Source organism: Amycolatopsis sp. lyj-84 (genome assembly GCF_046549075.1).
Taxonomy (GTDB): Bacteria; Actinomycetota; Actinomycetes; order Mycobacteriales; family Pseudonocardiaceae; genus Amycolatopsis.
On record NZ_JAJPWO010000012.1, the window covers coordinates 115344 to 172038 of the forward strand.

Annotated in this window: 52 protein-coding genes and 1 pseudogene (2 of these 53 only partly in view); 20 read left to right on the plus strand and 33 right to left on the minus strand. The window is 69.8% G+C overall.

The genetic code is table 11. The annotated features are described in order from the left end of the window. From ACLJRM_RS31655 to ACLJRM_RS31675, 5 genes are all read right to left on the minus strand, one after another. A protein-coding gene (locus ACLJRM_RS31655) for an alpha/beta fold hydrolase (protein WP_410665138.1) crosses the window boundary here: on the minus strand, window positions 1–661 show its 5' portion. It extends 194 nt beyond the left edge of the window; the window shows 661 of its 855 coding nt (coding positions 1–661); its start codon is at window positions 659–661; its stop codon lies beyond the left edge, outside the window. Further along, window positions 658–2376: an ABC transporter ATP-binding protein gene (locus ACLJRM_RS31660; protein WP_101613273.1), complete on the minus strand. Its 1719-nt coding sequence runs from the start codon at window positions 2374–2376 to the stop codon at window positions 658–660. Before ACLJRM_RS31660 ends, ACLJRM_RS31655 begins: the two co-directional genes overlap by 4 nt. After that, entirely contained in the window at window positions 2373–4895 is a 2523-nt protein-coding gene (locus ACLJRM_RS31665) for an ABC transporter ATP-binding protein/permease (protein WP_410665139.1), read from the minus strand. The genes ACLJRM_RS31660 and ACLJRM_RS31665 overlap by 4 nt, the downstream gene beginning before the upstream one ends. Further along, the gene (locus ACLJRM_RS31670; protein WP_410665140.1) at window positions 4895–5593 is read right to left on the minus strand and encodes a TetR/AcrR family transcriptional regulator; all 699 of its coding nucleotides are present in this window, start codon (window positions 5591–5593) and stop codon (window positions 4895–4897) included. The genes ACLJRM_RS31665 and ACLJRM_RS31670 overlap by 1 nt, the downstream gene beginning before the upstream one ends. A 283-nt stretch (window positions 5594–5876) precedes the next feature. Then, window positions 5877–8717: a LuxR C-terminal-related transcriptional regulator gene (locus tag ACLJRM_RS31675; protein ID WP_410665141.1), complete on the minus strand. Its 2841-nt coding sequence runs from the start codon at window positions 8715–8717 to the stop codon at window positions 5877–5879. A gap of 373 nt (window positions 8718–9090) precedes the next feature. Here ACLJRM_RS31675 and ACLJRM_RS31680 point away from each other — a divergent pair, with 373 nt between their 5' ends. Further along, window positions 9091–9681, plus strand: coding sequence for a papain-like cysteine protease family protein (locus tag ACLJRM_RS31680; RefSeq protein ID WP_101608626.1), 591 nt, complete (start codon window positions 9091–9093; stop codon window positions 9679–9681). Window positions 9682–9685: 4 nt separating this feature from the next. Continuing rightward, complete coding sequence (locus ACLJRM_RS31685; protein WP_101608627.1) at window positions 9686–10438, plus strand: hypothetical protein; 753 nt, start codon at window positions 9686–9688, stop codon at window positions 10436–10438. Between the two features lie 78 nt (window positions 10439–10516). Here ACLJRM_RS31685 and ACLJRM_RS31690 read toward each other — a convergent pair whose 3' ends face one another. From ACLJRM_RS31690 to ACLJRM_RS31700, 3 genes are read right to left on the minus strand one after another with little or no spacing between them, the layout of a single operon-like run. Further along, on the minus strand, window positions 10517–11998 hold the full coding sequence (locus ACLJRM_RS31690; protein WP_410665142.1) for a flavin-containing monooxygenase: 1482 nt from the start codon (window positions 11996–11998) through the stop codon (window positions 10517–10519). Next, complete coding sequence (locus ACLJRM_RS31695; RefSeq protein WP_410665143.1) at window positions 11995–12843, minus strand: SDR family oxidoreductase; 849 nt, start codon at window positions 12841–12843, stop codon at window positions 11995–11997. Before ACLJRM_RS31695 ends, ACLJRM_RS31690 begins: the two co-directional genes overlap by 4 nt. Beyond that, on the minus strand, window positions 12840–13787 hold the full coding sequence (locus ACLJRM_RS31700; protein ID WP_410665144.1) for a patatin-like phospholipase family protein: 948 nt from the start codon (window positions 13785–13787) through the stop codon (window positions 12840–12842). Before ACLJRM_RS31700 ends, ACLJRM_RS31695 begins: the two co-directional genes overlap by 4 nt. A 48-nt stretch (window positions 13788–13835) precedes the next feature. On the opposite strand from ACLJRM_RS31700, the gene ACLJRM_RS31705 reads away from it, so the two are divergent. Next, window positions 13836–14468 carry a TetR/AcrR family transcriptional regulator gene (locus tag ACLJRM_RS31705; RefSeq protein WP_410665145.1) on the plus strand — a complete coding sequence of 211 codons (633 nt, stop codon included), beginning with the start codon at window positions 13836–13838 and terminating at the stop codon, window positions 14466–14468. 137 nt (window positions 14469–14605) lie between these two features. On the opposite strand, the gene ACLJRM_RS31710 is transcribed toward ACLJRM_RS31705, so the two are convergent. The 4 genes and pseudogenes from ACLJRM_RS31710 to ACLJRM_RS31725 form a co-directional block, all read right to left on the minus strand. Continuing rightward, a complete protein-coding gene (locus ACLJRM_RS31710) occupies window positions 14606–15559 on the minus strand; it encodes a helix-turn-helix transcriptional regulator (RefSeq protein ID WP_410665146.1) in 954 nt (317 codons plus the stop codon). A 392-nt stretch (window positions 15560–15951) separates the two neighbouring features. Next, window positions 15952–16452 (minus strand): hypothetical protein, encoded by a 501-nt coding sequence (locus ACLJRM_RS31715; protein ID WP_410665147.1) that lies wholly within the window; start codon window positions 16450–16452, stop codon window positions 15952–15954. After that, complete coding sequence (locus tag ACLJRM_RS31720) at window positions 16449–17603, minus strand: CaiB/BaiF CoA transferase family protein (RefSeq protein WP_410665148.1); 1155 nt, start codon at window positions 17601–17603, stop codon at window positions 16449–16451. The genes ACLJRM_RS31715 and ACLJRM_RS31720 overlap by 4 nt, the downstream gene beginning before the upstream one ends. Before the next feature lie 18 nt (window positions 17604–17621). Further along, window positions 17622–18046 (minus strand): annotated as a pseudogene (locus ACLJRM_RS31725) (acyl-CoA dehydrogenase family protein). 262 nt (window positions 18047–18308) lie between these two features. On the opposite strand from ACLJRM_RS31725, the gene ACLJRM_RS31730 reads away from it, so the two are divergent. Further along, window positions 18309–19091, plus strand: a complete 783-nt coding sequence (locus ACLJRM_RS31730; protein ID WP_410665212.1) for an alpha/beta fold hydrolase — start codon at window positions 18309–18311, stop codon at window positions 19089–19091. Window positions 19092–19480: 389 nt separating this feature from the next. Here the strand turns inward: ACLJRM_RS31730 and ACLJRM_RS31735 are convergent, their stop codons facing one another. Beyond that, on the minus strand, window positions 19481–20671 hold the full coding sequence (locus ACLJRM_RS31735; RefSeq protein WP_410665213.1) for a DUF222 domain-containing protein: 1191 nt from the start codon (window positions 20669–20671) through the stop codon (window positions 19481–19483). A gap of 75 nt (window positions 20672–20746) precedes the next feature. Next, window positions 20747–21802, minus strand: a complete 1056-nt coding sequence (locus ACLJRM_RS31740; protein WP_410665149.1) for an FAD-dependent oxidoreductase — start codon at window positions 21800–21802, stop codon at window positions 20747–20749. A gap of 81 nt (window positions 21803–21883) precedes the next feature. Here ACLJRM_RS31740 and ACLJRM_RS31745 point away from each other — a divergent pair, with 81 nt between their 5' ends. Further along, window positions 21884–22447 carry a TetR/AcrR family transcriptional regulator gene (locus ACLJRM_RS31745; RefSeq protein ID WP_410665150.1) on the plus strand — a complete coding sequence of 188 codons (564 nt, stop codon included), beginning with the start codon at window positions 21884–21886 and terminating at the stop codon, window positions 22445–22447. On the opposite strand, the gene ACLJRM_RS31750 is transcribed toward ACLJRM_RS31745, so the two are convergent. The 7 genes from ACLJRM_RS31750 to ACLJRM_RS31780 all read right to left on the minus strand — a co-directional run bounded on the left by ACLJRM_RS31750 (window position 22444) and on the right by ACLJRM_RS31780 (window position 29636). Beyond that, window positions 22444–23445 (minus strand): TerC/Alx family metal homeostasis membrane protein, encoded by a 1002-nt coding sequence (locus tag ACLJRM_RS31750; protein ID WP_410605222.1) that lies wholly within the window; start codon window positions 23443–23445, stop codon window positions 22444–22446. The genes ACLJRM_RS31745 and ACLJRM_RS31750 overlap by 4 nt on opposite strands. 39 nt (window positions 23446–23484) lie before the next feature. Then, window positions 23485–24399: a LysR family transcriptional regulator gene (locus ACLJRM_RS31755; RefSeq protein ID WP_410665151.1), complete on the minus strand. Its 915-nt coding sequence runs from the start codon at window positions 24397–24399 to the stop codon at window positions 23485–23487. Further along, a complete protein-coding gene (locus ACLJRM_RS31760; protein WP_410665214.1) occupies window positions 24396–25577 on the minus strand; it encodes a glycine C-acetyltransferase in 1182 nt (393 codons plus the stop codon). The genes ACLJRM_RS31755 and ACLJRM_RS31760 overlap by 4 nt, the downstream gene beginning before the upstream one ends. After that, entirely contained in the window at window positions 25577–26608 is a 1032-nt protein-coding gene (gene tdh / locus ACLJRM_RS31765) for an L-threonine 3-dehydrogenase (RefSeq protein ID WP_101608639.1), read from the minus strand. Before tdh ends, ACLJRM_RS31760 begins: the two co-directional genes overlap by 1 nt. 70 nt (window positions 26609–26678) lie before the next feature. Continuing rightward, entirely contained in the window at window positions 26679–27671 is a 993-nt protein-coding gene (locus ACLJRM_RS31770; RefSeq protein ID WP_101608640.1) for an isopenicillin N synthase family dioxygenase, read from the minus strand. Then, complete coding sequence (locus tag ACLJRM_RS31775) at window positions 27622–28362, minus strand: GNAT family N-acetyltransferase (protein ID WP_101608641.1); 741 nt, start codon at window positions 28360–28362, stop codon at window positions 27622–27624. Before ACLJRM_RS31775 ends, ACLJRM_RS31770 begins: the two co-directional genes overlap by 50 nt. Before the next feature lie 83 nt (window positions 28363–28445). Then, window positions 28446–29636 (minus strand): PP2C family protein-serine/threonine phosphatase, encoded by a 1191-nt coding sequence (locus tag ACLJRM_RS31780; protein ID WP_101608642.1) that lies wholly within the window; start codon window positions 29634–29636, stop codon window positions 28446–28448. A 133-nt stretch (window positions 29637–29769) separates the two neighbouring features. On the opposite strand from ACLJRM_RS31780, the gene ACLJRM_RS31785 reads away from it, so the two are divergent. The 7 genes from ACLJRM_RS31785 (at window position 29770) to ACLJRM_RS31815 (ending at window position 34938) form a co-directional block, all read left to right on the plus strand. Further along, window positions 29770–30228 carry a MarR family winged helix-turn-helix transcriptional regulator gene (locus tag ACLJRM_RS31785; protein WP_101608643.1) on the plus strand — a complete coding sequence of 153 codons (459 nt, stop codon included), beginning with the start codon at window positions 29770–29772 and terminating at the stop codon, window positions 30226–30228. A 94-nt stretch (window positions 30229–30322) separates the two neighbouring features. Next, on the plus strand, window positions 30323–31192 hold the full coding sequence (locus ACLJRM_RS31790; protein ID WP_101613276.1) for an STAS domain-containing protein: 870 nt from the start codon (window positions 30323–30325) through the stop codon (window positions 31190–31192). Further along, a complete protein-coding gene (locus ACLJRM_RS31795; protein WP_410665152.1) occupies window positions 31189–31587 on the plus strand; it encodes an STAS domain-containing protein in 399 nt (132 codons plus the stop codon). Before ACLJRM_RS31790 ends, ACLJRM_RS31795 begins: the two co-directional genes overlap by 4 nt. Next, entirely contained in the window at window positions 31577–32002 is a 426-nt protein-coding gene (locus tag ACLJRM_RS31800) for an ATP-binding protein (protein ID WP_101608645.1), read from the plus strand. Before ACLJRM_RS31795 ends, ACLJRM_RS31800 begins: the two co-directional genes overlap by 11 nt. Continuing rightward, a complete protein-coding gene (locus ACLJRM_RS31805; RefSeq protein ID WP_410665153.1) occupies window positions 31999–32997 on the plus strand; it encodes an ATP-binding protein in 999 nt (332 codons plus the stop codon). Before ACLJRM_RS31800 ends, ACLJRM_RS31805 begins: the two co-directional genes overlap by 4 nt. Continuing rightward, complete coding sequence (locus ACLJRM_RS31810) at window positions 32994–34217, plus strand: PP2C family protein-serine/threonine phosphatase (protein ID WP_101608647.1); 1224 nt, start codon at window positions 32994–32996, stop codon at window positions 34215–34217. Before ACLJRM_RS31805 ends, ACLJRM_RS31810 begins: the two co-directional genes overlap by 4 nt. Then, complete coding sequence (locus ACLJRM_RS31815; RefSeq protein ID WP_410665154.1) at window positions 34180–34938, plus strand: zf-HC2 domain-containing protein; 759 nt, start codon at window positions 34180–34182, stop codon at window positions 34936–34938. Before ACLJRM_RS31810 ends, ACLJRM_RS31815 begins: the two co-directional genes overlap by 38 nt. Window positions 34939–34943: 5 nt before the next feature. Here the strand turns inward: ACLJRM_RS31815 and ACLJRM_RS31820 are convergent, their stop codons facing one another. Next, window positions 34944–36683 (minus strand): ABC transporter ATP-binding protein, encoded by a 1740-nt coding sequence (locus ACLJRM_RS31820; protein WP_233224199.1) that lies wholly within the window; start codon window positions 36681–36683, stop codon window positions 34944–34946. A gap of 75 nt (window positions 36684–36758) precedes the next feature. Between ACLJRM_RS31820 and ACLJRM_RS31825 the strand changes: the two genes are divergently transcribed. Next, window positions 36759–37328: a TetR/AcrR family transcriptional regulator gene (locus ACLJRM_RS31825; protein WP_101608650.1), complete on the plus strand. Its 570-nt coding sequence runs from the start codon at window positions 36759–36761 to the stop codon at window positions 37326–37328. Between the two features lie 4 nt (window positions 37329–37332). On the opposite strand, the gene ACLJRM_RS31830 is transcribed toward ACLJRM_RS31825, so the two are convergent. Continuing rightward, window positions 37333–37728 (minus strand): hypothetical protein, encoded by a 396-nt coding sequence (locus ACLJRM_RS31830; protein WP_410665155.1) that lies wholly within the window; start codon window positions 37726–37728, stop codon window positions 37333–37335. 158 nt (window positions 37729–37886) lie between these two features. Between ACLJRM_RS31830 and ACLJRM_RS31835 the strand changes: the two genes are divergently transcribed. Beyond that, window positions 37887–38774 (plus strand): CPBP family intramembrane glutamic endopeptidase, encoded by an 888-nt coding sequence (locus tag ACLJRM_RS31835; RefSeq protein ID WP_410605319.1) that lies wholly within the window; start codon window positions 37887–37889, stop codon window positions 38772–38774. A 92-nt stretch (window positions 38775–38866) separates the two neighbouring features. Here the strand turns inward: ACLJRM_RS31835 and ACLJRM_RS31840 are convergent, their stop codons facing one another. Then, window positions 38867–39916, minus strand: coding sequence for an NAD(P)-dependent alcohol dehydrogenase (locus ACLJRM_RS31840; RefSeq protein WP_410665156.1), 1050 nt, complete (start codon window positions 39914–39916; stop codon window positions 38867–38869). Between the two features lie 89 nt (window positions 39917–40005). Here ACLJRM_RS31840 and ACLJRM_RS31845 point away from each other — a divergent pair, with 89 nt between their 5' ends. Beyond that, on the plus strand, window positions 40006–40608 hold the full coding sequence (locus tag ACLJRM_RS31845; RefSeq protein WP_410605233.1) for a TetR/AcrR family transcriptional regulator: 603 nt from the start codon (window positions 40006–40008) through the stop codon (window positions 40606–40608). 3 nt (window positions 40609–40611) lie between these two features. On the opposite strand, the gene ACLJRM_RS31850 is transcribed toward ACLJRM_RS31845, so the two are convergent. The 5 genes from ACLJRM_RS31850 to ACLJRM_RS31870 all read right to left on the minus strand — a co-directional run bounded on the left by ACLJRM_RS31850 (window position 40612) and on the right by ACLJRM_RS31870 (window position 46483). Then, window positions 40612–41070, minus strand: a complete 459-nt coding sequence (locus ACLJRM_RS31850; RefSeq protein ID WP_410605234.1) for an ATP-binding protein — start codon at window positions 41068–41070, stop codon at window positions 40612–40614. A gap of 84 nt (window positions 41071–41154) precedes the next feature. Next, the gene (locus ACLJRM_RS31855) at window positions 41155–43398 is read right to left on the minus strand and encodes a heavy metal translocating P-type ATPase (protein ID WP_410665157.1); all 2244 of its coding nucleotides are present in this window, start codon (window positions 43396–43398) and stop codon (window positions 41155–41157) included. Next, window positions 43395–44306, minus strand: a complete 912-nt coding sequence (locus tag ACLJRM_RS31860) for a hypothetical protein (RefSeq protein ID WP_410665158.1) — start codon at window positions 44304–44306, stop codon at window positions 43395–43397. The genes ACLJRM_RS31855 and ACLJRM_RS31860 overlap by 4 nt, the downstream gene beginning before the upstream one ends. Before the next feature lie 132 nt (window positions 44307–44438). Then, on the minus strand, window positions 44439–45815 hold the full coding sequence (locus ACLJRM_RS31865; RefSeq protein ID WP_410665159.1) for an ATP-binding protein: 1377 nt from the start codon (window positions 45813–45815) through the stop codon (window positions 44439–44441). Continuing rightward, window positions 45812–46483, minus strand: coding sequence for a response regulator transcription factor (locus tag ACLJRM_RS31870; protein WP_410665160.1), 672 nt, complete (start codon window positions 46481–46483; stop codon window positions 45812–45814). Before ACLJRM_RS31870 ends, ACLJRM_RS31865 begins: the two co-directional genes overlap by 4 nt. A gap of 101 nt (window positions 46484–46584) precedes the next feature. Between ACLJRM_RS31870 and ACLJRM_RS31875 the strand changes: the two genes are divergently transcribed. Together ACLJRM_RS31875 and ACLJRM_RS31880 are read left to right on the plus strand one after the other, a co-directional pair. Next, on the plus strand, window positions 46585–47313 hold the full coding sequence (locus ACLJRM_RS31875; protein WP_101608659.1) for an ABC transporter ATP-binding protein: 729 nt from the start codon (window positions 46585–46587) through the stop codon (window positions 47311–47313). Beyond that, window positions 47313–49730 carry an ABC transporter permease gene (locus tag ACLJRM_RS31880; RefSeq protein WP_410665161.1) on the plus strand — a complete coding sequence of 806 codons (2418 nt, stop codon included), beginning with the start codon at window positions 47313–47315 and terminating at the stop codon, window positions 49728–49730. Before ACLJRM_RS31875 ends, ACLJRM_RS31880 begins: the two co-directional genes overlap by 1 nt. A gap of 43 nt (window positions 49731–49773) precedes the next feature. Here the strand turns inward: ACLJRM_RS31880 and ACLJRM_RS31885 are convergent, their stop codons facing one another. Next, window positions 49774–49896 (minus strand): hypothetical protein, encoded by a 123-nt coding sequence (locus ACLJRM_RS31885; RefSeq protein ID WP_410665162.1) that lies wholly within the window; start codon window positions 49894–49896, stop codon window positions 49774–49776. A 19-nt stretch (window positions 49897–49915) separates the two neighbouring features. On the opposite strand from ACLJRM_RS31885, the gene ACLJRM_RS31890 reads away from it, so the two are divergent. From ACLJRM_RS31890 to ACLJRM_RS31900, 3 genes are all read left to right on the plus strand, one after another. After that, entirely contained in the window at window positions 49916–50554 is a 639-nt protein-coding gene (locus ACLJRM_RS31890) for a hypothetical protein (RefSeq protein WP_410665163.1), read from the plus strand. Beyond that, window positions 50551–51285 carry a HEAT repeat domain-containing protein gene (locus ACLJRM_RS31895; protein ID WP_410665164.1) on the plus strand — a complete coding sequence of 245 codons (735 nt, stop codon included), beginning with the start codon at window positions 50551–50553 and terminating at the stop codon, window positions 51283–51285. Before ACLJRM_RS31890 ends, ACLJRM_RS31895 begins: the two co-directional genes overlap by 4 nt. Before the next feature lie 277 nt (window positions 51286–51562). After that, complete coding sequence (locus ACLJRM_RS31900; RefSeq protein ID WP_410665165.1) at window positions 51563–52819, plus strand: DUF222 domain-containing protein; 1257 nt, start codon at window positions 51563–51565, stop codon at window positions 52817–52819. Between the two features lie 51 nt (window positions 52820–52870). Here ACLJRM_RS31900 and ACLJRM_RS31905 read toward each other — a convergent pair whose 3' ends face one another. The 3 genes in view from ACLJRM_RS31905 to ACLJRM_RS31915 are tightly spaced (at most 11 nt apart) and all read right to left on the minus strand, a layout consistent with a single transcriptional unit that may run on beyond the window. Next, complete coding sequence (locus ACLJRM_RS31905; RefSeq protein WP_410665166.1) at window positions 52871–54094, minus strand: protein kinase domain-containing protein; 1224 nt, start codon at window positions 54092–54094, stop codon at window positions 52871–52873. Window positions 54095–54105: 11 nt separating this feature from the next. After that, on the minus strand, window positions 54106–56166 hold the full coding sequence (locus ACLJRM_RS31910; protein ID WP_410665167.1) for a YhgE/Pip family protein: 2061 nt from the start codon (window positions 56164–56166) through the stop codon (window positions 54106–54108). Continuing rightward, window positions 56166–56695: the final stretch of an MMPL family transporter gene (locus tag ACLJRM_RS31915; protein WP_410665168.1), read on the minus strand. The gene runs 2164 nt beyond the window's last position; 530 of the gene's 2694 nt are visible here — the last part of the coding sequence; its start codon lies off the right edge, out of view; the stop codon is at window positions 56166–56168. The genes ACLJRM_RS31910 and ACLJRM_RS31915 overlap by 1 nt, the downstream gene beginning before the upstream one ends.

Consider the following 56695-nt stretch of genomic DNA (forward strand, 5'->3'; position numbering starts at 1 on the left):
GGATGTCCGCGAGCACCGGCGGATCGTGCCGCCAGACCGCCAGTTCGTCGAGGAAGGTGCGGGCCTGCTCCCGGTGGGTCCGCATCGTCGCGGCGGTGAACGCCTCACGTTCGAGGTCGCGGCGGACGTCGTCGGGGATGTCCCGCAGCAGGCCGCGGAAGACGACCTTGAGCAGACCCAGCCGCGCGAGCACGGTACCCAGCCCGATCATCACGCGTTCACCGGTGCGGAAGGCGCGGCCGAAGAGCACGTCCGCCGCCTCGTCGGTCGGATCGACCAGCACCAGACCGGCGATCCGCTCCGGGCGGCGGGCGGCGGCCTGCCGCACGATCGGCCCGCCGGCGCTGTGCCCGGCGAGGACGTACGGTCCCGGGCCGAAGTGGTCGAGGACGTCGTTGAGGTCGTCGGCCATCCGGCGCAGCGTCCGGCCGCCGGGGTCGGGGGCGCTGCGGCCGAGCCCGGACCGGTCGTAGACGATCGCGCGGGCGGACCGGGCGACCTCCGGCTGGACCGCCGCCCAGGACGACCGGGTGGCCGCCGCTCCGGCTTCGAACACGACCGTCGGCCCGGTGACTCCGGCGGGTCCCGGCAGCACCATCGCGTGCAGCCGTCTGCCGTCACGGGTGACGACCCAGTCCGGCTCGCCTTGGGTGTGGCTCATCGTGCGGTGATCCTCCAGCCGGTGGCGTCGATCTGCCGCCGCCAGAACTCGGCGAACCGGCCTTGCCTCGCGAGGAGTTCCTCGACGGTGCCGTCTTCGGTGATCTTCCCGCCCTCCAGGAAAAGGACCCGGTCGGCGTGCCGGATCCCGGCGATCCGATGGGTGACGATCACCCGGGTCCGCGGCACGGGATCGGCGCTGAGAGACCGGACGACGGCGTCCTCGTTCTCGGTGTCCAGCGCGCTGGTGGCCTCGTCGACCAGCAGCACGGGCGCCGGTTTGAGCAGCGCGCGGGCGATGGACACCCGCTGCCGCTCACCGCCGGAGAGCGCGCCGCCCGCCTCGCCGACGGCCGTGTGCGCCAGCAGTTCGCCGACCCTGGCGAGCTCGACGACCTCGGCGACCCTTTCCTCCGTCGCCGAGGGATCCCCGGCGAGGACGTTGTCGCGCACCGAACCGTCGAACAGGTACGGCTGCTGGAAGACGACGGTGACCAGCTCCCGCCGGTCGGCCGCGGACAGTTCGGCGAGATCCGTCCCGCCGACGAGCACCCGTCCGCCGGTGGGCTGGTGCAGGCCGGCGAGCAACGCGAGGACGGTGCTCTTGCCCGAACCGGACGGCCCGACGATCGCGGTCGTCGTCCCCGGTTCGAGGGTGAGGGCGAAGTTCTCCAGAACGTCTTCGGTGCCTGGCGAATAACGGAAACCGACGTCCTCGAACCGGATCCGCGGCGCCTCCTTCCCCGGCGCGACGGCCTCGCCCGCCGGGGCCACGGGCGCGGTGAGCACGGTGCGGATGCGGCCGAGCGTGGTGGTGGCGGTCTCGATGCCGGGAGCGAGATCACCGAGCGCGGTGAACGGTTCCAGGTACCGGGCGAGCACGACGATCAGCGCGATCGCCTCGGGCACGCCCAGTTCTCCTTGAGTGGCAAGGAGAACAGTCGTCCCGGCGAGCAGGACCAGCGCCAGCTGACCGGCGATGCCGAACAGCACCTGACCCGGGATCTGCAGGCGCAGCAGCCGGACCGTCGCGCCGTGGTGCGCGGCGAGCGCGGCACCGGCGTGACTGCGCGCGGGCTCCACGCGACGGGCCGCGCGCAACGTCTGTTGCGTGCGGGCGAACTCGACGATCCGCTCGGTGAGCACGGTGTTCGCTTCGGCCGCCGCCCGGTCGGCACGGCGGGTGATCCGGCCGGTCGCCCACAACGCGCCCAGCAGCACCGGGACCCCGGCCAGCGCGGCGAGCCCGAGCGGCCAGGCGATCGCCAGCAGGGCCAGCGCGATCGCGATCGGCAGCAGGACCGCGCCGATGAGCGGGGTGAGCAGATAGCCGACCAAGCCGACGAGGTCAGGACCGGTCGCGGCGATGGCCTGGCGGGCGGTCTGGGTGTTGGCACTGTCCAACCAGGACAGCCGGACGTTCGTCAGATGCTCGGCGACATCGTGCTGGGCGTGGTCCAGCACCCCGAAACCGAGTTCGAAGCCGAGCCGTCCCACGACGGCGTCGACCGCCCAGCCCGCCGCGGTGACGGCGGCGAGCGCGCCCAGCCAGGGCAGTGCTTCCGCGGCGTCGGCGCCGAACAGGGCGCCCACCAGCGGCACGAGCAGAACGACACCGACGGCGCGCAGCAGCACCGAGAACACGGCGAGCACGAGGTAGCGCCGGAACGTCCGGCGTCGCGTCCCGGGGATCAGGCCCAGCAGGGTGCGGATCACGCGGTCACCCCCGCGCCCGCTCCGGCCTGCCACAGGCGGGTGTAGCGCCCGCCCGAAGCCAGCAGTTCGTCGTGGGTCCCGCTTTCGGCGATCTCCCCGCGGTCGAGGACCACGATCCGGTCGGCGCCGGTGACGGTGTGCAGGCGATGGGCGATGACCAGGACGGTCCGGCCCTCGGTGAGCCGGTCGAGTGCTTGTTGCACGAGGTACTCCGACTCGGGATCGGCGAAGGCGGTCGCCTCGTCGAGGACGAGGACGGGGGCGTCGGCGAGGATCGCGCGGGCGATGGCGACCCGCTGGCGTTCCCCGCCGGACAGCTGGGAACCGGCGCCGAGGACGGTGTCGTACCCCTGCGGCAGCCGCAGGATCCGCTCGTGGATCTGCGCGTCACGAGCCGCGGCGACGACCTGGTCTTCGGTGGCGCCGGGAACGGCGAGCGCGATGTTCTCCCGCACGGTCCCCTGGACGAGTTGCGGATCCTGCAGCACGAATCCCACCCGGCCGTAGAGTTCGTCGGCGGCGAACGAGCGGACGTCCCGGCCGCCGACGCGGATCGCCCCTTCGGTCACGTCGTGGAACCTCGCGACCAAGGCGGCGAGGGTCGACTTCCCGGCTCCCGACGGGCCGACCAGCGCGGTCACCGTGCCGGGACGCAAGGTCAGGGAGACGTCCTCCAGAACGGGAACACCGGTGCGGTACGCGAAGCCCACCCTGTCCAGTTCCACCGTGCCCGGCTCGGCACCGTCCCGATCTTTGAGCTCCACTGTGGACAGTTCCGGTTCGTCGAGGACGACCTGGATCCGGCGCGCGGCGAGCATTCCCTCGCGGACGCCGCCGAGGCCGTAGCCGATACCCAGCAACCGAGCGCCGAAGGTGGTGCCCAGCAGGAGGAACGGGATCAGCGTCACCGGCTCCAGGCCGCCGCCGGTGACCATCAGCGTGCCGGCGCCGATGATCAGGAGCAGGAACGTGGCGGGCCGGGTGGCGAAGTCGAGCATGGTCTTCTTGCCGGTGAACGGCCGCTGCCAGTCGCCGAGGAAGCCGATGTACTCGTCGAGCCGCCGCCGGAACGACGACGCCGCGGCACCGCCGAACACCCGGATCACCGGCTGCCCTTCCAGATACGCGCCCGCCTCCCCTGCCATCCGTTCCGCCCAGCGCATCGCCTGGCCGGTCTTGGGTCCCGATTGGACGACCATGATCGAGGTGGTGACGAGGTAGACGAGGATCGGGACGAGCAGGACGAGGGCGAGCCGCCAGTCCACCACGAAGAGGTAGGCCAGCACCGCGACCGGTGCCACGACGGCCGCCACCGCGTCGGGAACGGCGTGCGTGACCAGGTAGTGGAGCGAGAGTGTGTCGCCCTGCACGAGTTTCGCGACCGCGCCCGAACCGCGGGCGGTGAACCAGCCCAGCGGCAGCCTCGCGAGTTTGCCCAGCAACCGCTGCCGCAGATCTCGGGCGAATCGCGCGTCGGCCGCGTGCAGCCAGAGCACGACCGCCGATTCGAGCAAGGTTCCCGCGCCGAGCAGCACCAGCGCCGAGACGCCGATCGCCCACAGCGATTCGCCTCCCGCGAGCAGCCGCCGGACCAGTTCCACCAGCAACACGAACGGCGCGAGCCGGATCAGCGTCACGACGGCCTGCAGGACCCCGGCGAAGATCAGCGTCCGCCGCACCGGCGCCAGCAGCCGTCCGGCGGCCTGTGCCCGCCAAGCCCCCTTGGGGGCCTTCTCGACGGGCTTCGGGGCTTCGGCGGCCGGTTCTTCCTTCTCACCGCGGAAAGCACCCATGGCGCGGCCGTAGTACCAGTACGCCCGGCCGTGCACCTCGGACTTGGGGAAGCCGAACGTCTCCCGCAACCGGGTCTTGAGATGTTTGAACGAACCGGCTTCGGTCGCCAGCCACGCCTGCCAGTCCGACCAGTCGCGCGTCCCGATCGCCGCGGCCAGCGAGGTCGCGTCCCCGCGCGGCACCCAGTGCACGGCCAGCCGCGCGTGGTCGCCCAGCGGGATCAGCCGGTCGGTCTCGTCGTGCTCTTCGAGGTACAACTCGATCGGGAGGTCGGCCGGGACCACCTCGAGGATCGCGTTGATCGCGGGGATCGAGGCGGAGTCGCCGATGAGCAGGTAGCCGGCGGGAGGTTCGGCGGGGACCGCGAAAGAGGTGGAACCCAAGGACATCACCGGAACCGTCGCACCCGGCCGCGCTTCACCCAGCCACCGCGAGGCGGGACCGGCGGGCTCGTGCAGGACGACGTCGACCGCGAACGTGCCGGTCTCCGGGTCGGCTTCGGTGAGCGTGTACGCGCGCTGGAACTCCGTCGGCCCGCCTTCCGGGTCCGGGAACCAGAACCGGAGCCAGGCCGTCGGCTCCACGACGACGTCCTCGAACAACGTCGGCGAGACGAACCGGATCCGCACGAACCTCGGCGTAATTTCCACTCTCTCGACGACGGTCGCTTTGTGGTCTCTCGCACCGAAACCCCGCATCACCGCGCCTTGGAACCCGCGCGCCATCACAAACCCTCCCCGGTGGCCGCCAGATCGGCCACCATCTCCACGACCGGCCTGCCCGGCGGACAGGACCCGATCAACCCGCGAATCGACGCTGTCAGCACCAGCCGCACGTACTCGGGCCTCGGAACCTCCGGCAACGCGGCGGACGGCTCGGCGAGCCGGTCGTCGCGCGACAACCGGTCGCGGACCGCCTGCCGCTCACGGTCCAGCCCGTCGCCGTCGGTCTCCTCGGCTGCCATGCTGTGCTCCTCGGACGCGGTCATCGCGATGGTCAGCGACGCGACGGCGCCACTGAGCACGATCGCCGCGCCGGGCTCGTAACCCCGGCGGACTAGGGCGTCGACCTCGTCGTTCAGCAGGCGCCGGCCGCCGTCACCGCGCGGGAACAGCAGCTGCAGGTAGGTGACCAGGCCCGGATGCTCCAGTGCGAAGGCCCGCATCTGCAGGGCAAAGGACAGCAGGTGTTGTTCGAGGCCGTGCCGGGGATCGTCCCGGAGCCGCAACTCGGCCAGAATGCTCTCCCCGACCAGCCGCTCGAGCCCCCAGCGCCCGTCGACGTGCCGGTAGAGGGCGGTCGCGGTCACCCCCAGCCGGACCGCGACCGCCTTGACACTCAGCCCGCGCATCCCGAGCTCGCGCCCGGCCCGCAGGATGTCGTCCGTCCCGATCCTGGCCGGACGACCACCGATCTTCGGCATCTCACCCCTTCGCATGGAAAGTTATAGGGGGAAACTAAGGGTGGGCTTAGTTGAAGTCAAGACACAGTTCGGGGCGTGGCCGGAAGCGGTCAGGGTGGGGGTGGGTGGTCGCCTGAACTACGTGAAGGACCCCTTCATTGCGTCTAACGCAGTGAAGGGGTCCTTCACGTACTTGGGGGAAGGCGCGAAGGAGGCTTTCCCCGCATCACATGCGGGGAAAGTCCCCTTCACCTCGGGCTCGCCGGGGTCCCGGGGCCAGAGGAGACAGCGAGGCCGAAATCGGTCAGGCCGTTTTGGAACCTTCACCGGTCGCGTCGCGGAGCAGGTCTTCGGTCAGGACCGTGCGCGAGGGCAGTCCCAGTTTGCGCAGCGCGCGCCCGACGTGGATCTCGACAGTCCGCGGGGACAGGAAGAGCCGCTCGCCGATCTCCCGGTTGGTGAGGTTCTGGGCGGCGAGCCGGGCCACCTCGAGCTCCCTCGGCGACAGCGTTTCGCCGTACCCCTTGCGGCCCCGCCGGGGCATCTCCGGATCACAGCGGCGCAGTGACCGTCGGCAGCGCAGCGCGTCCACGGCGGCGCCGAGGCCCGCGTACGCCGTCTCCGCGGTGGTGAAGGAAGCGACGGCGCGTTCCCGCTCCCCGGCTTCGAGGAAGCAACCGGCCGCGAGTTCGTCGGCGTAGGCGGCGAAATACGGGAACGGCAGCGCGTGATAGGCCTGCGCGGCACCGAGCAGCAGGTCACCGGCGGCGAGCGTCTCGCCGCGGGCTTGGGTGAGCATGCCCCGGCACAACAACGCCGCCGCGTTGGCGACCGGCGTGTCCTTGCCGTCGATGCCCTGCCGGTACTCCGCGAGCAGTTCTCTCGCCTCGACGTGCTGGCCCAGCCCGAGCATGGTGCGCACGGCGAACGGCATCAGTTCGGCCGCCCAGACCCAGTTGTTCTTGCGGCGCACGGTCTCCAGGCCGTACTCGGCCAGGCGCCGGGCGGCTTGCAGATCCTTGCCCGCCTGGTGGACCGCGACGCGGCCCGCGTACGCCGACGCCTGGATCGGGACGCTGCCGGCGGAGAGCGCGAACGCCGCGTCGAAGCTGCGCAGCGCCGCCATCGGCCGGTGCTGCCCGTATTCGTACCAGCCGAGCACGAGCAGCGGCTCGGCGGCGAGCGAGCTGTCCTTGTCGACCCGGGTCAGCATCGCCCGCGCCTTCTCGGCGACGCTCGACCACTCCCCCATCGCGAGATCCAGGCGTAGTTCCGTGCCGTCGGCCAGCGCGTCGAGGTAGGGCTGGTGATCGTCGCGGATCAGCCGCCGCGCGGTCACGAGGTAGACCCGCGCGACCGGGTAGTGCCCGTTCCACGCCACCGCGTCGGCGAGGTTGATGTAGGTGCGCGCCACCTGACGGCAGACCTCGGCCGACTCCGATGCCCGCGGCAGGTCGGCGATGTCTTGCCAGGCCTCGGGATCGCCGACCTGCATCCGCGCCGAAAGCCGGTTGGCGGCGATCGCGGCGAGCACCCCGGCGTCGGGTTCCCCCTTGCTCGCCCGTTCGGCCTCGTCGAGCCAGCGGAAGTTCTCCTCCACCGGAACCGTCCCGATATGCGGCAGCGCCAGGGTGACCAGCCCCCTGGCGAGCAGCGCCTGCCGCCTGCCGAGGTCGGCCGCGCCCAGCTCGATCTCGAGCCTGCCCGCTTCGACCTTGCCCACCTGGTTGATCAGCACCTGACCGAGGTGGACCCGGATCTCGCCGCGCGCGGCCTTGCTCAGCGGCCATTCGCGCAGGATCTTCCGCAGCAGCCGGACCGTGCCGGCGTGGGCGATGCTCCGCGGCAGTTCCCTGCCGAGCCGGACGGCGAACGACTCGCGCGCGGTCCTCGGCAGGTCCGCGTCCCGCAAAGCCGCTTCGAGCAGACGGCTCGCTTCCTCGGTCCGGCCGTCTTCGATGGCGTTGTCGACGGCGACCCCGGTCCACTGTGTCCACGCGCCGAGATCGCCTGCCAGCCGCGCGTGGCGGGCGATCAGCGACGCGAAGGGTTCGGCGCCGGAGGCGAGCCGGGCGGCGGCGCGGCCGTGCATCGCGCACCGCTGAGGGCCGGGAAGCAACGCGTAGACCGCTTCGGCGATCAGCGGGCTCCCCGAGACGTACCGGCCGCGGCCGAGATCCCGCAGCAGTCCCGCTTCCACGGCTTCGGTGACGGCGCCGGAGGTATCCCCGGACGGCGATGCCGCCACCGCGCCCAGATCCGCTTCCCCGGCGGACGATCCCAGCACCGCGGCCGCGCGGACGACGTCGCGCGCGGCCGGGCCGATCGCCGTCATCAGTCCGGCGACCCTGCTGCGCACGATCGGCGGTGCGGCCGCCGACGCCAGCCTGTCCGCCGAAAGCGACTCCGCCGTATCACCGACGCTCTGCACCAGCGCGGTCAGGTCGACGGCGATCCCGGACGTCCGCCGGTGCGCCGCCTCGGCGAAATCCGGCGCGCAGCGGCCGAACGTCGCGTCCAGCAGGGTCCGCACCTGGACGGCGGTGAACGCCGGAAGCGACAGATACGCGGCGGTCTCCGGCATCGGCGGGAATCGCCGCGCGCTGCAAGCCACCGAACTGACCACCACGCTCAGCGCCGCCGCCGGTGACGCCGCGAGACCGCGCAGGAACTCCCACGTGTCGTCGTCGGCGGAGTGGACGTCGTCGAGCATCAGGACCGCCGGACCGCAGCCGGTCAGGACTTCTCGCACGGCACGGAGTTCCTGCTGCCGGACGGTCCCGGCGTCCGCGTTCTCCGGGAACGGCGGCAGCCACGGCGACCATTCGGGGATCAGCCGCCGCAGGACGCCGGTCACCGGGGAGAAGCCCGCCGCGTGGGCGGCGGCCACCTCGCTCTTCCCGAGCAACGCGTCGACCAAGGGAGCCAACCGGCATGGCCGCGCGAAGGAACCGCAGCGGGCGGACCAGACCACGCGCGACGCGATCCCGGGCTGTGCGGCCAGTTCTTCGAGCAGACGGCTCCGGCCCACACCCGGTTCGCCCTCGACGACGGCGACCGACGGCGGGCTCGAGGTGACGCGCACCAGTTCGGCCAGTTCGGTGTCGCGGGCCACGAACACCGGTGCCGCACCGAGCGTCGGCATGCTCGGACCATACCGATAGGACACCCGCCGAAAGGCGGGAACACGAACAGTGACCACGGGCCGCACGCTTTCCGCTGGTCCACACCACCGGAGTCACGGCGTTAACTCGATCGGGTCACGCCGACCTGCGCGGCGCGGATCCCCGCATCGGTAATACGGACCCTTAGGTATTGCCGCGAACCTTGCCACGGATCCCCCCCGAGGGTGAATCTCAGACTGTTCGCAGTGCCCTTCTGTCACATCGTCACAGCGCAAGTCCCCTGCCCGCGCCGGTCGGCCACCCATTCGGGTAGCCGAAGTCCTCACCTGTCCCCTCCGGGTAGCCAACCGCGCGTGCTTCGCGTTCGACCATCCAGTTAGGAGTGTTCCGACGGTGAAGACCTCATTCAGGCGCGGGCTGGCCACGGCCTGCGCCGGTGTCGCCGCGATGGTCGCCCTCCAGGCGCCCGCCTCCGCGGCGCCCGCGATCACGGCGGCCACCACGATCCCGATCACCATGCAAGCCCAGCAGAAGAGCAACTGGTGCTGGGACGCCAGCGGCAACACCATCGCCGCCTGGTGGGGGCATTCGATCACCCAGACGAAGTTCTGCCAGGTCGCGCACAACGAGTCCGGTTCGGACTGTGCGAACAACCAGGGCTACCTGAGCGATCAGCAGCGCGTGTTCCGGTGGCTCGGGTTCAGCAACGTCGGCACCTACAGCTCCTCGGGCCAGACGCTGAGCTTCGCCTCGATCAAGAGCCAGGTCGACGCGCGGCAGCCGATCGGCACCCGGATCGGCTGGAACAACGGCGGCGGCCACATGCACGTGCTCTACGGCTACGACAACACCAATGGCGCGACGACGGTCTACTACGGCGACCCGTGGGGCTCCAGCCCCCGCTACAACCAGATGAGCTACAACGCCTACCGGTCCAACAACTCGTTCACCTGGACCCACACCGTCTACGGGATCAAGGACTGAAACCATGAAGCGAACCTTCCTCAGCGCCACGATCCTCGCCATCGGACTGTCCTTGGCGCTCGGCGGCCAAGCCTCCGCCGCCGACGCCCCGGCCGGCGCGCCCACCGCCGCCGACCTCGCCGCGGTGTCCACAGTGGTCACCAGTGACGCGACCACGCAGCGGCTCGCCAAAGCGGAGTTCCCCGGTGCCGCCAAGGCCGACACGGCCATCGCGGCCAGGACCGCCAAGGCCGATCCGCGCACCCCGGTGGCGGTCTACCAGCCGACCGCGGCCTTCATCGCCGGCACCTCGGCCGTGCCGGCGGAACTGGCCTACGTCGCCACTCCCGCCACCCTCGGCAACGGCGACGCGGCGACCGTGTGGTCGCAGCGCGAAGGGGCGGGCTGGTCGGTCTACAACGTCGCCTCGGGTGACGTCGAAAAGCGTCTCGCGGCGCGGACCGGCAAGGGCTACCTCCTGAGCGAACCGCAGGCCGGTGCCTGGTACTCGGTCGACGGGGACACGGTGACCGTCCTCGATGGATCTTCGGTGGCGAAGACCGGCGAGAAGATGACGCTCGCCGCCTACCGTGAGGCCCTGCAGAGCCGCTATGGCGACAAGCTGCCCGGCTCGACCTACGACCGCAGCGGTGCCGCCGGCGGTTACGGTGCCGCCCCGGTCGGCGACACCTCCGTGCCGTGGTGGCCGTACGCGCTCGGTGCTGTCTTCCTCGCCGTGGCGGGCGCGGCCGTCACGCTCCGGCTCCGCCGGCAGTGAGCTGAAGGACGCTTTCCCCGCATGGCATGCGGGGAAAGCGTCCTTCACCTCGTGTCATGCGGGGAAAGTCCCCTTCGGCTAGGCGAAGGTGTAGTCCTCGACGGGGAAGCTCCCCGCCTCCTTGATGGCGTTGAGGGTGGACGACGGCCTGAGCAACGTCGCCTCTCCGTGCGGGTTGAAGTAGTAACTGTTCGCCGGAGCGCAGTTCCCGAGGGTGAAGATCGAGTCGCCGAGGCGTTCGGTCATCCGGTCGAGAAACGCGTCGTTTGCCTCCTGCGTGACCTCGAACTCGGTCGCGCCCCGCCGCCGCATCGCGCCGAAAAGCCGGTCCATATGCCGCATCTGCGTCTCGATGGTGGTGAAATAGGACAGTCCCGAGTAGGAATACGGGCTGTTGAGCGAAATGAAGTTGGGGAACTTCGGGATCGCGACACCCTCGTAGGCCTGGAAGCGGTTCTCCCGCCACCACTTCCCGAGATCGCGGCCACCGCGGCCGATGATCTCGACCGCCGGGAAGTTCGCCTCCCACAGGTCGAAGCCGGTCGCCAGCACCAGGACGTCGATGTCCCGCCGCGCACCACCGGCGGTCTCGATCCCGGTCTCGTCGATCTTCGCGATGGACTTCGTCTCCAGGTGCACGTGGTCCTTGGTGAAGACCGGGTAGTACTCGTTGGAGAACGTCGGGCGCTTGCAGCCGAACGAATAGCGCGGCGTCAGGTCCGAGCGCAGTCCCGGATCCCGCACCTGGCGGCGGAGGTGCGCCTGGCACCACATCTTGCCGAGCCGGTTCGCGATCGGCAGTTGCTTGTAGTGCAGGACACCGGAGACCATCATCAGTTCCAGCAGCGCGGTCCCGGTCAGGCGGGCGACCCGCTGGGTGAGCGGCACCGCGGCGAACGCGCGCCGGACCGCCTTGGGCACCGGGAAGTCCAGCTTGGGACTCACCCAGATCGGGGTCCGCTGGTACACGCTCAGTTCCCGCGCGACCTTCGCGATCTCGGGGATCAGCTGGACCGCGGTCGCGCCGGTGCCGATGACCGCCACCCGTTTGCCCGCGAGGTCGTAGCCGTCGTCCCAGGCGGTGGTGTGGATGACCTTGCCGCCGAAGGTCTCGATCCCGGCGATGTCCGGTTTCTTGGGCTGGGAAAGGAATCCGGTCGCGGTGAGGAGGTACTTGGCGGTGACCGGCTCGGCGTCGGCGCGCGAGACCGTCCAGTGCGCGTTCGCCTCGTCCCAGACCGCGCCGGTGACGACGGTGCCGAAACGCATGTAGCGCCGGAGCCGGTACTTGTCCGCGACGTGTTCGGCGTACCGCTTGAGTTCCGCGCCCGGCGCGAAAAGACGCGACCAGTGCGGGTTCGGCTCGAACGAGTACGAGTAGGTGGCCGAGGGGATGTCGACGGCCAGTCCTGGATAGCGGTTCACATGCCAGGTGCCGCCGAGGTCGGACTCGCGTTCGAGGATGAGCAGGTTGCCGTAGCCGAGCCGGTTGAGCTGGATCGCCGCGCCCATCCCGCCGAAACCGGCCCCGACGACGACGGCGTCGTACTGCGCGTTCATGCGTTTTCCTCCCGGTGGGTGTCCTGGTGGAGGCGGGCGCGGTAGCCGTCCCGCTCCGGCGAATCGGGGCGCAGGGCCCGGTCGTCCCGCATCAAGCGGCGGAAGGCGTTGAGCGCCGGTTCCGGCGTCACACTGGCGAGACTGGCGAGAGCGCCGACGTAGCCGGGCACGGCGATCTCCGCGGCGCGCGTGCGGACGGAATCCACCACGGCGTCGGCGATCCGGCCCGGTTTCACCTTCGGGATCGGCCGCATGTCGAGCCCCGACGCGAGCGCGGTGTCCACCGCCGACGGCAGCACGGCGGAGACACTCACGCCGTGTGGCGCGTACTCCAGCCGGGTCGCCGCGGTCAGCCCGACGACGGCGAACTTGCTGGCGTTGTAGATCGCCAGTCCCTTGACGGGGAACTTCCCGGCCAGCGACGCGACGTTCACGATGTGCCCGCGGCCGCGCTCCAGCATGCCGGGCAGGGCCAGCCGCATGCCGTGGACGACGCCGAAGACGTTGACCTCCATGGTCGCCCGGTTCAGCGAGTCGGGAAGGTCGAGGAACCCGCCGTTCGGCATGATCCCGGCGTTGTTGACGAGCACCGCGAGCGGCCCGTTCGTCTCTTCGGCGTCACTAAGGAACGCGGCGAAGGAGACCGGATCGGCGACGTCGAGGTGATGCGCCGTCCCGCCGATGTCGGCGGCGGTGCGTTTCGCGGCCTCCAAGTCGAGGTCGCCGATGGACACGCGCGCGCCGAGAGCGGCCATCCGTTCCGCGGTCGCGCGGCCGATGCCCTGCCCCGCACCGGTGATCGCCACATGCGCCCCGGCGAGGTCGAGGTCCGGATACTTGCTCATGCGCGCACTCCCTCTCGTTCGAAAGCGTCGGCGACCAGGCCGGGCGCCGTCCTCGACGCCGTGGCGAGCACGTGCTCCCGCCGCCGTCCGTCCATGAAGTTGGCGCCCATGGCGGCGAGATCGGCCGGCCCCGGTTCGATCCGGACCACCCGGACGCCCGCCGCGCGCAGCCGCCGCGCCTCGTCGTCGACGCGCCTGGTCATCGCCGTCCGCAGCAGGCGTTCCAGCCGGGCCGCCCCGCGTGCCGGAGCCCCACCTTCACTGCTCATGGGCGCGATCAGCACGACCTCGCCGACGTCGTGCCCCAGCAGGAGATCGGCCGAGGTCGGCGAAACGGTCCCGCCGTCGAGCAGCGGACGTCCGTCCACAACGGACGGAGGGAACCAGCCGGGGATCGCCCAGGACGCGGCGATCGCCTCGCCGAGCCGGGCGGACGGCGCGCCCGTGGCGCCGAGCGCGACCCGCCCGCCCGCCGGATCCGTGGCGATCAGCCAGGTCGCGGGATGCGGTACCCAGCCGCCGGGCGCCAGCGCGTCCCCGAGTTCGCGGAGCCAGCCCGCGTCTCCCCTGCCCTGGGGAAGCAGTCCCGCGAGACCGGCGAGCGTGTCGACGTCCCGGCGCAACGCGGCCCGGGCCAGCTTCGCCGCGGGCCACCGCGGGAACGGCACCGGCGGGAACCGGCTCGGCACCCGCCGGACGTGGGCGGCGACGACGGCGTCGCCATCGGGCGTGCCGGCCAGCGCGCCGAGAATCGCCTTCGCCGGGATCCCCGCCCCGAGCATGGCCACCGCCTCGGCACCGGCCGAGGTCCCGACCAGGACATCCGCCTCACGCGGGTCCCAGCCCGCCCGGGTGTGCAGCGCGTCGAGAACCGCCGCTGTCCAGGCGAAGCCCAAGGTCCCGCCGCACCCGAGCACCAGCGCTCTCGCGGAATGACGTGTCATTTCCGGAACGGTATGTCATTTGAACGTCCGGGGCAATAAGCTGGCGGGATGACGACGGAGACCCCGGTCAGCAGGGCCGCACGGAAGAAGCAGGAACTACGGCGCGAGATCGTGGAGACCGCGTTCGACTGCTTCGCCGAACGCGGCTACCACGCGACGGGGATCGCCGACATCGCCGCGCGGCTGGGCATCGGGCACGGCACCTTCTACCGCTACTTCCAGAACAAGCGGGACATCGTCGACCACGTGATCACGGACCTGGTCGAGAAGGTGGTCGCCTCGCTGGCCGCGGACAACGCCCCCGACGCGGTCAACAGCCTGGCCGAATACCGCAAGCAGAGCGCGAGGATCGGCGACGCGCTCGCCCAGATCTTCGGCAGCGACCCGCGGATGGCCCGGTTCCTCCTGCTCGAGGCCGCGGGCATCGACGCCGAGATGCGGGAGCGGGTGCTGGACTTCTACGAGACCGCCGCGGAGCTGACCGCGGGCTACCTGCACCACGGCGTCCACCTCGGTTATCTGCACGAGGACCTGGACGTGGACGCCACCGCGCGCGCGATCAACGGGATGATCCTCGCGTCGGTGCTCTCCGGGCTGCGGGACCCGTCACCGGACGGGCAGGCGGCGATGAGCAGGGCTGTCCGCCGTGTCATGTACGACGGGATCGCGACGCGTCCCTAGCGAACCGGCCGGCCGGTCCGGTTACGACACACCAGCAGGCGGGGGCCCGGCGTTGCTGGTGCCGGATTCCATGGAACCGGTCCCGGACGCGCTCGTCCAGCAGCGAAAACGCAGACTTTCCCCGACGAAAACGAACCTCAGCACTTGCGCAGCGTCTGACCTGGCGACTCGCCGTAGATCGCGCGGTACTGCGCGCTGAACCGGCTGCCGTCCAGGAAGCCCCATTTCGCCGCGACGCAGGTGACCGTCGCGCCTCCGCAGGGTTCCGCGTCGCGGAGCTCCGCCCGGACCCGGTCGAGCCGGACCCGGCGCAGATAGGCCATCGGAGTGGTGTCCAGATGACGGCGGAACGCCAGCTGGAGGGCCCGCACCGAGACCCGGCAGGCGCGGGCGATGTCGGCGACGCCGAGGTCGAGATCCGGATTCGACTCCAGGAAAGCGATCCCGCGGCGCACGGTGTCCGGGACGGCGTTGCGGCGGTCACCGGAACTGGAGTCGCCGGTACCCGCGGTGAAGGTGTCCAGGGCCACGGCGGCCATCAGCCGCCCGGCCGCGCCGAGCACGAGCGGGCCGTTCTCCGCTTCCGGATCGGAGAACATCCCGGTGACGTACTCGACCGTCTGGCGCCATCGCTGTGCCTTCGTCCGGCTCACCGGTTCGTAGCGCAAACGCCCGACCGTTCCGCCGTCCTGCGCCGGATCGATCCCCGTCAAAAACGACAGGTCGATCCCGGTGACCTGCAGCCGCGCGCCGTGCATGCCCGTCCGGTAGTCGTGACCGGGGTGCGGGCCCGCGAACACGTCCCCGGGACCGAGCCGACGGTGGCCGATGCCGTCGTCGAGCTCCAGCACACCGCCCAGCACGCGCAGCAGCACCACCCTGCCCAACGGCTGGACGGCGACCTCCGTGGTCAACGTGTTGTGCAGGAAGTCGAAGTGCACGTCCCCGAGATCACAGCGGTTGTGCTCGAAACGGTAGTTTTCGACGGTACCCCGGACCTGCAACCGGTTGTCGCGGTAGGCCTCGGCGATCAAGGCACGCGCCTGCTCCGGATCGGTGGTCGCGAATTCCGTCACAATCGGTTCGTGCACCGGACCACGCCTCTTTTCCGTTCACCGTAACGAAAAATCCGCTCACCGGAACGCTACCGCCAAGCGGCGGGCGCTGCCAGGGCGAGTCGGCGTCATCAGACTGGTCGGAATGGCTCATCCGCGCGGTCGAGGATCGCCCTGGCGCGCAGTTCGACCGGCCGGTCCACCATCCGGCCGTCCACCACGGCCACCGAGCGGGGATGGACACAGAGTTTCTTCGGCCTTGGGGAGCATCATCGCGAGCGCGCGGCCGACACTCGCGACATCCTCGTGATACCAAGGGGTTCCCACGGCGTTGAGCCGGACGACAGCCTGATGGCCTTCCGCCAGCCAAGCCCGGACGTGCTCGCGCGCGGCCTCTTTCCGGTCGGGTCCGGCTTCGGCCCGGACGATCATGCCCTGGTGGTCGAACAACGGCGAGACGAGGCGGTAATCGAAGGCCAGTCCCCCGCCGATCCCCTGCCTCCGCGCGGCCTCGGCCATCGCGAGCGCCTGCAACGGCCCGTGGGTGAGCAGCCCCGGATAGCCTTCGACGTCCCGGACGTAGTCGCGGTCACGACGAAGGTCAGCCGTCCGGTACGGCCCTGTTTCTCCTGTACGGAAAGCACTTCCGTACGCCGTGTCGCGGGCAGCCCGCATCGCAACGGTCCGAGCGTCCGCACCCGTCCGCCCGCCCACATCCGGCGGCGTCCCGGCTCCGGCGGCGCGGGGGTCGTGGCGCGGACCGGATGCCCGTCCGGCCCCAGATCGGCCTGCGCCGGCCGGTCGAGCAGGTAGAACCAGGGCCGCAGCAACGGCAGGCCGTCGCGCTCCAGGTCCGGCATCTCGACGTCGAGCAGCGAGCTCAACGCCTCCGCCGGTCCCGGCTGCGGAACCTCGGCCACTTCCTTCACGCTCGAACCTCCTCGCCGGGACCGAACTCGGCCCGGATCGACTCGTTGTGCGCGCCCAGCGCGGGAACCGGCCCCATCACCGCTTCCCGGCCCGCCACTTCGACAGGCGGGAGCAACGCCTCCAGCGCACCGGCCGGGGTGTCCACCGAACGCCAGCGGTTCCGCGCGGTCAGCTGCGGATGCCGGGTGAACTGCTGGGGCGTCCGCAGCCGGGCGTTGGCGATCCCGGCCTGCTCCAGCAACTCACCGACCTCGTCGGCTGTCGAACCTTTGAAGGCCTGTTCGAGGATCGCGGTGAGTTCTTCGTCGTGGACGACACGGTCGTCGTTGGTCCGGAAACGCGGATCGCCGACGAGGTCCTCTTGGTGGAGAACATCCCGGCAGAGCACGACCCATTCCCGTTCACTTTGGACACTCAGGAAGACCTTGTCGTCACCGGTGCAGTACGGGCCGTACGGCGAGATCGACGGATGTGACGCCGCCGTGCGCCGCGGCGATTCCCTTCCGTACCGGGAGAAATAAGCGGGCTGGCTCATCCACTCGCCGAGCGAGTCGATCATCGCGACGTGCAGGCTCGCGCCCTCGTCGGTGCGCTCGCGGTCGTAAAGCGCGGTGAGAATGCCGGTGTAGGCGTACATGCCGGTGGCGATGTCGGCGATCGAGATCCCCGCCTTGGCCGGGGTCTCCGGGGTCCCGGTGGACATCACGAGCCCGGTTTCGCACTGCACCAGCAGGTCGTACGCCTTCTTCGTCCGATATGGACCTTCGGGGCCGTAGCCCGAGATCGAACAGTGGATCAGCTCCGGGCGTTCCGCGCGCAGGGTTCCGGCGTCGAGTCCGTGCCGTTCCACCGCACCGGGGACGAGGTTCTGCACGAACACGTCAGCCTGGCCGATCATCGCGCCGAGCAGCGCCCGATCGGCCGGATCCTTGATGTCGAGTTCGACGCTTTCCTTGCCCCGGTTGAGCCAGACGAAGTAGCTCGACTGGCCGCGCACGGTCCGGTCGTAGTCACGCGCGAAGTCTCCGACGCCCCGGCGTTCGATCTTGATGACCCGCGCGCCCAGGTCGGCGAGCTGGCGCGAGGCGAACGGCGCGGCGACGGCCTGTTCCAGCGCGACGACGGTGATGCCCTCGAGTGGTTGGCGCATACTGCCTTCCTTGGTGCGTCAGGACGGGATGCGATGCCGTTCGATCAGCTGGCGCGCGATCACGCCCCGCTGGATCTCGTTGGTACCCTCACCGACGATCATCAAGGGCGCGTCGCGGAAGTACCGCTCGACATCGAACTCCGTCGAGTAGCCGTAGCCACCGTGGATGCGGACAGCGTCGAGTGCGATCTCCAGGCCCCGCATCATCTGGGCGAAGCCGCGGCCCTCTTCGCCACCCAGCAGGACGGAGATCCCCTTGTGCGCCGGAGGGCCTGCAGGTCCGAACCGCCGCCGGGTTCGGTGAAGGCCGTCGTCGCGCGGATCTCGCCCATCGCACCGGCGAGGCTCATCCAGCCACGCGCGAGCTCCTGCGCGACGGGCCGGACCTCGCGATCCACGAACTCCGCCACCAGTTCGACGATCGCGGCCTCGTCTTCGGTCATGTGATTATCATGAGCGATGATGACAGGCGTGTCGCTGTTCGAGCGGACGCGCCTGACCGAGGCGGGCACGACACTCGTCGAACGGGTCCGGCGGGCGCTCACCGAACTCGACCGGGCCAGGGCCGAACTGGCCCCGACCCCCGGGGTGGTCACCGGGATCATCACGTTCGGCCTGCTGGAGACCGCCGCCGAGCGGCTCGCGGCACCGTTGACGACGGCCGTGCCCCTCGGCCCGGCTCTGGGAAGACCGAACAGGAGAAGGATGACCACGCTCCCCCGCACCGGCCACGCCGTCGCCACCGACGGCACCCGGCTGGCGTACCAGTGGCACGGCACGGGCAGGCCGCTCGTGTTGCTGGCCGGGCAGGCGAACGACCACACCTGGTGGGACCGTACGCGCGGGGACTTCCCGAGCACGATCACCATGGACTACCGCGGCACCGGTGCCAGCGACGCACCCGATTCCGCTTACTCCACAATGGGTTTCGCGGACGACGTGATCGCGGTCCTCGACGAACTCGGCGTCGAAGTGGCCGACGTCTACGGAACCTCGATGGGCGGCCGCGTCGCGCAATGGGTCGCCGCGCGGTATCCGGACCGGGTACGACGGCTCGTCCTCGGCTGCACCTCGCCGGGCGGCACGCACGGTGTCGAGCGGTCGAACGACGTGCGGCTGGCCCTCGCCCGGCGCTCCTCGGCCGAAGCACGGGAAACGTTGGAAAACCTGATGTACACGCCCGCTTGGCGTGCCTCGCACCCCGGCCCGTACCGGGTGCTGGGCGCCCACGGCATGCCGCCGCACGCGGTCCGCGGGCATCTCGTCGCGAGCAACACCCACGACGCCTGGGCCGCGCTCCCGGACATCACGGCGCCGACCCTGGTCCTCCACGGCGACGACGACCTGCTCGCACCGCCGGCGAACGCGCCCCTGCTGGCCGACCGGATTCCCGACGCGCGGATGCATCTCTTCGCCGGGGCGCGGCACGCCTACTTCGACGAATGCCGTCCCGAGGCGAGCGATCTGGTCAGCGACTTCCTGGGTTAGACCGTGCCGACCGGCTATGTGCCTATCGCGGATTTCTCTTTCTCAACCGGGGGGGGGATCTGACAGTCCAACTGCTGTCCGGGGCCGTGATGCACCTCCACCGCAGCATGATGGAATCGGAACACTTCCATAGTGAATACGGCGGGCATCTCCAAACCGATTCTGTTGCGGGGTGAGGAATTGCCGTTTTTTGGCGATGGGTGGCACGGCTTTCGACAGGAGCGGCGATCACGGTTGCTGTTGGTGGAGCCGACATGGGACCAGTTTCCACGATCGGACCATAGCCAGATTTCGGCAACGGCCGAGAACGCGGCAGTTCGTCGGGCACGGTCGCTGCCATCAGGAGATCCACAGCCGCACTGGCGTCGTGGCCGTTTCGCGGCAACGGTTCAGAATGGCGGTGGTTCCTCAGCCGGGCGGGGTTCGTGCAGTGGCGGCGGCGCGCTGTCATAGGACTGCCCAGTAGGCGTGGTGATGGCCAGTGTGCCGTCAGCCGCGAGCCGATAGACCCACCCAGGCTCATCCTTCAACCGATGATCACGACGGCACAGATCGATCAGATCAGCCGCATCGGTATGGCCCCCGAACTCCCACGGCACAGCATGATCGAGATCGCAGGCCTGCGCCGGACGGTGACAACCAGGTCTTCGGCACTCACGATCTCGCACCCGAACGAACTCGTCGAGGCCCGCAGTGGGACGGTATCGGTCGCGGCCGAGGTCGAGTACTTGCCCGGACAGTGGGTCCGTGATGATCCTGCGCAACACCGTGTCCGCCCCGGTCGCGATCTCCAGCGCCAACGTGGCCGGAAGATGCCCATGCCCCGCCAGCTCCGCCGGACCATCCTTCACCCCCAGATACGTGAACAAATCCATATAGAGGAACACTTCCGCCCGTTCACTCTTCCCACCCTGACCACCCAACAGCAGATCGAGCGCCACATCCGCCCGCAACTGGTCCAGAGTGCGAGTCTCCCCGCCGGTCTTCAACGCCCGTGCTTCCCGATCAATCCGCGTATAGGCGGCGGTGACCTTCTCCACCGGGCCGTCCTCGACCTCGATCGACGCCACCCCCGTCTCACCCTGCCTCACCGTCAACCGGCGCCCCTCACGATGCCGCTCCACCCGCCGAGCAGCACCCTCACGATCCACCGTGATCGCCGCATGACCCGCAGCCTTCCGAATCTGATCCGAATTCTTCCCCGGCAACCGATCCTCCAACAACGCATCGGCGGCGAGCGCGTTCTCATCCGATAGCCACGCCGTCGCCGCCGCGACCTTCATCGCCCCGAACCCACCCACCTTCCCTTGGTCCATCAACCCCAAGGTCCGGGGCAGACGAGTGGTCAAGGCTTCGGCGGCGGCGACCAGCGCACCCGCATGACCGTCCACAACAGACAATGCGAAAGCGACCTCCTGCACCACACTCCGCGCACCCTCACGATGCCGCGACAACTGCGCGATCGCCCGAAACCGCACCGCCTCCAACCGCGCGATATCAGCCGACACAGCCTGCGCCAGAGCGACACACTCCTCGTCGCCCAACGTGCGAGGATCAGGAATTTCCTTCAAGGGAGCCATAAAGGCTTCAGTAGTAGCCACCCGATGAACCTACAACCGACCACCGACACTTTCCGGAAACCGGGAGAACCAACACTAGTCCAAATCGAGCAAACCTTCGGCGCCGTTCTCGAGCTGCCGGGCCATTTCCACCGACCGGGGCAGCATGGTCTTCTCGTAGGTGGCGACCGCATCACCGATCGTGGCGGAGCCGGCCAGCGCGAGGGCGAGTTCGCAGGCGTCGAGCATGGCCAGGTTGGCGCCGACGCCGAGCGGCGGCATCAGGTGGGCGGCGTCGCCCAGCAAAGTCACCGTCGGCGAGTGCTCCCACGTGTGCGGAACCGGGAGGACGAACAGCGGGCGATCGATGTACGGCCCGTCGTTGTCGGTGATCATCCGCAGCATCTTCGGCGCCCAGCCCGAAAACGCGTCGAGCAGCCGGGCGCGGAGCTCCGGGGTGTCGCCGGCGCCGACCCAGTCCGCGGGCAGGCGTTGGACGATGTAGACCCGGATGTGGTCACCGCCGTTGCGTTGGGCGAACAGGCAGCGGTCGCCGTCGGCCGCCATGGCGCTGCCCTGACCGATGAGGGCGGAGAGTTCGGGGTGCACGTTCTCGACGTCGTCGAACCAGGCTTCCAGGAAGGTGATCCCGGCGTACTCCGGGACGGCCGAGGACACCGCCGGGCGGACCCGCGACCACGCGCCGTCGGCGCCGATGACCAGATCCGTTTCGACGGTCGTCCCGTCCATAAAGGACAATCGCGAGCCGTCGACCTTGTCCAGCGCCCGCCCCCACCGCACGGTGCCCGGCTCGAGCGAGTCGAGCAGGAGGTCGCGCAGCCGTCCTCGGTCGATCTCCGGCCGGAAGAGTTCGCCTTCGTCCGGGACGTGGTGCTCCAAGAGGTTTCCGGCGGGATCGAGTTTGCGCATCTCCTGCCCTTCCGGACGGGCGAGCGCGAAGAACTCGTCGAGCAAGCCTGCCTCGCGCAGGGCGAGCTGGCCGTCGTCCGCGTGCAGATCGATGGTGCCGCCCTGGTTACGGGCGTGGGGATGGGTGTCGCGGTCGTAGACCGTCACGGGGATGCCGTGTTTCTGCAGGATGCGGGCGCAGGTCAGGCCGCCGGGGCCCGCTCCGATGATGCTGATCGTCATGAACCCAGAAAAGCAGAACGAGTTAAAAAGTGCAACGAGTCAACTTAGTGACCGTGACAACTCATGCGCTAGACTGCGCTCATGGAGACACCGGGACGGCGTGAACGCAAGAAGGCCGCGACCCGTCAGGCACTCGCGGACGCCGCGCTGGGCCTCTTCTTGGAGCGGGGCTACGACCAGGTGAGCATCCGCGACATCGCCGAGGCGGCCGACGTGTCGACCACGACGCTGTTCAAGCACTTCCCCGGCAAGGAAGCACTGGTCTTCGACGAGTCCCAGGGCCGGGAAGAGCGCTTGATCGCGGCCGTACGGGAGCGCGCGGCGGGTCAGAGCATCGTCGAGGCGCTGCGCGAGTACGTGCTCGCCACCTGGCTCCCGCTCACGGAGCATCCCCAGTACGCCGAGTTCACCGAACTGGTGAACAGCACCCCCGCGCTGCAGGAGTACGGCGAGCGCATGTGGACCCGGCACGCCGCGGCCCTCGGCGCCGCCATCGCCGAAGACACCGGCGCGGACCCCGGCGATACCGCCTGCCGCGCGCTCGCGCGGTTCGTGCTGGACATCCCGGCGCTCACGCGGGGAACGCCGGATCCCCGGAAGGGTGTCGAGGAGATCTTCGACCTCCTCGCCCACGGCTGGCGCTAGTCGTCTTCGGAAGGGGGACGTGAGGCGCGCAGCGAGCCCGGATGCGCCTTGGCGGAAGGATCTTTGCGGGTCTTGAGCAGGCTCGCCACGGTCACCACGACGAGAATGCCGATGATCACCGCGAGGCTGACCGGCGTCGAGATCTCCGGAACACTGTCGTTGATGTCGACGTGGGCCCAGTGCAGGATCAGCTTGACCCCGATGAACCCGAGGATCACCGCGAGCCCGGCCGACAGGTACACCAGGCGATCGAGCAGGCCCTTCACGAGGAAGTACAGCGCGCGAAGGCCCAGCAGGGCGAAGGCATTGGCGGCGAAGACCAAGTACGGCTCGTCGGTGACGCCGAAGACGGCCGGGATCGAGTCCAGCGCGAACAGCAGGTCGATCCCGCCGATCGCGAGCAGCACCACCACCAGCGGCGTGCCCACCCGCTTCCCTTCGAGCCGGGTGAACAGCTTGCCGCCGTCGTACTCCTTGGACAGCGGCAGCAGGCGGCGCGCGGTCCGCACCACCACGTTGTTCTCGATGTCCGGATCCTCGTCGCGGTGCCGGAACAGCTGGATCCCGGTGTAGATCAGCAGCAATCCGAACAGCAGGAACATGAAGGAGAACAACGAAAGCAGTGTGGCACCGAGCGCGATGAAGATCGCGCGCATGATCAGCGCGACCACGATGCCGAACGTGAGCACCTTGTGCTGATGTTCCTCGGGAACCGCGAAGGTGCTCATGATGATCACGAAGACGAAGAGGTTGTCGACCGACAGGCTCTTCTCGACGATGTAACCCGCGAAGTACTGCTGCCCGAAGTCGCCGCCGTGCGCCAGCGTCAGCCAGACGCCGAACGCCACCGCGACCAGGATGTAGCCAACCGACCAGGCCACCGCTTCGCCGAAACCGACCTTGTGCGGCCGCACGGCCGCCAGGACGAGATCCAGTGCCAGCAGCCCGAGAATCAACCCGATCGTGACGATCCAGGTGAGGCCATCGATCTGGAGCATCCGCGCCCTGTCTTTCTTTCGACGGCAGGTGCCCCGATCCTAAGGGCGAGTCCCCGGGTCCGCATTCGCATGCCGGGGGGCCGCGTCCAGCAGTGCCGCGAGAACGGTCTTGAGCAGAGGATGATCCGCGCTCCCCCGCCGGACCGCGGCGAACACCCGGCGCAGCGGCGGCTCGCCGCGCAACGGGACGGCGACAGCGCCGGGGACGGCGGTGAAAGCGTTGCGCGGCACCAAGGCCACGCCCTCACCGGCGGCGACCAGGGTGGTGATCGCGTGGAAGTCGTCGGAGACGTGCCGGATCGCCGGGTTGGCGCAGACGATCATCAGCACGTCGCGGCAGGGATTCCCGGGTTTCGGCGCGATCCAGTCGTCGTCGGCGAGTTCGTCGATGTCCACTTCGGACGCATCCGCCAGCCGGTGCGCCGTGGGCAGCACGGCGTCGAACGGCTCCGCGTACAACGGGAACCGGGTGAGCCTGCTCTCATCCGTCCGTGGCGAGAGCCGGTACTCCTCGGTGATCGCCAGGTCGACCTCGCCGTCGAGCAGCAGCGGGATGCTCGCGTGCCCCTCGACGTCCTGCACCTGCATCGAAACCCCGGGGGAACCGGCGCGCAGCGCGGCGATCGCCGGTGCGACGACCATCGTGATCGCCGAGGCGAAACTCGCCAGCCGCACCATCCCCTGGACACCGGTGTCGAGCGCGGCCAGGGTGGCCCGCGCCCGTTCCAGTTCGGCGGCGACGGCGTTCGCGTGCACCACCATCAATTCACCCGCGGGGGTCAGTGAAACCCGCCTGCCCCGCCGTCTCAACAGCTGCTGGCCGCACTCGGCTTCGAGGGCGGCCAGCTGCTGGGAGACGGCGGACGGCGTCAGGTGCAGCGCCTGACCCGCCGCCGTCACGGTGCCGTGGTCGGCGAGGGCGCGCAGTACCCGCAGCCGTCGCGGATCGATCATTCGTCCATCATGGACCTTGCTGTCACGAACGCGTCCACCGCACGGTCGATGTCGTCGGCCGAATGCGCCGCCGACATCTGGGTCCGGATCCGGGCCTTGCCGTGCGGAACCACCGGGTACGAGAAGCCGACCACGTAAATGCCCTGGTCGAGCAGCAGATCCGCCATCTTGCCCGCCTTGGCGGCGTCGCCGATCATCACCGGGATGATGGGGTGCTCACCGGGGAGCAGGTCGAAACCCGCCTCGGTCATCCGGCGCCGGAACAGCTCGGTGTTGGCGCGCAGCTTGCCCAGCAGTTCACTCGACTCGTCCAGCAGTTCCAGCGTGGCGAGCGCCGCGGCGGTGATCGACGGCGCGAGCGAGTTGGAGAACAGGTACGGCCGGGAACGCTGCCGCAGCATCTCGACGATCTCCGCCCGGCCCGAGGTGTAGCCGCCGCTCGCCCCGCCGAGCGCCTTGCCGAGGGTGCCGGTCAGCACGTCGACCTTGTCCTGCACGCCGAACAGTTCCGGCGTCCCGCGACCGGTCGGGCCGGTGAAGCCGACGGCGTGCGAGTCGTCCACCATCACCAGGGCGTCGTAGCGCTCGGCCAGCGCGCAGATCTCGTCGAGCGGCGCGAGGTAACCGTCCATGGAGAACACGCCGTCGGTGGCGATCATCCGGTAGCGCGCGCCGGACGCCTCCTTGAGCCGTGCCTCCAGGTCCGCGACGTCGCGGTTGCGGTACCGCATCCGCTTCGCCTTGCACAGCCGGACGCCGTCGATGATCGACGCGTGGTTCAGCTCGTCGGAGATGATGACGTCCTGGTCGGTCAGCAGCGTCTCGAACAGCCCGGCGTTGGCGTCGAAACAGGAGCTGTAGAGGATCGTGTCCTCGGTGCTCAGGAACTCCGAGAGCTTCGCCTCGAGTTCCTTGTGCGGCTGCTGCGTCCCGCAGATGAACCGCACCGACGCCATGCCGAAGCCCCAGCGGTCCAGCGCCTCTTGCGCGGCCTTGACCAGGGCCGGGTGGTCGGCGAGGCCGAGGTAGTTGTTGGCGCAGAAGTTCAGCACCTCGCCTTCGGTGACGCTGACCGAAGCCCGCTGCGGTCCCCGGATCACCCGCTCACCCTTGTACAGCCCGGCTTCCCGGATTTCGGCGAGCCCGGCCTTGAGGTCGTCGCGCATCGCGCCGTACATCAGTTCTCCGTCCAATCCAGAATGACCTTGCCGCAACGGCCTTCCCTGGCCGTGGCGAACGCCTTTTCGTATTCGGTGTAGCCGAACCGGTGGGTGATCACCGGCGAGATGTCCAGTCCCGCTTGCAGCAGCACGGACATCGAGTACCACGTTTCGAACATCTCGCGGCCGTAGATCCCCTTGATCTGGATCATCTTCAGCACGACGGCGGCGATGTCCACCGACACGTCGGAGGCGGGGAGGCCGAGCAGGGCGACGCGGCCGCCGTGGGACATGTTCGCGATCATGTCGCGCAGCGCCTCGGGCCGACCGCTCATCTCCATGCCGACGTCGAAGCCTTCGGCCATGCCGAGCCGTTCCTGCGCGTCGGCGATGGTCGAGGAGGAGACGTCCAGCGCGAGGTCGACGCCGACCTTGCGGGCCAGTTCCAGCCGGTGCTCGCTGACGTCGGTGACGACGACGTTGCGCGCGCCCGCGTGCCGCGCGATGGCGGCGGCCATGATGCCGATCGGGCCGGCGCCGGTGACCAGCACGTCCTCCCCGATGACGGGGAAGGACAGCGCGGTGTGCACGGCGTTGCCCAGCGGATCGAAGATCGCGGCGATGTCCAGGTCGACCTTGGTGCGGTGCACCCAGGCGTTCATCTCGGGCAGCACCGCGTACTGCGCGAACGCGCCGTCGGTGTGCACGCCGAGGCCCTTGGTCCTGGCGCACAGGTGCCGCCTGCCCGCCTTGCAGTTGCGGCAGCTCCCGCAGACGAGGTGCCCCTCGCCGCTGACCAGGTCGCCCACCTTGACCGTCGTCACCGACCGGCCGATCTCGACCACCTCGCCGACGAACTCGTGCCCGATGACCAGCGGCGCGGCGATGGTGCGCGCCGCCCAGTCGTCCCAGGAGTCGATGTGCAGATCGGTACCGCAGATCCCGGCGCGCAGCACGCGGACGGCGACGTCGCCGGGGCCGACCGCGGGGTCCGGAACGTCGGTGAGTTCGAGCCCTGGTGCCCGGTCGGCTTTGACCAATGCCTTCATTGCGCGAAGTCTGGCCCGGCGGCGCTGTTCAGTCCATCGCGAGTTTCTGAATTCGCTCGTTAGCGTGTCTTCACAAGGAGGGGTACCAGCGCTTCGCCACCTTCGGATGCGAACGCAACCATCCGATCAGGGCGTTTTCGCCGTACGAGGCGAGCAACGGGTTGTCCGCGTCCTGGCTGATCCCGCGAGCGGCGGCGGCCAAATCTTCGGGCAGTTCCAGCGGTTCGACGACGGCGTCGAGACGCGGCGCGAGGAAGAACGGCACCGAGTAGCGATCCACGCCGGCAGGTGGGCTGAGCACCCGGTGCCGGGTCGCCCGCAGGTAGCCCTGGGTCGCGATCTCCAGCATCTCGCCGATGTTGACCACGAAACTGCCCGGCACCGGCACGGCGTCGATCCAGCCCCCGTCGTCTCCCTGCACTTGGAGGCCGCCGATTTCGTCCTGCTGCAGCAGCGCGAGATAGCCGTAGTCCTTGTGCGAGCCGACTCCCTGCTGTTCATCCGCGGCGGGCCTCGGCGGATAGTGGACGATCTTCAGGTGCGTGGCGGCTTCGTCGTCGAACCACGCGTCGAAGTAGCCCTCGTCCTGCCCCAGGCTCGCCGCGAGCGCGCGAAGCACCTCGCGGCTCACCCGCAACGCCTCCGCCTGCCACGCCAAGGTGACCTCCCGTAGCTCCGGCACCGCCTCGGGCCACTGGTTCGGGCCGATCAGCCGTGCCCACGCCGGATCGCCGGGCGCCGGCTCGGCGCTTTCGCGCTCCGGGCCGACGTCGATCTGCTCCCGCCAGTCGCGGGAACCGCCGGTGTACTCGTTCCCGGTCCTGGTGTATCCCCGGAACTGCGGGGACTCGACGTTCTCGATGGCGAGCTTGTCCGCCTCGGGCAACGCGAAGAAGTGGCGCGCCACCGAGAAGATCCCTTCGGACAGTTCCGGCGGCACGCCATGCCCTACGACGTAGAAGAACCCGACCTCGCGAGCCGCCCGGCGCAGATCGGCCAGGAACGCCTCGCGATCACCGGGAACCCGGAACCGCGAGAGATCGATCACGGGCAACGCTGTCATGAAGTCCTCCTTCGGTGTTTTCGGGGACACGGACGGACACGAAGTCCGGTCGCGGTGCCAGCTCGAAACCGATCGACTGGTACAGGCGGATGGCGGACGTGTTGGTCGCCGCGGCGTGCATCATCGGCCGCTCGCCGCGAGCGCGGATTCCCGCCGCCACCGCGCGGATGAGCCGGGTCGCCAGCCCTTGACCGCGATACGCGGCGTCGGTGCAAACGGCGCTGATCTCGGTCCAGCCGGGCGGGTGCAGCCGCTCCCCCGCCATCGCGATCAGCGCGCCGCCGCGCCGGATTCCCAGGTATGTCCCCAACTCGATGGTCCGCTGCCGGAACGGTCCCGGTTTGGTCCGCTCGACGAGGTCGAGCATCTCCGGGACGTCCTCCGGTCCCAGCCGGACGGCTTCGGGATCCTCGGCGACTTCGAGCGCGACGTCGACCAGCCGGACCCCGGCGATCCTGCCGAGGACTTCCCAATCTGCCGGGACGGGCAGTGTGCTGTGGACGGTGACCGCCTCGCCAGGGCCCGCCAACGCGGCGACGTCGGCCCACACGCCGTCGTCCGGTTCGGGTGGCAGCGCGAAGAAGGGGGCGACATCGACCTGGTAGCGCAGGACCTGACCGAGGCGTTCGGCGAAGTGGGCGTGCGGGCCGGTCAGGGAGGCCCAGGCCGGATCATCGAAAGGGGTGACCATGACGGCTGCGACATCGGCGGGCGGCCTTTCATTCCCGCTCCCACATCCTGAACACGTGCACGACGCCGGACGGCCGAGCGGCCTCAGGATCCGGCGGTCACCGCGAGGTCGGCGGCGGGGTTCGGCCCGAACCAGTCGAGACAGACGACCATGGCGTCGTCGGCGGCGGGACCGTCGCCCCGGTGCTCGCCCAGCTCGGCGAGCACCGCCCTCGGCACATGGGCCGCGGGCAGGTCCGCGGTCGCGACGATGGCTTCGGCCAGTTCACGGTCTCCGTAGAGCTCGCCGTGCGGGCCCTCCACGCCGTAGACGCCGTCGCTGACGAACACGAAGCGATCACCGGGCAGCGCTTGCAGGCGCTCCACGGTGTACGCGGTGTCCTCGAAGGTGCCGAGCGGCAGTTGCTCGTCGAAGGTGACCCGGTCGGCCTTGCCGTCGCGGAACCGCCACAGGCGGGGCGATCCGGCGTCGACGGCGTCGATCGCGCCGGTCGCGAGGTCGAACTCCAGCAGGAGGGTCGCGACGTGCTCCTGGCCCCGGTGCTGGGCGTAGAGGGCCTGGTCCGCGAGTTCGGCCTGGGCGTCGAGCGGGATCCCGGCCCGCCGCGCGTTGCGGAGCGCGTTGATCGCGAGATTGGTCAGCAGCGCCGCGCTCGCACCGTCCCCCATGCCGTTGACCAGCGTGACCGACAGCTTGCTCGCGGAGGCCGACCAGTCGAAGCAATCGCCGTAGATGGCGTACGCGGGCTCGAGCTGCCCGCCGAGGGCGAACTCGGGGCGGGCGCACGCGCGGCCGGGGAGCAGCTGCCACTGCATTTCGGCGGCGAGCGTGAGCCGGGACGACCGGCGTGCCTGTACGTAGAGGTCGGTGTCGCGATCGGCGACGAAGACCTCGTGGGCCAGTGCCTCGGCGAACCGGCCGAGTTCGGCCCAGACAGGCGGTTCCTGGTCTTCGGGGAGGGTGACGGCGAGCACGCCGAGCCGATCGCCGCGGACGGAGACCGGGAGGTGGGCGCGAATGCCGTCCTCGACGGTCTCGAACGTCGCGCCCTGCGTGGTGAAGGCTTCGCCCGCCGTCGTACCCACCACCGAGACCGGGTCGGTGGTGTAGGGCAGCACGGTCACCCGCCGCAGTTCCGCGAGACTGTAGTCGGCCATCAGCAGGTCGACGGCCACGGCGCCGAAATGCTCCCTGAGCGCCGAACGCAGGCCGTCGAGCAACTGGTGCGGCTGGACGCCTCTCAGAATCCGCTCGACCGCCAAGGATCTGTCCACGTCGTCGCCTCCGCACACCGGGAACCGGCGTCTCACTCGGACACCGGCGAAGCCGTCCGCACCGCGTTGGCGGACCGGCCGGTGGGCGTGCCGCGATGTGCTGAGCTGACAAGTTCAGCATAAGGATGCGAGAGTGGGTGTCGTGAATCGGTCCTCCGAGCCGCCCGGCACCGAAACGGTGGCGGCGGCGGTGGCCGAGACGGCCGAGCTGCTCGAGATCATGTTCGAACGCGCTCGTGAGGCGTCACCGCGTCCGCTGTCGACGTCCCAGGTACGCGCTGTCGTGGCTCTCGACCACCACGACGGGCTGAACCTGCGCGCCCTCGCCGAGCTGCTGGGTTCGACCCCGCCGCTGGTGAGCCGCCTGTGCGACCGGCTGGAAGCCGTCGGCTTCGTCGACAGGCTGCCCGGCACGCACAGCCGTCGCGAGGTCACCTTGCGGCTCAGCGACCGAGGCCGCGCGTACCTGCGTGACCTGCGGGCACGCCGCCGCGAAAGCCTGGAGTCGGTGCTGGGAAAGCTCACTCCGGAGGCCAGGACCGCGCTCGCCGCCGGGCTGCGCGAGTTCCGCGAGGCCGCGGCGGGGTTCTGACGCCCAGAGGGTGGCCACGCCGCCACTGGAGTAGGGTCACTGTTGTCATATGACAACAGTCGTGCTCGCACGACACGAACACCGTGGAGGTGTGGTGCAGGGGACCGACGACTCCGCCGTCCGGGACCTGCTGTCGCGGATCTTCGACGCCGACCAGGAAGGCCTGGTCGAGGACTGGGTCCGACGGCAGCTGACCGATTCGCCCGCGTGGACCGGCGAGCAGGAACTCCGGCGCGAGGCCAAAGAACTCCTCGAAGCGCTTCGCGAGGCCCTCGGTACCGAACTACGCCTGGAACGGATCGTCGACCGCGACGAAGCCGTCCGTGCCGCGCTGCGGGGGCTGTCCGAACGCCGTGCCCGCGCCGGTGCCGCGCCGACCTCCACCGCCATGGCGATCCTCGCGCTCAAGCGCACCACGCTCGCCGCCCTCGAACGCCGCACCGAGGATCCCGAGGTCCGCTACCAGGCCGCCCTGCAGGTGAACCGCTTCCTCGACGCCGCGGGCCTGCTCACCTTCTCGGTGTACGTCGAAGGCAGGGAAGAGATCATCCGCCGCCAGCACCAGCAGATGCTGGAACTGTCCACCCCGGTGGTGCGGCTGTGGCGCCAGGTCTTGGCGGTCCCCCTGATCGGCACCCTCGACAGCGCCCGCACACAGGTGGTGATGAGCAGCCTCCTGGAGGCGATCCAGGCCCACGAGGCCAGGGTGGCGATCATCGACATCACCGGCGTGTCCACAGTGGACACAGCGGTGGCGCACCACCTCCTGCAGACCGTCAGCGCCGTCCGGCTCATGGGCTCGGAATGCCTGATCAGCGGTGTCCGGCCGTCGATCGCGCAGACCGTCACCCAGCTCGGCATCGACCTCTCGCACATCGAAACCCGCGGTTCGCTCGCCGACGCGCTGGCCTCCGCGATGCGGCTGATCGACGACCACGCCCGGCCGGGCGTGGTGACCGGGTGAACGCCCAGGCGGGACTGCCGATCCTGCGGCTCGGGGACATCCTGATCAGCGGGCTGCTCAGCGATCTGGACGACACGACCGCGCTCCGGTTCACCGGCGAACTCACCACGCGGATCTCCGAGGAAGGGATCCGCGGGGTCATCCTCGACATCTCCCGGTTGGAGATCATCGACTCGTTCGTCGCCAGGGTGCTGATGGAACTGGCCGCCACCGGGCGGCTCCTCGGCGCCAGGATGATCGTCGCCGGGATGCGCCCCGCCGTCGCGATCACGTTGTCCGAACTGGGATTGCAGCTCACCGGCGTCCAGACCGCGCTCAACGCGGAACAGGCCATGGAAATGCTGGGGTGGCGCCGTCCCGTCGAGGCCGCCGAAGAGGCGCCTCGTGCTTCCTGACGAGCTCACGGCCCCCGAAGCGCGCGAACACGCCGTGCGTGCGGAAGAGGATCTGCTCACCGCCCGGCACGCGGTGCGGGCCGACGCGGTCGCGGCGGGCTTCTCGATCGTCGACCAGACGAAGATCGTGACCGCCGCCAGCGAACTCGTGCGCAACGCCTACATCCACGGCGGTGGCGGCACGATGACCATCGCCGTCGTCCGGGACCGCCGGGGGCGGGTGGGGCTCGCCCTCTCCGTCCGCGACGAAGGTCCCGGTATCGGAGACGTCGAGCTGGCCATGACCGACGGTTTCAGCACCGGCGCCGGTCTCGGGCACGGCCTCGGCGGCACCCGGCGGCTGGTCGACGAGTTCACCATCGACACCGTGCCGGGCGAGGGCACCACGGTCACCGTCGTCCGCTGGAAGCCATGACCGTCGCCGACGCGTCGCTCACCCGGCTGATCCACATCGACCACATCAGCGCGGTCTACGCGGCGACGCGAGCCGCTCGCGAAGTCGCGGCCGAGGCGGGGCTTCCCGAGGTTCTCGCCGAACGCGCCGCCGTCGTCGCCTCGGAACTGGCGAGCAATCTCGACAAGCACGCCGGCGGCGGCGCCGTCTTCGTCCAGCGTTCGTTGGCCGGGCCGGGGGTGGACATCCACGCCGTGGACACCGGCCCGGGGATGGCCGATCTGGACCACTGGCGCGTCGACGGCAACAGCACCACGGAAACACTGGGCACCGGACTCGGCGCCGTCGGCAGGCTCGCGACCGAGTTCCGCATCCGCTCCGCGGCGGGGGTCGGCACCGTCGCGGCCGCCAGGATCCTCGCGCCGGGACACGAAATCGCCGATTTCGCGCACTTCCGGCTCCCCCGCGAAGGCGAAGAGCGGTGCGGTGACGCGCTGGCCGTCTCGGCGATGCCCGGCGTCCGCACGGCGGTCGTCGTCGACGGACTCGGCCACGGCCCCGAAGCGAGTGACGCCGCGGAAGCCGCGATCGCCGTGTTCCGCCGCGATCCCGACCGGCCGCTGCCCGAGCACCTGAACGCCATGCACCGGACGCTGCGGCAGACCCGTGGCGCGGCGGTCGCGCTCGCCCGGCTCTCCGAGAGCGGGCTCGAGTTCTGCGGCGTCGGCAACATCGGCGGTCTCGTGCTGACGCCGGGACACACGCAGCCGTTGCTGAGCATCCCCGGCGTCGTCGGCTTCACCCTGCCGTCCATCCGGGTGCGGGCACTTCCGTTGACCGGCCACGAACTCCTGGTCCTGCACACCGACGGGATCGGCGCCGCTTGGCGCGGTCCGGCGGCGCTCGGCCCGCTCCCGGCCACCACGCTCTTCGCCGCGGATCTCGCCCACCGTCACCGCGACCTTCGCGACGACGCCGCGTTGATCGCCTTCGGGCCGGGAAAGGGGCTTCCGTGACCGACACTTCCGTCGTCCGGTTACGCCGTCGCGTGCGCGAGGTGTGCGCGGCCGCCGGGGTCCCGGCCGAACAACGCGCCCGGCTGGTGCTCGCGGTGTCCCTGCTCGCCGAAAACGGTCCCGCGCCGGAGCTTTCGACCACCATGGCCGACGGGCGGCTGTCCGTCACGCTGGAATCGTCCCGGCCCGTCGGGCGTCGTCAGCGCACCACGCTCCCCCTGCTTCCCGCAGCGGGCGAGGGGACGAGGCTGACCTGGCATCTCGATGCGGGCGCCGAGCCCGTTCCGGCGGCGGACGACGACGAAGTGGCCACCAGGGACGAGATGCTGGCGCTGGTCGCCCGCGCCGACGCGGTCGCCAAGGACCAGCGCGAACTCAAACACGAACTGGCCGAGACGAACAGCGGCGTCCTCGCGATGTACGTCGAACTGGAAGAACGGGACGAGCAGCTCCGCAAGGCGCACGCGGTGATCTTCCGCGAGCTCGAAGACGCGCTGCGCCCGCCGCCACCGCCCGCCGGCCCCTTCGAACTGGCCGTGCACTACGCGCCGAGCCAGCAGGATTCCCCGACCGGCGGGGACCTCTACGACTGGTTCGTGCTGCCCGACGGCTGCGTGCACATCACCCTCGTCGACGCGGTCGGGCACGGCGTCACCTCGACCCGGCACGCGCTGACGGTCACCCACGCCATCCGCACGCTGGCGCTGGAAGGCCATCCGTTCCGCGATCTGATCGGCCGGACCGCGCGCACCCTGGCGACGATCGAACCCGATCTGATGGCGACCGTACTGCTGGCCCGGCTGGATCCGGCGACCGGCGAAGTCACCTTCGCCAACGGCAGCCACCCCCGTCCGGTGCTGGTCACCGACGAAGGCACCGAGCTGCTCGCGGCGGAGACTTCGGGCCGGGGTATCGGTTTCCCCGATCCCGGCAGCCGCAGCCTCGTCCACCGCACCCTCGCCGACGGCGACCTGCTCGTCATCTACACCGACGGGCTCGTCGAAAGCCGCAAAGACTTCCACGAAGGCGAAATCCGGTTGCTCGCGGCCGCGCGACGGAACGCCGGGCGGCCGACTTCGGAGATCCCGGACGTCCTCGCCACCGAGATGCTCGACATCGTCCTGCACGCCGATGACACCGTGGTCATCGCGATCCGCCGTTCGGCGGGTTACGGTGACCCGGATGAGGGACGACGTCGAACCGGACGCAGCGGACGCTGAGCTGCTCGACGCCTTCCGCGCCGGTGACATCGCCGCCGGCGAAGCGTTGTTCCGGCGGCACGCCGAACCGCTCCGCCGTCTCGCCGCGGGCTGGGTCACCGAGCCCGCGGAACGGGACGACCTCGTGGCCGAGGCCTTCGTGCGCGTCCTGGGCGTCATCCGCGCCGGAGGCGGCCCCCGGGACAACCTCCGCCCTTATCTCGCCGTCACCATGCGGAACCTGGTGGCCAAGTGGAGCCACCACCGCAAGCGGGTCGAGCTGTACGGCACGGCTCCGGCGATCGAAGTGGCCGCCGGAGCCGTGGGCGCCGAGGAGCTCTTCATCCTCCGCTCGAACGCTCACCTGGCGTGGACCGCCTACTGCGCGCTCCCCGGCCGCTGGCGGACCGTGCTGTGGCGGACCGAGGCCGAAGGCGACTCGCCGAAGGTGGTGGCCCCGCTGCTGGGGGTGTCCCCCAACGGCGCCTCCGTCCTGGCCCTGCGCGCCCGTGAAGGGTTGCGCCAAGCCTTCCTGCAGGCACAGGTCCCCGAAACGGGAACGCCGTGCTGCCAGGAGGCGCGGCGCCGGATGGGCGCCTGGCTCCGCGGCGGGGTGCCGGGCCGCCGCGCGAACCTGATCACCGCGCATCTCGCCGGCTGCGAACCCTGCCGGACCGTCGCCACCCGGCTCGACGAGGTCAACCGCGAGATGCCGCCGGGGGTCCGCGCCGTCTCCGCCTGAGCGGATCAGCCGGGGACCGGGGCACCCTCCCCCGCGATCCGCAGCGCCTCCACCAGTTCGCGGTACAGCGTGTCGGTGGCGAGCAGCCGTTCGTGGCTGCCGCTCGCCCGCACGCGGCCTTCCTCCATCACCACGATGGTGTCCGCGTCGATCACCGTGGACAGCCGGTGCGCCACGGTCACCACGGCGCCCTCGGCGGCCCGCCGCCGGATGCAGTCGTGGATGGCGCTTTCGGTCCGGCCGTCGACCTGCGCGGTCGCCTCGTCCAGCAGCACGACGTCCGGCGTGCGCAGGATCGCCCTGGCCAGCGCGATCCGCTGGCGTTCCCCGCCGGACACCGACGTCGACGACAGCGGCGTGTCCAGCCCTTCTTCGAGGGCGGCGATCTTGTCGCTCAGGCGGACTTCACCGAGTGCCCGCAGCACCTCTTCCTCGGTCGCGTCGGGATGGGTGAAGAGCAGGTTCTCGCGGATCGTCCCCGGCACGATCGGCGTCTCCTGCTCGACGTAGGCCAGCCGTGTCCGCACGTCCGCGTACGGCAGGTCCGCGTACTCACGCCCGTCCAGCAGCAGTGAACCCGACTGCGGCTGAACGAACCGCATGATCAGCGACAGCATCGTGGTCTTGCCCGCGCCGGACGGCCCGACGATCGCGGTGTGCCCGCGCCTCGGGATCTTCAGCGAGACGTCCCGCAGCGCCGGTCGGCCGCCGTAGCCCGCGGTCACCCCGCGCAGTTCCAGAACCGGGCCGTCCTGCTCGCGCCCGGTTTCCGGCCGCGAGGACACCTTGTCCTCTTCGATCTCCATCGCGTCCATCTCCCGGATCCGCCCGGCCGCGGCGATCCCCGACTGCAACGCGGTCATGTTCTGGCTCAGTTCGGTGATCGGTTCCATCAACGCGAACGCGTACAGCAGGAACGCGATGAGGCTCGACACCTCGAGCAGACCCGCGCCGACGCGCCAGGCACCGAGGCCGAGGATCACCAGGATCGCGCCCTGGATTCCCGACCACGCCACCACCCAGGCGACGGCCTGCCGCCGCACCGCGCGGACGCCGTGCACCGCGGCGGCCTCCGCGTCGACCAGGATCCGTTCGGACTGCCGGGCTTCGGCGCGGCTGGCCTTCACCGTGCGGATCGCCCGCAGCGCGCCCTCCAGCACGCCGCCGAGCCTGCCCACCCGGTCCTGCACCTTCTCCTGTTCCTTCGCGATGGCGGGCATGAGCCACGCGAACAGCGCGATCACCACGACCACGGCCGCCACCGTCGTGCCCAGCAGCACCGGGTCGAGCACGCTCATCAGCACCAGGGTGCCGACGAGCATCACGACCCCGTTGATCAGGCCGATCACGCTGGACGAGGCCGCCTCGCGCAGCAGCACCGTGTCCGAGGTGACGCGGGTGACCAGTTCCCCTGTCGGCCGCTTGGTGATCGCCGGGATCGTGGCGCGGAAGAACCGCCGCACCATCGAATCCCGCGCCTTCAGCACCACCCGCTCGCCGACCGTGCCGAGCAGGATCCACTGCGTCAGCCAGATCACCGAGCCCACCAGCATCAGGCCGAGCAGTGCCAGCACGGGTCCGGCCAGCGAAGCCGACGAGCCGAGCGAGTCGAGCACCCACTTCGTGACCATGGGCGTGGCCAGGCCGGTCGCGGAGCCGAGCAGGGCGAGCACGAGGCCGATCGCGAGTGCCCCCTTGTGTGGCCGCGCGAACGACCACAGCACCTTCAATCGTGGAGTATCCATGGTTCCCAATGGAACACGCGTGTTCTAAAATCGTCAAGCGAGTTCCGGATCGGGGAGCGAGGTACGGTACCGGCCATGAGTGAGGGTGTGGTCACCGAGACGGGTGTCCGGGCGAGGACCCGGCGCGCGATCCTGGACGCGGCCATCGAGAAGCTGACGAAACAGCCGAGCGCGACGCTGGCCGACATCGCGGCGGCGGCGAACGTCGGGCGCACCACGGTGCACCGGTACTTCGCGGAGCGCTCGGACCTGATCGACGCCATCAGCCACGACGCCCTCGACAAGATCTCCCAGGGCACCGAACGGGCCCGGCTCGACGAAGGCCCGGTCCCGGCGGCACTGGCGAGGCTGTGTCAGGAGTACTTCGAACACGCCGACGTCTTCCAGCTGCTGTTCACCATGCCGGATCTGATGACCCGGCCCGAATGGCAGGAGGAGAGCGACGACGACCGCGTGCTGCTCGGGCTCATCGAACGCGGGCACCGCGAGGGCACGGTCGACCCGGCGATGACGAAGGAGTGGTTGCTGCAGCTGTTGTGGAGCCTGCTCTACACGGCGTGGGAGATGGTCCGGGAGAAGACCCCGAAGCACGAAGCGCTCACGTTGTGCCTGCGCAGCCTGGAAAAGGTCATCGCGGTCGGCTGATTCCTCAGTTGCCGTAGGCGCCGCCGCGCAGCGCGGTGGCGCCACTGGGACAGGTGAAGATGATCCGGTACTCCCCCGCGCCCCGGCCGTAGGCGTACCGGTCGCCGTCGGAACAGTCGACGAAGACGTGGAAGTCGTCTCCCCAGCAGGAAAGCGCGTAACCCGATCCGGAAAGATACGGATCCCGGCAGTCCAGCGACGGGCTCCGCGGAGGCACTTCGGCTTCGTTCCCGGACAGCCGGCCGGTGGTACCGCTGTAACCCCGTCCGGTGACCAGGTCCAGCCACGTGTAGCTCGCCTTGGCCGCGGCGTCGGCGGGCGGGGCCGTTCCCACCGCGATCCCGGCGGCGCACAGCGCGCTCGCCCCGACGATCCCCAGCGCTTTCCAGGACTTCACCACGACCACTCCCCTGTCTGTTCGGGACAAGAGCAGCTTGGCGAGATCGGGAAACCAGGACAAGGGCCAAAAGGGCAGCACAGAAGGGGAAAGCTGAGCCGACCGAAGTCGTCCGAAAGGATGACGCGGGCACGCCCCGCTTCGATGATCCTTTTCCGGTGATGGAAAAAACCGGCACCCGTTCGGGTGTCGCCTGGGGAGTCCTCGTCGGCGGGGTCGCGGTGTTCGCCGCCGCCCCCGCACTGCTGCTGGCGACCGGGCACGACACGATCAAGCCGTCCGCGGATTCGGACAAGGGGCTCTCCCTCGCGGGCGCCCTGATTCCCGCGCTGATCGGGATCCTGCTGGTCCACGGGGTCCCGCTCCACGCACCCAGACTGCTCCCCGAGGTGACCGACCGGCGCGGGCTGAGCAAGCAGGCGACGGCCCTGGCGCTCATCGCCTTCTTGTGGCCACTGGCGTTGTTCCTGGTGTCCACGGCGGGACATCAAGCGCTCGTCCGCGACATCTGGGCGCTCGCCAAACCGCTCGTTTTCCTGTTGCTGCCACTGTTTCTCTTGCGGATCCTGCGGCCATCGGGAGAACCGGATCCGTTCCGGCTCACGTGGCGGCCCCGCCGGACCTGGCAGTGGCTCGCGCCGATCCCGGCCGTGGTCGTGTTCGGCTGGTTGTACGTCCTGGGCCCGCTCGCCCCGCCGCTCCCCACCGCCGAGGACTATCCCGACCCGGTGTTCCTCGCGGTGGGCGCGACGCTGACCTTCTTCACCGCGAACGTGCTCGAAGAGGTCTTCTTCCGCGGCATGCTGCAGACCCGCCTGGAAGCGCTTTTCGGGCGCTGGCCGGGAATCCTGCTGGCATCGCTGCTGTTCGCTTGGCTGCACCTGCCGACACACGGTCAGGGAGGGCTCCCCCTGACCTTGGGCGCGATCGTTGCCTTCCAAGGGTTCTTCGGCCTGTTCACCGGCTACCTGTGGTCCCGCTACCGCAACCTGTGGGCGCCGATCGCCGCGCACACCGCGATGAACACACTGCCGTTGCTGCTGATGTGAGGCGACCAGAGCGGCGGAAGCGGTGGGCCGGGGCGGTCGTGAGTGGCGATTCGGGTTAGAACCCGAATCGCCACTCACGACCCCTGGACCGGCTACGCGCCGATGGTCGCCGCGTCGATGACGAACCGGTAGCGGACGTCGCTGTTCTCGACCCGGTCGTAGGCCACGTTCACCTGGTCGGCCGAGATCGTCTCGATCTCCGCGCCGATCTTGTGCTCGGCGCAGAAGTCGAGCATCTCCTGCGTCTCGGCGATCCCGCCGATCATCGAACCGGCGAGCACCTTGTTCCCGCCGAGCAGCGAGAAAGCGTTGTAGGACAGCGGTTCGCCGGGCGCGCCGACGTTCACCATCGCCCCGCCGACCCGCAGCATGCCGAGGTAGGAGTCGATCGGCAGTGTCGCCGAAACGGTGTTGAGGATCAGGTCGAAGCGGCCGCGCAACGTCTGGAACGTCGACGCGTCACCGGTCGCGAAGTAGTCCTTCGCGCCGAGCTTCAGGCCGTCTTCCTGCTTCTTCAGGCTTTGGCTGAGCACGGTGACGTCGGCGCCCATGGCGACGGCGATCTTGACCGCCATGTGGCCGAGCCCGCCGAGGCCGACGACGGCGACCTTCTTGCCCGGTCCGGCACCCCAGCGGTTCAGCGGAGAGTAGGTGGTGATGCCCGCGCACAGCAGCGGGGCGGCGACGTCGAGGCCGATCCCCTCCGGGATCCGGCAGACGAAGGAGTCCTTCACGACGACCTGACGGCTGTATCCGCCGTAGGTGTTCTCGCCGTCGAAGCCGACGCCGTTGTAGGTCTGGACGTTGCCCTTGACGCAGAACTGCTCGGTGCCCGCGAGGCAGTACTCGCACTCGCCACAGGAGTCGACCATGCAGCCGACGCCGACACGGTCCCCGACCTGGTACTTCGTCACGCCGGCGCCGACCGCGGCGACGACGCCGGCGATCTCGTGGCCGGGCACCATCGGGAAGATCGCGCTGCCCCAGTCCTCCCTCACCTGATGGATGTCGCTGTGGCAGATCCCCGCGTACGCGATGTCGATCAGCACGTCGTCCGGACGCAGGTCGCGACGCTCGATCGTCGTCGGTGACAGCGCGGCACCCGGGGACGGCGCGGCAATGGCGTGCGTGGTCGTCGTCATGAAACCCTCCGTGAAAACAGTGAGACCATGTAAGAGGTCACTTACAACTAGCGTAAGAGGGCTCTTACATATTCCGCGACCGGAACGGTGTGATCCACGACATGGGCGGCAAGTACCACCACGGCGACCTTCGCGCCGAACTCGTGCGGGTCTCGCTCGATCTGATCGCCGAGCAGGGACTAGGCGCGTTCTCCGTCGCCGAAGTCGCCAGACGCGCGAAGGTCAGCCCCGGCGCGCCCTACCGGCATTTCCCCGGCAAGGAGAGCCTGCTGGCCGCGATCGCGGGCGAAGTCGCCTGCCAGCTGGCCGACAGGGTGCACGAAGCCATCGAGGCCGAGAGCGACCCCGTGGCCGCGCTCGCGGCGGCCGCCGGCGCGTACACGGAGTACCTCATCGAGCGCCGCGCCGGGATGAACATCATCTACTCGGACGGTCTGCAGGGACCGGAGCACGCCGCGCTGCACGAGCAGACCCGCCGCCTGACCGACCAGTTCGTCATGCTCTGCCTCACCGTCGCCGACCGGCCGCAGGCCGGTCTCGAACTGATGGAGCAGCTGTTCACCCAGGCACACGGCTACGGCACGTTCTACCTCGACGGCGTCTTCAAGAAACAGGGATATTCCACCGAAGTCGTCGTCCGCAAGTCGATCGACGCCGCCCGCGCGGCCATCGAAGGCCGCGCGAAAATGTAACGTTCAAAGACGGCGACGGTCCCGCGGGGCCCGAGCGTGGACCGGGCACTCTCCATCACAGCGGATATGCGCCCAGACGAGCTTCCCGCCGCGAAGCCGCTCACGCCGGACACCCCACTGCACCGCCACCCCGTCCACGACGAGCAGCCCGCGTCCGCGCGGATCCTCGATCTGCGAGCGGCGCGCCCGGGGTTGTTCGACGCTGATGTCCGCGACCTCAATGCGGACCGCGCACGGTGAGACGCCCCGCCACAACTGGATGTGGCGTGCGCCACCACCGTGCACGTACGCGTTGGCGACCAGTTCCGTGGCCGCCAGCAGGACGTCGTCACGATGGCCCTCGCCGAGATCGGGAAGGCATCTGACCACCCAGGCGCGCATGTCCGGCAACGCCCGTGGCGTCGTGGCCCGCAGGTCGAGCACCCAGGTTCCCGGCACCGGATGCTCCGCGATACTGATCATGGAGCCACCCTTCCCATCGCGCGACCTCGCTGCTGAAGTCGCACGTTCGGGTTACCCAGAACGCCGGCCGATCAACCACGGCGATCAAGCCGCGATGCCCCGGAAGCCCCGCAAGCGCAGGCTGTTGAACACCACGAAGACCGAGCTGAAGGCCATCGCGGCTCCGGCGATCATCGGGTTGAGCAGGCCCGCCGCCGCCAGGGGAAGCGCGCCGACGTTGTAGGCGAACGCCCAGAACAGGTTGCCCTTGATGGTGCGCAGGGTCCGCCGCGAAAGCCGGATCGCGTCCACCGCCGACCGCAGGTCGCCGCGGACCAGGGTCAGGTCCCCCGCCTCGATCGCGACATCGGTGCCGGTGCCCATCGCCAGGCCGAGATCGGCCTGGGCCAGCGCGGCCGCGTCGTTGACGCCGTCACCGACCATGGCGACGACCTTGCCCTCGTCCTGAAGCCGCTTGACGACGTCGACCTTGTCCTTCGGCAGCACCTCGGCGATCACCGTGTCGATCCCGACCTCGGCGGCCACCGCGTGGGCGACGGCCTCGTTGTCCCCGGTCAGCAGGACCGGGGTGAGCCCCAGTTCGCGCAACCGGGAGATCGCCTCGGCGGACGACGGCTTCACGGTGTCCGCGACGACCAGGACCGCCCTGGCCTCACCGTCCCAGCCGACCACGACCGCGGTGCGGCCGAGTTTCTCTTCCGCGGCCTTGGCTTCCGCCAGTTCGGCGGTCAGATGGTGACTCCACTGCTCCAGCAACGCGTTCCGGCCGACCAGTACCGCCGAACCGTCGACGATCCCTTGCACACCAAGGCCTTCCAGGCTGGTGAACTCCTCGACGGCCGGGAGTTCCCCGGTGCGTTCCCGCGCCGCGCGGGCGATGGCCTGCGCGATCGGATGTTCCGACGCGTTTTCCAGCGCTCCGGCCAGCCGCAGCGTCTTCTCCGTGTCGACGCCTTCGGCGACGTGGACCGTCACCAGCGACATCTGCCCCGTGGTCACGGTTCCGGTCTTGTCGAGGACGACCGTGTCGACCGCGCGGGTCGATTCCAGCACTTCCGGGCCCTTGATCAGGATGCCGAGCTGCGCGCCCCGTCCGGTGCCCACCAGGAGCGCGGTCGGCGTCGCCAGGCCCAGCGCGCACGGGCAGGCGATGATCAGCACGGCGACCGCCGCGGTGAACGCCGCCGCGACCGAACCGCCGGTGCCGAGCCAGAACATCAGCGTGCCGACGGCGAGCGCGATCACGATCGGCACGAAGACCGCCGAAACCCGGTCGGCCAGCCGTTGGACCTGCGCTTTCCCGGTCTGCGCCGCCTCGACGAGTTTCGCCATCTGCGCCAGCTGGGTGTCGGCGCCGACCCGGGTCGCGCGGACGACGAGCCTGCCGCCCGCATTGACCGTCGCCCCGGCCACCGTGTCGCCGGTGACGACCTCCACCGGAACGCTCTCGCCGGTGAGCATGCTCGCGTCGACCGCCGAGGCGCCTTCGGTGATCACCCCGTCGGTCGCGATCTTCTCTCCGGGCCGCACCACGAACTCCTGGCCCGCCGCGAGTTCACCGATCGGGACACGGACTTCCCTGCCGTCGCGGAGTACCGCGACATCCTTCGCGCCGAGTTCGAGCAGGGCGCGCAAGGCCGCGCCCGCACGCCTCTTGGACCGCGCTTCGAAATAGCGCCCGGCGAGGATGAACGTCGTGACACCGGCCGCGACCTCGAGATAGATGTTGCCGTCACCGGCCATCCGCTGCACGGTGAACTCGAAGGGGTGCGTCATCCCCGGCGTTCCGGCGGTGCCGAACAGCAAGGCGTACAACGACCACAGGAACGCCGCGAGCGTGCCCATGGAGATCAGGGTGTCCATTGTGGCCGCACCGTGCCGCAGATTCGCCCACGCCGCCTTGTGGAACGGCCACGCCGCCCACACCAGCACCGGCGCGGCCAGCGTCAGCGAGATCCACTGCCAGTAGGTGAACTGCCACGCGGGCACCATCGCGAGCAGGATCACCGGCACCGACAGCACGGCGGAACCGATCAGCCGCTGCCTCAACGGTGCGATCGGATCGGCTTCCTCGGCTGTGGCCTCTTCCTTTTCCGGAGTGGGCAAAGCTGCCGAATACCCGGCCGCCTCGACCTGCTCGATCAGCTGCCGCGGCTCGATGCCTTCCGGGTAGCTGACCTTCGCCTTCTCCGTGGCGTAATTGACCGTGGCGGTGACACCGTCGAGCTTGTTCAGCTTCCGCTCGATGCGCATGGCGCACGAAGCGCAGGTCATCCCGGTGATCGCGAGTTCGACTTCGGCGGTGGAAGGCTCGGTCCGCGTGCTCATCGGTGACTCCCTTCCCCTGTGGTGACGGTGAATTCGGCGGTGCGGACCTTGTCCTCGTGCCGGAAGTCCAGGAACAGCCGGTAAACGCCGTCCGTCGGGACCTCGGCGAAGAACGTGATCGCGGGGCCCGGCGCGGTCCGGCCGTCACCGGGTTCGCCGTCCGGATGGACGTGCAGGTACGCGAGGTCGCCACCGCGCAGTGCCACCAGATGCCCGTAAGCACCGAGGTACGGCTGCAGATCGGTGACGGCGCTGCCGTTCTTGGTGACGGTGAGCGTCACTTTCGACGACGTGCCCGGCGCGAGTTCGCCGTCGAGCCGGACCTGGTAACCGTCGACCTCGGCGACGTGCGAGGGCCGGAACTCGGCGGGCCGGAAGTCGCCAGCGGCGAAGACGTCGGCGCCCAGGGTCGTCGCCTCTCCGCCGCTGGGCTTGAAGTCGGCGAAGACGCGGTAGACCCCCGCCTCGCCCACGGTCAGCGGCACCGACCACGTGCCGTCCTCGCCGAGTTCGGGGTGGATGTGCTGGAAACCCGCGGTGTCGCGGCGGACGACGATGAGGTGCATCCGCTTTTCGTGTTCGACGTCGTAGGCGGTCACCGGCGCGCCGTCGGCGCCGAGGATCCGGAAGGTGAAGGGACGGGTCGTGCCCGGAAGGAGCGTCGTGGTGGTGGGCGTGAGGGTGTAGCCGCCCCTGGACGACGCGAGCCCGGCGGGCTCATGGTCCTGCTTGACCTGCGCCGCTTCCGCGACAGTGCCGCTGTGGGTGTCCGAATGTCCGGCGTCCTCGCCACCGGGCACACCGGCGGCGCCGGCGAACGGACCGACAGCCGTGCCTGCCGCCCAGCCGCCACCGGCGACCAGGGCGAGCACCACACCGTAGGCGGAGAGCTTCGCTGCTGTGTTCATCGTGCAGTCCTTAGTGCGGGTGTCACCCGCGATCGTGAAGCCGCTCCGGCTCCGCGACCCACCGTACATACCCCAGGGGGGTACCGCAACGGCCCGAAGGTACCCCCGAGGGGTACTAGAGAGCGATGCTCGTCACATACCCCTGAGGGGTAGCCTCGCGACCAGCCGCGCGCCGGTCTCGCCGTCCTCGGCCCGCAGCGATCCGCCGTGCCGGACAGCGATGTCACGCGCGAGTGTCAGACCGAGACCTGTACCTCCCGCGTCCCGCGCGCGGGCGTCGTCGAGCCGGGCGAAACGGTCGAAGACGCGCTCGCGATCCTCGGCGGGGATGCCGGGTCCGTCGTCGATCACTTCCAGGACGGCCTCCCCTGCCTCTCGCCGGAGCCGCACGGTGACGGACGACCGCGCGTGCCGCACTGCGTTGTCGAGCAGATTGCGCAACAACCGTTCCAGCTGGACGGGTTCGCCGACGACCTCGGCTTGCCCGTCCACATCGGACACGACGGCGGGCCCGGGTTCGAGGGCCCGTTCGGCAACCTGCTCCCCCACCACGTCGGCGAGGTCGACGATGCCTTCCGGCGCCGGGAGCTCGGCCGGGTCCACGGCCAGTTGAAGGAGATCCGCGGTGATGCGCTGGAGCCGCTGGATGTCGAGCAGCGACCGGCGTGCGACGGCGGGCCAATCCGCGCGATCGGCGTGGGTGAGCGCGACCTCCAGCCCGGTCCGGAGGTTCGCGAGCGGGCTGCGCAGTTCGTGACTGGCGTCGGCGACGAACCGTTCCTGCTGGTCATGCGCCTGCTGCAGCCTGTCGAGGGTGGCGTTCGTGGTGATCGCGAGCCTGGCGACCTCGTCACGGGACGGGGGCACCGGAACCCGCCGGTCGAGCCTGCTGCCGCTGACCTCGGCCAGTTCGCGGCGAATGGCCTCCACCGGCCGCAATGCCCGGCCCGCCGCGAACCACGCGACCAGCGCGGTGATCAGCACCGCGAGCGGGACGAAGAAGGCCAAGGTGTCGTCGAAGGTTCCCAGCGTCCGGAGCGTGTCCCACGGCAGGACGAACAGGTAGAGCGTGAGCCGCTGCCCGCCGCCTTCGATCACCTTGCCCACCACCGTGTACTCGCGATACTCACGCCACTGTGGATGGTCGCCGGGCCGCAACGTCGCCTTGGTGGTGACCGACCAGTCCGAGGGCGCCCCGGCGGGCGCGGGCGGCAGCGGCGTCCACGCGGGATCCCAGCGGCGCAGGTTCTCGCTGCTCGCCACCGGCCGCCCGGTGTCGTCGACCACCTCGAACAGGGCGTCACCGGCGGGCGGCACCGGTCGCCCGGCCCGGAAGGTCTCGGCCAGCCCGTCCAGCTGGGCACGCGTCGCGCTGACGGCGCTGCCCGACAGTTGCGCGCTCAGCAGCTCGCGGGTGCCCAGCCAGCCGAGGGTGAACACGACCGCGCAGAGCAGCGCCGCCGAAAGCGCGGTGCTCCGCCGCACCGACGAGGGCCACCGGCCCGTCATTCGCTCACCAGCCGGTAGCCGGCGCCGCGCACGGTCGAGATGGTGCGGCGCCCGAACGGCGTGTCCAGCTTGCGCCGCAACGCGCTCACGTAGACCTCGACGATGTTGGGGTCGCCCCGGTACGCCAGATCCCAGACCTGGTCGAGGATCTCCCGTTTCGTCACCAGCTGCTCGCCGTGCCGCAGCAGGCATTCGAGGACGGCGAACTCCTTGGTGGTCAACGACACCGGCTTCCCGGCGCGGCGACACGTCCGCTTCGCCGGGTCCAGCACGAGGTCGCCGAACTCCAGCACCCCCGCCGACCCCGCCGCGCCCCGGCGGGTGAGGGCCCGCAGCCGGGCGGTGAGCACGACGTACGAGAACGGCTTGCTCAGGTAGTCGTCGGCGCCGGTGTCGAGCGCCTCGGCTTCGTCGTACTCGCCGTTCTTCGCCGTCAGCATGAGGATCGGGGTGGTCACCCCGCGTTCCCGCAGTGCCGCGCAGACGCGATAGCCGTTGAGCTTCGGGAGCATGATGTCCAGCACGATCACCTGGTACGGGTACAGCTGCGCGAGCTCGAGCCCTTCGAGACCGTCGTGGGCGAGGTCGACCGCGTAGCCGTCGGCCTCTAGTCCCCATTGGAGGGTCTCGGCCAACCGCATTTCGTCTTCCACCACGAGCACGCGCATGTCCTGATCTTCGCAGATCCCCGCCGTCCATCCTGAAGCGTTCTTCAGGTTGTTTCAGGAACCGTTCAGGTGGTCCCCGCCATGATCGCGGCATGAACACAATGGACGGTCCCGCCGCGGGCGCGATCGATGTCTCGAAGGTCTACGGCCGGGGCGACACGGCGGTCCGGGCGCTCGACCACGTGTCGCTGGACTTCCCCCGCGGCCGGTTCACCGCGATCATGGGACCCTCCGGTTCGGGCAAATCGACCCTCATGCACTGCCTCGCCGGGCTGGACACCGTCGACAGTGGACGAGTCCACATCGGACGGACCGAGCTGACCGGTCTGTCCGACGCCGAGCTGACCAGGGTGCGCCGGGACCGCGTCGGGTTCGTGTTCCAGTCGTTCAACCTCCTGCCGACCATGAGCGCCGAGGAGAACATCCTGCTCGGGCTCCGGCTCGCGGGCCGCCGCCCGGACCCGGCGTGGTTCGGCACCGTCGTGGACACCCTGGGCCTCCGGCAGCGCCTGCGGCACAAACCCGGTGAACTCTCCGGCGGCCAGCAGCAGCGGGTGGCGTGCGCCCGCGCGCTCGTCGGCAGGCCGGACGTCGTGTTCGCCGACGAACCCACCGGCAGTCTCGATTCGCGTTCCGGCGCCGAGGTGCTGGACTTCCTGCGCACCTCGGTCCGCGAACTCGGCCAGACGGTGGTGATGGTGACCCACGACCCGGTGGCCGCCTCGTACACCGATCACGGGGTCCTGCTGGCCGACGGCCGGATCGCCGCGCGGATCCCCCGTCCGACCGCCGACGCCGTCCACGGCGCGTTCACCGGTCTGGGGGCGTGATGCTGCGAACCGTGCTCGCCGGCCTCAAGGCGCGGCCGCTGCGGCTGCTGCTGTCCGCTGTCGCCGTCACCCTCGGCGTGACCTTCGTGGCCGGGTCCTTCGTGCTCACCGACGCCGTCGGCGCGGGACTGCGGGAAGCGGTCGCCTTCGAAACGCGCGGCGTGGACGCGTCCATCGACGCCACCCGCCGTGTCGCGCTCGACGATTCCGTGCTCTCGAAGGTCCGTCAGGTGCCCGGGGTCGCCGCCGCGGACGGTCGCGCCACCGTCAGCGCACCGATCCTCGGCCCCGACGGACGTCCGCGAGACGCCGCCGCGACCGCGTTGGGCACCGAAGGCCTGCGCCCGTACGACCTCGCGGACGGCCGTTTTCCGCAGGGCGCGGGAGAGATCGCGATCGAACGGCACAGTGCCGAGGGCTTCTCGCTGGGGCAGCCCGTGACCGTGCTGGACGAGACCGGCGGCCGGATGGTGCTGACCCTGGTCGGCACCTTCAGCCGCCCGACCGACGCGGGTCTGGGCGGCGCGACCCTGGTGGTACCGGGGGAAACGCTGCGGCGGCTGAGCCCGGCCGCGACCTTCGGCGAGATCGTCGTCCACGCGTCACCGGGCGTCGGCCAGGCACAGCTCGCCGCGGATCTGAAGAAGGCCTTGGGCATCCCGGTGGCCACCGGGAAAGAGGCCGCTGCCCAGCTGCTTCGGGAAACCGCGCCGAACACGGCGGGTCTGGCGAAGTTCTTCACCGCCTTCGCGGTCCTCGCCATGGTGGTGGCCGCGATGGTGATCACCAACTCCTTCACCATCCTCGTCGCGCAGCGATCGCGCGAACTGGCGTTGCTGCGCTGCGTCGGCGCCGGTAAACGGCAGGTCTTCGGCAGTGTGCTCGCCGAGGCGGCCGTCGTCGGCGCGGTCGCGTCCGCGGCCGGGCTGTTCGGCGGGCTGGGCGTCGCCGCCGCGTTGCAGGCGATCGCGGGTCAGGAAACCGTGTACGTCCCGCTGACCGCCCGGACCGTGGCCGCCGCACTGACGATCGGAATCCTGGTGACCGCGCTCGCGGCGGCGATCCCGGCGTGGTCCGCGACCAGGGTCGCGCCTGTCGAGGCGCTCCGGACCCCCGTCGAGTCCGCGCGCACCGGACGCCCCCGCGCGATCGTCGCGGTGATCCTGCTCGCCGCCGGTATCGGCGCGGGTGTGCTGGCCCTTCGGTCCACAGTGGAGGATGGCGCCGCCCTCGCCGTGGTGGCGATGGTCGCGCTGCTCGGTGCGACCCTGGCCGCCGGACCGCTGGTGGCGGGACCGGTCGTCCGGGCACTCGGCTCGCTCGTCCCGGGGCAGCCCGCGAAACTGGCCGCGCTCAACGCCGGCCGCAACCCCAAACGCACCGCCGCCAGTGCCGCCGCGCTCACCATCGGTCTCGCCGTCGTCGCACTCGCGACCACCGTGGCGGCGGGCGTCGAAGCGGGCCGGAGCCACGGCATCGGCGAACAACTCGCGGCCGACTTCACCGTCACTTCGGTGCTCCCGGCCCGGCCACTGCCCGCCACCCTCGCCGGCACTCTGGCGACCGTGCCCGGCGTGACCGCCACCGCGACCCGTCACTCTTTCTCGGGTGACCTCGGCGAGTACGGCACGTATCAGCTCACCGCCGTCAGCGGCGATCTCTTGCACCCGGCGGTGCTTTCCGGACGTCTCGACAGGCTTGGTCCCGGCGAGATCGCCATCAGCAAGGACCTCGCCGAACAGTCCGGGCTCGCCGTCAGCGACACCGTGCGATCCCTGCGCGTGGTGGCGATCTACGACAGTGTCGACGCGCCCGGGGTCGATCTGGGGTTCGCGCTGGTCGACCTCTCGGAACAGCGGAAGATCGCCCTGAACGAGGAAACGTACGACGGGAGCGTGCTGGTCAAGGTCGCCGACCCCGATCAGGCCCGGCCGTCACTGGAGCGGGAGTTGTCCGGCATCGCGCTCGCGAAGCTGAGCAGCGTCGAGGAAATCAAGGAAGAGGCGGCCGCGCCGCTGCGGGAGACCCTGAACCTCATGTGGGCCCTGACCGCACTGGCCGTGCTGATCGCCTTCGCCGGGATCGCGAACACGCTTTCGCTGTCCGTCCTGGAACGGACGCGCGAGTCGGCGCTGCTGCGCGCGCTCGGTCTCACGCGCGGCGGGCTCGGCGCCGCGCTGACCGCGGAGTCGGTGTTCGTCGCGGTCCTCGGAGCGGCGTGCGGCCTGCTGGTCGGGATCGGGTCGGCCTGGCTGATCACGGAGGTGGCGTCGGGCGGTGGCGAGGCGATCGCGTTCGCGCCGCCGTGGGGCCGGTTGGGGGTGCTGGTGGGCGCGGCTCTCCTCGCGGCTCCTTTGGCGGCCTTGGTTCCGGCTCGGCGGGCGGGACGGGTTTCGTTGACCGGTTCCCGGGAGTGAGGCAACTCCGGCCGGGCCACGAGCGTACGTCGGGTATGGGGAGTCAACCGACCGCGATCGAAGTAGTCGACGCCAGTGCGTGGCTGAGCAAACGCGGCATCCGGGTCGGAACACCGTCCAGGCCGCTCACGGTCAGGATCGCCGCGCGGCAGACGAGCGGGTCCACGACCAGGATCCTCTGGCTGATGAGCGCCGGGGGCCTCGGCTTCGCGCTCATGATCACGTCCGGATTCCTGCAGAATCTTCCCGGAGTGCGGGGCGTGGAAATGCCCGAAAGCCGGTACTTCTCTTTCATAGTCGCCACACTCACGCTCGGGCAATGGGCGTCGATCCTCCACCGCGAATGGCAATTGGGCGGCCTTCCGGCGCCGACCCGGCGCCCATCCGCCGCCGGAGTCCTCGGCGGCTGGTACCTGGCCTCGTTCCTGATCACCTTCGTCGGTGGCGCGGCGCTGGCCGTGGCCATGTACCTCACGACCTCGTCGCGCACCTTCGCCTGGACGTGGCTGGTCGCCCTCGGCTGGGCGGCGCTCTGCTGCACGACGATCCTCGTCTGGGCCGTGACACGCCGGGGCCGCGGCGAAGACGCCGCGTCGGTCGCCGTCGACGCGGAGTTGCGCTACCAGGACAGGCGACTCTCGGCGCCCGCGGCCTTCGCGGTCGTGAGCCTGATCGACCCGCTGTTCAGCCACCGGTCGCCGCCGGCCTTCACCTGGTGGATGGTGGGCTACGCTGCGCTCGCGGTCGCCACAGCAGCCCTCGCGTACCGACAGGACGCGCGGCGGCCCGCCCTGCCACCCGGCGATTACGGAACCGAGGCATGACCAGCAGCGAGATCGAGCTACTCGTTCGTCAGCTCGACGCGGACAGCACCGGCGACGCCGCAGACGCACAGGCAGTGCTGACCCACCACGGACGTGAGACCGACGTGATCACGCCGCTCCTGCGGGCCCTGCCGACACTGAACAGTTTCGGCCAGCTGTGCGCCATCGAGATCCTTCAAGAACTCGGCGACGCCCGCGCCGGGCAGCCCTTGACCGACCTGTTGACCAGCGAGCACGACACCGTCCGCGAGTGGTCCGCCCGCGCCTTGGGCCAGCTGCGCGTCGTCGACGCCATACCTGCGCTCTGGCGCGCCTATCAAGCGTGCAAGGAACGCGGCGACCGACCCGACTGGCTGGAGCCGAACAGTATTCGATCCGCCTTGACCGAGCTGGGCGCCCGGCACCCCGTCGTCCCGCCGCTGACCGCGAGCCTCCGGATCACCACGTCCTATGGGCACGAGGCATGGCCGTCGACACGACTGACCCACGTCCTCGACGACCTCGCCGCCCATGGTCAGGCCACGCTCGACTTCCAGCTCTGGCGAGTCGAACCCGACGGCCGGATGTACTGGATACAAGCCCCGCACGACGACACCGAACTCGACTATTCCCAGCCTTGGACCACGCTCGCCCGACAGGCCCACGGCCGAGCCAGGACTGCCGCGGTCCGAGCCGCGCTCGGCGCGGACGTCGTCGCCACGATCGAGTGGATCGGTCGGAGCGACCTCTGAAACCCGCACGAATCGCGCCGTCGGCGGACGCAACTTTGCTCGTGAAGGGACGACAGCCTGTCAAAGGTTTCTGGCTCAACAGGAGACATCGAGGCTGCGGTCGCCGTGGTTCTCTGGGCCCTTCCATCTCACTGTTGTCATGAAGCTTATGGATGCCAACAAGCGCCGAGAGATATCGAATATCCCTCTCATCACAGCTCGCTGACTATTTGAAATCGAGCCGTGTCACATAAACGTGTGATAGCACAGGTGTTCGACTGCGGGTAATGTTGATGTCGTGGCCAGCGAAGACACACCCCAGACGACACCCACTGAGTGGTGGCGTGTCGACACCGCTGTGCTGCATGCCCGTAAACAGGAACTCGAAGTTCTGAAGCGTCAATTGGATGCTGAGCAGAACGCGATTCTCGCGGAAATCAATATTCGCGGTGTTCGTGGGTGTTCGGGTCATGCGACGTTGTCGGCGATGATTTTCGAGGACTTCCACGTCACGGGCAAGGAAGCCGATGCCCGCGCTGACCGGGTGTTGACGTTGCATGCGGGTGTGGCGGTGGGTGGTGATCGGGTACCGCCGCTAGCCCCGTTGACCGCTGATGCCGCCCGTGAGGGTGCGATCGGCGGTGGTCAGATCGACGCGATCATCCGCACCCTGGCGCGTATCCCGTCTTTCGTCCCGGAAGAGGACGTGCGGGGCGGGGAGAAGATCCTTGTGGATCTGGCCCGGCACGCCGGGCCTCACACGATCGCCCAAGCCGGACGGAGACTCCTGGACAAGCTCGATCCCGACGGAAAAGCACCCCGCGACGAGAACCCCAAAGACACCCGACCGGAGTTACGGTTCGTCAAACACCGCAACGGCACCCTGGGCCTGAAGGGCACGCTCGACCTGGAGACCTACGCACGATTGAAGTCCGACCTGGATCCGATGGCCAAACCGCACAAAGCCATCGACGGAGTCCGCGACTCCCGCACCCAGGACGAACGCTACGGGGATGCTTTCACCGACTATGTGCGGTTGAAGACCACGAGCCGGAACCTTCCCGGCCAGGCCGGGGAAGCCACCCACATTTTGGTCACCATGTCTTACGAGGACCTGATCAGTGACTTGGGTGAAGCCCATTTGGATCTGGTCGGGCCGATCAGCGCCACCGACGCACGCATCCTCGCCTGCGACGCCCGCGTCCGACCCGGAGTCCTCGGCACCGCAGGGGAACCCCTCGACATCGGCCGCTCCAAACGCACCGTGTCACTCGCCCAGAAGTACGCACTCACCATCCGCGACGGAGGCTGCGCCTTCCCCGGCTGCGACATGCCCGTGCCCCGTTGTACGGCACACCACATCGTTTTCTGGCGGCACCACGGCGAAACCAAAATCGACAACCTCGTCCTACTGTGCACCAAGCATCACCGGTTGATCCACCACAGCGAATGGAAAGTCCAGATCGCCCAAGACGGGCTACCGGAATTCACCGCACCCGCCTACCTCGACCCCACCGGCCAACCCCGACGCAACACCATGCACCTGCGGACATAGGCCGTTGCGCCTGACTCAGGGCACCTGGGACGAACCTCAAAATACCGCCACCTAGCGACCGGGTGGAGGTTCCTCCGTCACGACGACCAAGCTGACCTTGCCGCGTTTGATTTCGGCAATCTCGACGTGGAGCTCGTCGCCCACCTTGACCTCGTCCTCGACGTAGCGAACGCGCTTGCCATTGCCCAGCTTCGAGATGTGCACCAGGCCTTGCCTGCCCGGGGTCAGTGAGACGAACGCGCCGAAAGCGGCGGTTTTCGTCACCGTACCGCGGAAACGGTCGCCGACTTTGAAGGGCTGGGCGGCGGTCGCGAGTTTGCCCACCAAAGGCGTGACGTCCGGCTGCTTTCCGCTCCGAGGGACCTTTGCCGGTGTGGCGTCGAGCAACGCGAGTGCTTCGGAGGTCAGCGGACGTTTGGCGGGGTCTTTCTCCAGTAACCGCATGATGAGCAGGGCGAGTCCGGTTTCGCATTGCGGCAGCAGGGGCTGGTGGTACAGGACCGCGGCGGCGGAATCCTCAGGAGTGTCGCGGTGGAACGGAGAAATGCCCTCCACGGCGTGATACAGCGTCGCGCCCAACGAAAACAGGTCACTGGGTGCCCCGCCCCGGTCACCGCGGACCCGTTCCGGGGCCAGATAGCCCGGCGAGCCGATGATCAGCCCGTTCAAAGTCCGGGTGTCATCCTGATGGACCGCGATCCCGAAATCGATCAGCAGCACCTCGCCGGACGCAGTCACCATCACGTTGGACGGCTTGACGTCGCGGTGCACGATCCCCGCGGCGTGCACCGCGCTCAAGGCGCCGAGCAGGCTTTTCGCGATATGGACCACCTCGGTCGCAATCAGTGGGCCGTCCGCGCGAAGGGCTTGCAGCGCCTTCCCGGTCACCAAGCGCATCACGGTCCAGGGAATCCCGTCCTCGATGACGGCGTCATAGACGGTGACGATGTTGGGATGATCGCGCAACTGGGCGGCGTTGCGCGCTTCTCGCTGAGCACGGGTGAGCAGGTCGGCCCACTCGTGATCCGACACCGGCCTGGACCGCCACGTTTCCTTGAGCGCCACATCGACGCGCAGGGTCTCGTCGCGAGCCTGCCAGATACGCCCGAAGCCTCCGGCCGTGATCACTTCGACGAGCCGATACCGGTCCCCGATGAGCCGACCTGGACTTGCTTCAGGTGTCACAGTTCCCCCACGGGTATCCGTACGGCTCCGAACAGTGACAGCGTACGGGCAACCGGCTTCGGCGCGGGGGGCATCAGCCCCGAGCACCACTCACGACCGGCTCAAGCCAGCCGCAGTTCCCGCCCCGGCAGCGACCGCCGCCGATCCGTCACCAGGATCATCGCCAGCGTCCCGATTCCCAGCCACACCACCGACTGCACGATCCCCGACGTCAGCCCGTCCGTCCCGGCCAGCAGCGAGCGCAGCGCGACCAGTGCGCCGTTGGTCGGCAGGATTCCCAGGACGGTCCCGAAGAAGCCGGGCACGGTCGAGACCAGCGAAGCGCCGACGGTCAGCACCAGGATCGCCAGCGCGGCGAAACGGCCGGGGCGTTTGAAGATCGCCACCAGTGCTTGGTTGACCACGGTGAACGTTCCGGCCGCGAGGACCAGCACCACGAGCAGCGTCACCGCCTTGCCGAAACTCAGGCCGAGGAACCCCCAGAACACCCCGGTCAGGATCAGGGCGGTCAGCACCGCCAGCGTCGCGCCCGGGACGGCAGCGGCGAGGATGATCCGCCAGCTCGGTTCGCGGGTGGTGAGCACGCTCGGCGGCACGGCCTGGATCACCTGGTACGTCGCCAGCGCGCAGCCCCACAGCGCCAGCACGAGGATCAGTGCCACCGCGCCTTCGCCGAACGAGCCCGAGCCCGCGGAATCGGCGATGGCGGGGGTGGCGGCGACCTGTTTGAGGTGGTCGCGTTCGGTCTGGGTGTAGTCGGGGACCTTGCCTCGGCCGTCGTTGAGGCCCTTGGCCAGTTCCGAAGCGCCGGATTCGGCGCGCTGGGCGCCGTCGGCGGCGGTGCGGGCGCCGGTGGCGAGGTCGCCCGCTCCGGTGGACAGCGTGGTCGCGCCGCCTGCCAGTTGCCCGGCGCCGCCGGCGAGTTGCCGTGCCCCGGAGTCGGCGGCCTTGACCCCGGCGTCGAGTTTCCGCGCGCCGTCGGCCGCCGAGCCGATGCCGCCCGCCAGTTCCTTCGACTTGTCCGCGAGTTGCTTGTTCCCGTCGGCGACCTTCTGGGAGCCCGCCGAGAGGTCCTGCACCGCCTTCTTCGCCCGCACGGCGGCGTCGCGGATCTCGGCGCGTTTGCCGTCGAGGATCCCGGCGTCGGCCGTGAGCTTTTCCGAAGCGGCCTTCAAATCTGCGCAGAACTTGGTGTCACCACTGCACTTCTGTGCCAGTTCGGCGAACCTCCGCGCCGAATCGCCCGCCGTGGGCAGGGCATCGATGATCTGGACGACCTTGTCCGCCAAGGGCGAGATCTTGTCGGCCAGCTGCTTGTTGCCGTTCGCGACCTGCTGGGCCCCGTCGGCCAGTTCCCTGGTCAGCCGGGGCAGCTGGGCGGTGTCCTTCTCGGCCTGGGTCAGTCCTGACGAGAGTTTCCCGGAACCGGCGGCGAGCTGGCCGGTGCCGCTCGCGAGTTTGCTCGCGCCGTCCGCCAGCTGCCCGGCCGCGCCGCTGAGCTTGCCTGCCCCGCCGGCGAGTTCTCCGGCGCCGGAGGCCAGTTTCCCCGTCCCGTCGGCGAGTCCGCGCAGCCCGACGACGAGCTGGTCGCTGCCGTCGGCCGCGGTCACCAGCTGCTGGTGGATCGAGGAGAACCCGACGTACAGATTGTCCACATAGGTCTCGACGATCTGCCGGTTGAGCGCGGTGAGCGTCGCGTTCGCGACCTCCCTGCTCGCCACCGGATCGACGAGACCGGTGCGTTGCGACGTCTCGACGCGCATGATCGCCTGCCGCGCGTCGAGCGGTTTGCCCGACGTCGACGTGGCCTGCGCGGAGAAGTTCGGCGGGATGGTCACGACCGCCGAGTACGTCCCGTCGGAGATGCCTTCCTTCGCGTCCTCGGCGTCGGTGAGCACCCAGGTGTACGCGGAATCCTCGCCGTGCACGAGGTTTCCGGCCAGTTCGCGGCCGAGCGGGATCAGCTGACCGTTCACGGTCACCGGTTCGTCGGTGTTGACGACGGCGGCCTTGGCCGCGCCGTGGTTGTCGCCGGGCGACCAGAACGCCCACGCCAGCCCGAGCGCGACGATCACCGGGACGAGCACGATCCCGAGCCAGGTCTTCCAGGTCAGCGGGCCGATGGCGGTCGCGCGGACGGAGCCGGTGAAGAAGCGGGACATCAGCGGACCTCGGCGGGGACGAGCGCGGGCGTCATGGCGAGGCCCGCGACGGCGGTGGTGGGCAGCAGATCCCGCACGATGGCGAGACTCTGGCAGGACACGGCGAACGTCGCGGCCCTGCTCGCGAACGCCTCTCTCAGCCCGGCACGCTGAGCGGTGGCGACGACCGTGTCCAGATCGTCGAGGAAGACGAGGCCGACGCCTTCCCCGAGCGCGCGGCGGACCTCGCCGGCGGGATCGTCGGTCTCCTTGCAGGCGATGAACGCGACGTTCCGGCGGACCGCGTGCGCGTGCTGCGGCAGCACCCGGCCGAGGACCTTGAGATCACCGCGGACGTTCGGCACCCGGCCGGCGAGCGTGTAGAGCAGAGCGCTCTTGCCCGCCGGGCCGGAACCGTGCACGGCGAGGATCTCCCCCGGCCCGAGATGCAGTTCGACGTCGCGGAAGAGGGTGCGGCCGCGGTCGTCGTCGACACGGAGACCGGCGGCGCTGAGCACTTCGGACGAGCCGGGCGCGGGCCAGTCGGCGA

Bases quoted from the DNA above. Each gene is read 5' to 3' on its own strand.
- ACLJRM_RS31665 (WP_410665139.1), bottom strand. From the start codon at position 4,895: ATGGCGCGCGGGTTCCAAGGCGCGGTGATGCGGGGTTTCGGTGCGAGA.
- ACLJRM_RS31670 (WP_410665140.1), bottom strand. From the start codon at position 5,593: ATGCCGAAGATCGGTGGTCGTCCGGCCAGGATCGGGACGGACGACATC.
- ACLJRM_RS31675 (WP_410665141.1), bottom strand. From the start codon at position 8,717: ATGCCGACGCTCGGTGCGGCACCGGTGTTCGTGGCCCGCGACACCGAA.
- ACLJRM_RS31685 (WP_101608627.1), top strand. From the start codon at position 9,686: ATGAAGCGAACCTTCCTCAGCGCCACGATCCTCGCCATCGGACTGTCC.
- ACLJRM_RS31690 (WP_410665142.1), bottom strand. From the start codon at position 11,998: ATGAACGCGCAGTACGACGCCGTCGTCGTCGGGGCCGGTTTCGGCGGG.
- ACLJRM_RS31695 (WP_410665143.1), bottom strand. From the start codon at position 12,843: ATGAGCAAGTATCCGGACCTCGACCTCGCCGGGGCGCATGTGGCGATC.
- ACLJRM_RS31700 (WP_410665144.1), bottom strand. From the start codon at position 13,787: ATGACACGTCATTCCGCGAGAGCGCTGGTGCTCGGGTGCGGCGGGACC.
- ACLJRM_RS31705 (WP_410665145.1), top strand. From the start codon at position 13,836: ATGACGACGGAGACCCCGGTCAGCAGGGCCGCACGGAAGAAGCAGGAA.
- ACLJRM_RS31720 (WP_410665148.1), bottom strand. From the start codon at position 17,603: ATGCGCCAACCACTCGAGGGCATCACCGTCGTCGCGCTGGAACAGGCC.
- ACLJRM_RS31730 (WP_410665212.1), top strand. From the start codon at position 18,309: ATGACCACGCTCCCCCGCACCGGCCACGCCGTCGCCACCGACGGCACC.
- ACLJRM_RS31735 (WP_410665213.1), bottom strand. From the start codon at position 20,671: ATGGCTCCCTTGAAGGAAATTCCTGATCCTCGCACGTTGGGCGACGAG.
- ACLJRM_RS31740 (WP_410665149.1), bottom strand. From the start codon at position 21,802: ATGACGATCAGCATCATCGGAGCGGGCCCCGGCGGCCTGACCTGCGCC.
- ACLJRM_RS31745 (WP_410665150.1), top strand. From the start codon at position 21,884: ATGGAGACACCGGGACGGCGTGAACGCAAGAAGGCCGCGACCCGTCAG.
- ACLJRM_RS31750 (WP_410605222.1), bottom strand. From the start codon at position 23,445: ATGCTCCAGATCGATGGCCTCACCTGGATCGTCACGATCGGGTTGATT.
- ACLJRM_RS31755 (WP_410665151.1), bottom strand. From the start codon at position 24,399: ATGATCGATCCGCGACGGCTGCGGGTACTGCGCGCCCTCGCCGACCAC.
- ACLJRM_RS31760 (WP_410665214.1), bottom strand. From the start codon at position 25,577: ATGTACGGCGCGATGCGCGACGACCTCAAGGCCGGGCTCGCCGAAATC.
- tdh (WP_101608639.1), bottom strand. From the start codon at position 26,608: ATGAAGGCATTGGTCAAAGCCGACCGGGCACCAGGGCTCGAACTCACC.
- ACLJRM_RS31770 (WP_101608640.1), bottom strand. From the start codon at position 27,671: ATGACAGCGTTGCCCGTGATCGATCTCTCGCGGTTCCGGGTTCCCGGT.
- ACLJRM_RS31775 (WP_101608641.1), bottom strand. From the start codon at position 28,362: ATGGTCACCCCTTTCGATGATCCGGCCTGGGCCTCCCTGACCGGCCCG.
- ACLJRM_RS31805 (WP_410665153.1), top strand. From the start codon at position 31,999: ATGACCGTCGCCGACGCGTCGCTCACCCGGCTGATCCACATCGACCAC.
- ACLJRM_RS31815 (WP_410665154.1), top strand. From the start codon at position 34,180: ATGAGGGACGACGTCGAACCGGACGCAGCGGACGCTGAGCTGCTCGAC.
- ACLJRM_RS31820 (WP_233224199.1), bottom strand. From the start codon at position 36,683: ATGGATACTCCACGATTGAAGGTGCTGTGGTCGTTCGCGCGGCCACAC.
- ACLJRM_RS31825 (WP_101608650.1), top strand. From the start codon at position 36,759: ATGAGTGAGGGTGTGGTCACCGAGACGGGTGTCCGGGCGAGGACCCGG.
- ACLJRM_RS31835 (WP_410605319.1), top strand. From the start codon at position 37,887: ATGGAAAAAACCGGCACCCGTTCGGGTGTCGCCTGGGGAGTCCTCGTC.
- ACLJRM_RS31840 (WP_410665156.1), bottom strand. From the start codon at position 39,916: ATGACGACGACCACGCACGCCATTGCCGCGCCGTCCCCGGGTGCCGCG.
- ACLJRM_RS31850 (WP_410605234.1), bottom strand. From the start codon at position 41,070: ATGATCAGTATCGCGGAGCATCCGGTGCCGGGAACCTGGGTGCTCGAC.
- ACLJRM_RS31855 (WP_410665157.1), bottom strand. From the start codon at position 43,398: ATGAGCACGCGGACCGAGCCTTCCACCGCCGAAGTCGAACTCGCGATC.
- ACLJRM_RS31860 (WP_410665158.1), bottom strand. From the start codon at position 44,306: ATGAACACAGCAGCGAAGCTCTCCGCCTACGGTGTGGTGCTCGCCCTG.
- ACLJRM_RS31865 (WP_410665159.1), bottom strand. From the start codon at position 45,815: ATGACGGGCCGGTGGCCCTCGTCGGTGCGGCGGAGCACCGCGCTTTCG.
- ACLJRM_RS31870 (WP_410665160.1), bottom strand. From the start codon at position 46,483: ATGCGCGTGCTCGTGGTGGAAGACGAAATGCGGTTGGCCGAGACCCTC.
- ACLJRM_RS31875 (WP_101608659.1), top strand. From the start codon at position 46,585: ATGGACGGTCCCGCCGCGGGCGCGATCGATGTCTCGAAGGTCTACGGC.
- ACLJRM_RS31880 (WP_410665161.1), top strand. From the start codon at position 47,313: ATGCTGCGAACCGTGCTCGCCGGCCTCAAGGCGCGGCCGCTGCGGCTG.
- ACLJRM_RS31890 (WP_410665163.1), top strand. From the start codon at position 49,916: ATGAGCGCCGGGGGCCTCGGCTTCGCGCTCATGATCACGTCCGGATTC.
- ACLJRM_RS31895 (WP_410665164.1), top strand. From the start codon at position 50,551: ATGACCAGCAGCGAGATCGAGCTACTCGTTCGTCAGCTCGACGCGGAC.
- ACLJRM_RS31910 (WP_410665167.1), bottom strand. From the start codon at position 56,166: ATGTCCCGCTTCTTCACCGGCTCCGTCCGCGCGACCGCCATCGGCCCG.